We start from the raw sequence: 48,302 nt of genomic DNA, 5'->3' as shown, positions 1-48,302 counted from the left end.
GACCAATGTCGTGGGGATCTTCCCTGACCGTGATTCGGTGGTCCGGTTGGTCGGGGCAGTGCTGGCTGAGCAGCATGAGGACTGGATGCAGCAGCGTCGGTACATGCCTCTGGCGATGCTGTCCTCGACGGCGGAGATGCTGGCGAAGGCCCGGGCAGCTGACGGCGTCGGCGTCGTTGTCGGTGACGGTCAGGAGGCTCTGGTGGCGTAAGGAATCCTGTTCCGTCAGCGGTCAGTTCATCGCTGAGTCAACCGCTGGCGGATACACCACTCAAAAGGACTTGACCGGAACCATCGTCGTATTCGGCGGATCCGAGGGAAGTGCCAATCACTTACTCTCGCGCGAGCTCCAATCCGAAGGCTTCGACGTCATCTCGGCTTACTACTTCGGCCAACCAGGTCAACAGGAGCAACTAGTTGAAGTGCCACTAGAGATTTTCGACGAGATTTTGGCGCGTGTCGACGAAGGACCGATCACCGTCATCGGAACCTCGAAAGGGGCGGAGTTGACGGCGAATTTGGCCGCGCGTTACGACGAGATCGACCATATTGTTTTGTTTGCTCCTGCTGAATACACCTATGCTGGCCTGTCCTTTGGCGGGCCTGACCAGTTCAGCAGTTTTACTTATGGGGGCGAACCGGTGGAATTTGCACCATTTCCCACTCAGTATGATGGCGCGTTCACCATGCTCAGCAGGACATTCCTGGGTCTGCCAGTTTCTTATCGAGCATCGTATGAAGCAGCTGCCGCGTCGGCACCAAAAGGCGCGAAGATTGACCTTTCAAAGTTCACGGGAACCGGGCTAGCCTTTGCAGGTGATGCTGACCCGATGTGGCAATCCGAAGTTGCGGCGCGAGACCTTTCGGCCGCGGTGCCGGGAATTGAAGTGGTTGTATATTCCGGCGCGGGCCACCTCTTCGCCGAGGACATTACGAAAGTCTATCCGGGCTGGGAAACCATGCTTGGGGGTACTGTTGAAGCAAACCGGAATGCAAAGCACGACTCCGATGCAAAGCTGCTCACTGCGTTACTGACGTGGCACCACTGATCGGCGCATGCGCACACCTTTCCACAGAAGCCACACGATGAGTACCACTTCTCCGAAGAAGGACACCGTAGATATTTCGAAGCCAGGGGTGAATCCAAACCACACGGCAAGTGCATCAGCAACATAGCCGACTCCGGCAATGAACAGCAGAACTCCGACCCACGTTGGCAACTCAGCGGATCTATAAAAGGAGGCAGCCATCAAGAACAAATGTATGCCGAACAACAGGAGCGCCCGATCCCAGATGTAGTTGAAGGAATCGGCATCGCGGGCAATGAGTAGGTAGACCCCAGCGCCGAGAAGAGCGATTGCATAGATAATCCGAAGAATTGCGGAGCTGAGCGCGAGGTTTTTGCCCCCTGACCTGGTGACATAGAACAGGGCTACAGCTACCGCAATATCAAGGAGGCCGACTAGAAGAGCGATGACTCCGGCCAGAGTGAGAGAACCATTGGGAAGCGCGGTAAGAAACCCAATAGGGGAGAGAACAGCCATGAGCAGCAGGCCGAAACCTGCGACGAGGTAAGAGTGTGACAGGTGCATGAGGAACTCCCAGCGAGTCGGGTCAAAAGAAAACGATCCTTCCGGAATCAAGTATTTCGGAAGAATCGCTGTTCGGCTGGGTGCTAGTCCAGAGTGCTAATCCTTGTACACTTCTTGGGCCATGCGGAAGGCTGCCCACGCTTTCGGCCAGCCCGCGTAGAAAGCCGCGTGAGTGAGAATCTCGGCCATTTCTTCTGCCGTGACTCCGTTATTCTTCGCGCGTTCAATGTGGCTTTGGAGGGAGCTATCCAAAACGCCGCTGGACATCAGAGCGGTCACCGTGATCATGGAGCGATCGCGGGCTGAAAGCTTGTCTTCCCTGGCCCAGACCTGACCGAAGAGGACGTCGTCGTTAAGCTCGGCGAACTTTGGCGCGAACTCTCCGAGGACGTCGCGCCCGGCTGTAACCTTGTCTGCCATTTCGGGCCTACTTTCCTGCGAACACAGGGAACGCGCTGTGATCGCCATAGTTGCCAGGAGCGGGTTTGTGGTCGGGGTTTTCCGTTGAAGGGGTAGGGGCGGTCTCCACGGACATGGTAGGGGCCGACACCGTAGTTGATGTCGGCCCCTGGTGCTCTTGCGGCGGGATTACTTAGCTGTCGTGATCACCCTCCTCGCGATTCGCCTTGGCCAGGTGACGACGCATGTCGTAGTCACCGATGTGAACCCGACGCCCGTTATTGAGCCGGCTGACCAACGAATCCGCCCCGACCCGGTTGGGCAACACCTCCACCCAGTACGCGGCGGATGACTGCGAGGAAATGATCGTCGGGAGTCGGCCATCACGGTCGATTATGATCTTGGTCAGGTCTTCTTGCCCGCGTTGGTCAATGCTCAAGGTGAGGAAGTCGTCGATGATGAGGACATCGACATTCATCAACTTCGTCATCGCATCGGCATACCGTGGATCCGTCGGCGAGTAGACCGCAAGCTTCGCGACCAACTGATCCAGCCGTGAGTTTGCCACGGAAAACCCGGCCTGACACGCGGCGACACCGATCGCGCAGGCAATATAGGTCTTGCCGGCCCCGGCAGGGGCAAACAGGTGCACATTCGCCGGATTCTCCCGCCAGTTCGTCGCGGCCACGCGCTTGAGCTGGCGTTCATTGATACCACGCTCAGCAGCGTTGATTACCTCACCCAGGCTGGCCTGCGGATAACGAAAATGCGCCTGAGTGATGGCCTTGGCGATGTTGCGTTCACGACGCTGGGCGTCGGTGGCGTCGACCGCGCGCAGGAAGATCTCCTCCGGTAACGCATCGGCGTACTCGTCACTGGTGACCAGGTCGAAGAAGTTCTCCGCGAACCGCGACAAGCGCAGTGAGCGGAGTTTTCTCTGGGTCGTTTCATCGATGTCGGTCATGAGCTACTTTCCCTCCTGCTCATCATCGAAGTGACTGGCCGGGCGGATGAACACCGCATCCGACAACTGGGACAGATCCACCTGCCGCGGCGCACCCGGTGCCGGAGGTGATGTTGTGGTGGGCCGGGCGTGGGCGATGTCGGCCTGGATGCGTTTGATCACCGACATCGTCGGCACCAACTGCTTGTCCACCAACTGCGCGCACGCCGGTTCCAGGGTGGTCTTGTCGTGCTTGCGGCCGAGGTTGGCCAGGATATTGCGTGACAACGTCAACCCGCGGGGCACACTCGCGCGGTTACGGTCAAGGATCATCGTGATCACCGTGGTCGTGGCCGGCCCGAAGGAACCCGCCCACGCCATAAGCTCATCCCGGGTGAGCACATTATGCCCGTCGGCATCCCCGGACGGTCCGTGGGTGACATCGGTGCTGTAGCGGTAGCGAAACCCATGCATGCGGGTGTGTTCGGCCACGAGCCGGTCACCGTCGAAGATGCTGACCAGGTCGGTGGTCAGCCGTGCCCGTAGCGTCTTGCCCACCAGTGCAAACGGCACCGAGTAGTACTGGTAGTCACAGCTGATGTGCCAGTTGCGGTCGGCTTTCACACTGCGCCAGGACACCTCCGTGAATGCCAAGTCGGGAAGATCCCGCATCATCGGCGCTTCGTCCTCATTGAAGCGCTGGCGGCGGGTGGATCCGTCCGGGCGAGTCATGGAGTCGTTGATGTCGGCCAGGCGCTCGGCGATGGCGTCGTTGAGCTCATCAAGGGTGTAGAACTGTTCACCGTGGAAGTACCCCAGGATGCGGTTGTAGGCGATCTGCACGGCTCGTTCCACTGCGGCCTTGTCCCGGGGTTTTCCTGGCCTGGTGGGCACGATCGTGATGTCGTAGTAGTCGGCGAAGTCCGCGTACCGGCTGGTGATCGCCCGGTAGGAGGAGCTCTTTTTCGGTTGGTAGGTCGCCGTTGAGGCGTTGTCGGGGACGATGACCGCGGGTAGTTTGCCGAGGTAGTTCAGGGCCTTGACGTGGCAGTCGATCCAGGCGCCCATCTTTTCGTTGGCGGCTGCGACCGCGAACATCAGCCCTGAGTAGGGGCAGACACCGATGAACAGGGATGCCTTGAATCCCACCCGGCCGGTGGCCTGGTCGTGGACGGGGATCTTGTCGCCGGCCCAGTCGACGTAGAATTCCTGACCTGGCTCGTGGTTGACGACGTCGACGAGGTCGTTGGCCTTGATATACGCAGCCAAGCCGTCGCAGAACTGGGAGTACTGGTACTTCGACAGGCCATCAGTGGTGGGGGCGGCCAGGTAGTCCATCCACAACGTGTGCCTGGTCAGATGCTGGTTGTGGGTGAGCTTGGTGGCCAGTGCCTTGAAATCCGGCTGGTCGTAGCCCTTCGATCGTCGGCTGCGGTGATCGGTGAAGGTCTCATCGAAAAACGTCGGCGGCAGCTTCAGGAAGCTGTCCGGCGTGATGTCGTGGTCGTCGATGACCGCCTGGACCTTGGCGATGTCCCGATTCGAGCAACCCAGGGCCGCTGCGATGTAGGAGTAGCTGCGGTTGTCCAGACGTAGGGCCATGATCTCTTTGAATTGAGCCATGGGAGGTATCTCCTTGGTATGAAACCGTGTCGCAGCCCTGCGGGGTGCAGGCGCTGCCACCAAGAAGACTTCCCTAAAATCACCGGCCCTACCGGATACGTAGAAGGGGCCTACCAACTACGCGGACATCCCCGACCAACTACCCCGAAATGGCAACAGGCTGGTTCTTGGGGCGTCGGTGACTTGATTAGAGCCGCCGTGGAGAAAGGAGCGGCACGCATCATCATCGGGCTGGGTGGAAGTGCAACCACCGATGCGGGCTTCGGGATGGCTCAAGCCCTTGGAGCGGAGTTTGTCGCTGCTGATGGCACGCTTATTACCAAGGTGTGCGATATCGGTAGTGTTGCCAGCGTCTGTCTGGACAATGTTGATGTGCGATTGTCAGCGGTGAAGTTCGTCATTGCCTCGGATGTGCGTAATCCGCTCACAGGCACACAGGGAGCAGCAGAAGTGTACGGCCCGCAAAAGGGGCTTGATGAATCCGACGTAGTTGAAGTTGACGCTGCCATCGAAAAATTTGCGGAAGTCGTTGAGCAGGAAGTCGGTGAGGCTGGACTAGCTGATCAACCAGGTGCGGGTGCCGCCGGCGGTTTAGGTTTCATGGCTGCGGCACTTCTCAAGGCGGAGGTGCGCTCGGGCGTGGATTTGGTCCTTGATGAAACCAGTGGAGAGCGCTGGCTTGAACTAGCCGACCTACTTATTACTGGTGAGGGTAGAATTGATGCGCAAACTCTCAGCGGTAAAGCGCCCGCCGGCGTCGCAGAGCGTGCCCGCGCGCGCCAAATTCCGGTAGTCGCGGTGTGCGGCCAGCATCAACTCGATGGGACATCGTCCAGCGATATATTTGACGCGATATATAGCTTGACCGAGTATGAAGCTGATGTAAACGAGTGCATCCGTAATCCGCTGCCCATTCTTAAACGCATTGGCCAAGACATTTCAGTACGCCATTTGGCCTGAAGTCCTCGGGCGCAGCTGCGACGTAGGAGACGCGCTCGTCGCTAAGCGCCCGCGTAGGACCCGATGCTCCACACGTTTCCGTCGTGGTCGCGGACGGCTGCGCCGCGTCCGCCGTACGGTTTGTCGTTAGGCTTATCGACGACGGTCGCTCCGGCATCTACTGCTCGGGTGAAGGAGGCGTCGACTTCGTCGTCGTTGTCCACGACGATGTAGCAGCTGGAAGATCCCACCTGGCGGTCTAGCTCTGAGGCATCACCTCGAGCGGAACCGAACATCACCCCGCCACGCAAGTGTGAGAATTCGGCGTGCTCGACAACGGAGGAGTCTTCGGGGTTACGGATGAGGAGGTGTTCGGTGAAGCCTAGGGCTTCCAGTAGGGCGATTGTGCGATCGACGTCGGTGGTCCGGAATGCGGGAAAAACCGTGGTGTTCATGGTTCCCATTGTGCCGAATTGCGGAGACTGCTGCGTCCACAAAGCAGCGGGCGGTTTAGTCCCCGCCGATCACCCCGCGGACGTGCTCCACGATCGGCTTGATGGCTGAGGGGTCTCGAAAGTCGATGACCTTGCCATAGGACTCATACATCATTTGTGACTCATGGTCGCCCTTGGCTGCTTGCCGTTTGGCCAGCCGCGTAACTATCCACATCATCGCTCGGTGCCTACGGGACATGCGCGGATAGTCCAGTCCGCCACGGACATGAAACCACGTCATGCGGGAACGGATACTTTCCGGAAATGCGGAATCAATCACTGACCGATACGCATTCACATTCTTGGGGTTCTCGGGATCTGATGCGCAAACCGTCACCCCGATGAGCGGAATCTGCGGTGACTTGTCGACAAGCTTGGCAAACTCCTTAGCTCCCAGGAGACCGCGGGCATAAATGGGACAGACCAGAACTACAGCGGAAGCCTGCGAAATGTTGGGGTAGGGGGTGGCATCAAGATCGAAAAGGGCACCGCCTAGTTCTTCAGAAAGCCACTCTGCATAACTTTTCGAGTGGCCGTAGTGGCTGCGATAGGTGATGACCGGGTGGATCGGATAGTCCTCCATAACCCCGAGTCTATGCAGTACCCTTCGAAAGCTCCGGGCAAACCATTGTGGCCGCTTTAGCTAGGCTGGGGCTGAACTCTTTCGACACAAGGAGCTTTCCCACCATGAGTTTCAACGTCTATCTTTCCGGCGAGATTCACACCGATTGGCGCGAGGAGATCCGGCGCGGCGCCGAAGCCGTCGGCCTCGACGTCGTCTTCACCGCACCAGTGACCGATCACCCCGCGAGTGATGCCGCCGGTGATCACCTGGGCGAAACCCCGAGTTCGTACTGGCGTGATCACCAGTCCGCCAAGGTCAACGCCATCCGCACCCGCAGCTTGATCAGCGATGCTGACCTAGTGGTCATTCGATTCGGTGATAAGTACAAGCAGTGGAACGCAGCCTTCGACGCCGGCTACGCCGCAGCTCTGGGAACGCCGTACATCACGCTTCACGACGAAAACCTCGTCCATCCTCTCAAGGAGGTCGACGCCGAGGCGCAAGCCTGGTGCACGACTACTGATCAGGTGGTGGAGACATTGCGTTACGTGCTCAGGGATTAGTTCACGCGGATTAATCTTCAGTGAGGGATTCGGTAAACGGTGGGCAACCGTGTCGTCGTTCCCCGTACTTTCGGGTCCTGAGGGGCAGCGAAGATCATGTGATTTGAGTTTCAATGAATAAGTCCGATCAGGTTTTCCAATCGGCCGGGTCGGGTGACTGTCCGGAAAAATCCCTGACTCCTAAGAAGTGGAGACTCATCCATGACTAAGTCTTTGGCCACCTACATCGCTCTACCTGGAAACACCGCCGAAGCCTTCCGCCACTGGCACGAGGTGTTTGGAGGTGAGTTGAACCTACTGACGTACTCCGAGACCCAGCTTGAGGGTATGCCGTTTACTCCCGATCCCGATGCTGTTGCGCATGTCACCCTGGAACTTCCCGGCGGACATCTCGCCGGCGGTGACCAGATGCCGGGTGAGGCAGCCTCTCCGGTGGAGGGCACCTGCTACTCCCTCCTGTATAACGTTGACACTCCAGATGAGGCTCGCGAACTCATTGACAAGCTCGTCGCCGGCGGCGGCGAGGTCAACATGCCCTTCGATCAGGCGCCGTGGGGTGACTGGTACGGCCAGGTCTTCGACCGCTTCCGCGTGATGTGGGCGTTTAACGTGCCTGCCGCTAAGTAGTTGCTCAGCGCGTATATATGACGTCACAACACCCAAGGGGCGGGCAGCGGATATTCCGGTGCCCGCCCCTTGGGTGCAAACATTTCGTAGTCACTCAACAGTAAATTCAGTGCACATGACCTGTACTTTTGTCGGGAGGCGGAGCAATAATCTGGCGACGGTGCCGGTCTTGGACCTCGCCTAGATGCTGACCTTCTCGCTTTCTTCCGCAGATTCCTCGCGCCGGGACAGTTTGGACGGCCACCAGACCTTGGGGCCGATGTCGTAAACCAAAGCCGGGACGAGCAGCGAGCGGACGACGAAGGTGTCCAGTAGAACGCCGAAGGCGACGATGAACGCCAGCTGCACCAGGAAGAGGATGGGCAGCACCGAAAGCGCGGCAAACGTTGCGGCCAACACCACGCCGGCCGAGGTGATCACCCCACCGGTCACCCGAAGGCCACGCAGGACGCCGGCGCGGGTGCCGTGCTTGAGTGACTCCTCGCGCACGCGCGTCATGAGAAAGATGTTGTAGTCGATGCCGAGTGCGACAAGGAAGATGAAGCCGAACAGCGGGACGGTTGGATCCGCGCCGGGGAAGTCGAAGACGTGATTGAAGACCAGCGCCGACACTCCCATGGCTGTGCCGAAGGAAAGCACCGTGGTGGCCACCAGCAGCACTGGTGCCACGATCGAACGCAGCAGCGCCATGAGGATCAGCAGAATCACGACTAGCACGATAGGGATGATGAGGTTGCGGTCGTGCGTGGCGGTGTCGTTGGTGTCGATCGCCGTCGCGGTCACACCGCCGACCAACGTCTCGCCCTCAAGATCGGCGAGCTGGTCCCGTAGGTCGCGCACCGTCGACTCCGCCTCCGCAGAGTCCGCCGCGTCGGTGAGCGTCGCCTGCAGGAGCACCTGACCGTCGATGACCGTCGGCTCCGGGCTGGCGCCGGCGATCTCCTGGATGGTGCCGCTCTCGTCGATGGGCGCGGTGCCCGACGGCGAGTCCTGGGCGGTGACCGTCACGGAGCTCAACCCCTCGTGCTCGGCCAGCACGCCGGCAGCATCTGCGACGTGTGTGTCGTCGACGAGCACATACACCGGCGAGCCGGAACCGCCGGGGAAGTGCTCGCCGAGCGCTTCCTGCCCGTCGCGCGCCGCCGACTGGCCGAGGACGAGCTCGGACTGCGGTACACCTGAGGCCTGCAGCTGCGTGGCGCCGATAGCCCCGAAGGCGAGGACGATGGTGGTCAGCAGCCACACGGCTCGGGAGCGGCGTTCGACGAGCCGGGCCACTGCGGCCCAGGGGCCGGTCGTGGAGGCGGCGGCGTCCTGTTGGTCGTCCGCGTCGTAGTGGGGCCGGCGCGGCCAGAAGGCCGCCCTGCCCAGCAGGTAGAGGACGGACGGCAGGAAGGTCAGGGCCGAGAACATCGCGAAGACGATGCCTATCGACGCCACCGGCCCGAGCGTGCTGTTCGACTTCAAATCACTGAGCAACAGGCACAGCAGGCCGGCGATGACCGTGCCGCCGGAGGCGAGGATTGGCTCGACGGAGCCCTTCCAGGCTTTGAGCGTGGCGTGCCAGGCGTGCTCTGTGTGTCTGAGCTCCTCGCGGAAGCGCGCGACATAGAGCAGCGAGTAGTCGGTGGCGGCGCCGATGACGAGGATGAACAGGATGCCCTGGGTCTGCCCGCTGAGCAGGAGGATCTCGGCGTAGGCGAGCCACCACACGACAAGAAGTGCGACGCACAGGGCGAAGACGCTGGTCGCCAGGACGGCGAAGGGGAGCAGGAGGGAGCGGTAGACGACGATGAGGATGAGGAATACAGCCGCAAGCGCCACGGCGAGCAGGAGGCCGTCGATACCCGCGAAGGCGCTCGAGAGGTCGGCGCTGAAGCCGGCCGGGCCGGTGACGTAGGCGCTCAGCGACGGGTCGAGCCCGTCGGCGAGTAGTTCGTCGAGCGCTGCGACGGCGTCGGCGGTGTCGGCCTCGGAATCGAGGGGAATGAACGCCTGCGCGGCAAGTCCGTCCTCGGAGGGGATCGGCGGGGAGGGCTGCTCGGCTACGACGTCCAGCTCCGCAGCCTCGTCGATGGTGGAGGTGATCGCGCCGAGCTGGGTCTCATCGAGTTCATCGTCGCCGACGATGACGACGATGGCGGGAATCGCGTCGGAGTCGTTGAACTCGGAGAGCTTCTCCTGGACCACGGACGCGTCCGCCGACTCGGGGAGGTAGAGGGTCTGGTCGTTGCTGGAGACCTCGCTGACCTTGCCGAAATAGGGTCCGCCGACGGCGGCGCCGGCGAGCCAGGCGACGATGAAGATAGCTGGAATGAGGACCCGCAGCCAGCGGGGGACGTTTGTGAGCATGTGGTCGCCTTTCGGCCGAACGAAATTTATCTGGATAGGAGAGTTGCTAGCCTAGCATAGTATATTGGAGTGCTATGATGAGCGCATGAATGGGACGGGGCCCGTGGGGCAGGCCAACGAGGGCGAGGGGCTCCGAGGAGCTCGGCAGTCGCCGGGCTTCTATGACGTTGACAGTAATGACCCGAAGCATGAATTGGTCAATCGCGAGCATCTCTCCGCGGAGGAGCTGACCCAGATTAACGCCTTAATGGCGGCGATGGGGGAGCTACGACGGGCGGAGGAACGCCTCAGCGACGCCTCGCTCGAGTACATGAAGTTGGGCAAGACCGATATGCGGGCCCTTCACTACCTCATCGTTGCGGGCAACACCGGGGAAGTGGTCACAGCCACGACCCTGGCCGCGCACCTCGACATCACGAGCGCCTCGACGACGAAGCTGCTCGATCGGCTCGCGCGCGGCGGGCACATCACACGCACTCCGCACCCAGAGGACCGCCGATCCACGCAGATTCACATCACTGAGGAGACGAAGCAGGCGGCGATGCAGACCGTTGGCAAGCAGCAGGCCCGCCGATTTGCCGCCGCGGCCAGGCTGAGCCCCGCAGAACGCGAGGTGGTGACCAAGTTCCTCCGCGACACCGCGGGAGAACTCGCCGCGGACATGGACTGGAGTTAGTCGGCTAGCGGTCAGCGAGGTCGCGACGACGAAAACCGGCAAGCCCGACGAGCGCGAGCACAACGGCCAGTCCAGTGAGTACGAGGAGTGGAGCGACTTTCACGTCTGCCTCGGGGACAAGCGGAATGTGCCACAGCGGGGAGATGCCGCGCGCCCAGTCGGGCAGGTTGAGGAGCTCGCCGAGGAAAGAGACGAGTGCCGACCAGGCCACCAGCAGCCAGGCCAACAAGGTAAAGCGTGGAGCCCACCCATAGAGGGCGAGGGAAAGTCCGCCGAAGAAAAGTACCACAGGGAGGTAGGCCGCGGAGGCCAGAGCCGTCTCGCCCAGCCATGCCCAGTCCCCGGTTGTGGCGCTGACGCCGGCCCCGACGCCCAGGCCGAGAACGACGGTGACCAAGATAGACAGGCTGGTGATCACTGCGCCCCAGCCGGCGATGAATCCGGTGCGCGAGGTGCCCGTCAGCAGGACTTTCTCCAGGCGACCGGCGTACTCCTCGCCGCGGATCGCTAACACCCCGCCCACCATTAACGCCGCTGGAGCGAGCATGTTGAACGACAATATGACCGCAGCGAAGGATTCGGTGAGTGAGTCCACGTCTAGGGGGACCCAGCTGGCGAGGTCCGGAGTCGACTCAACCATGGGTTCCAGCTCGTTGGCGAGCGAGCCCATCGCCGCCGCGAGCAGGAATAGTCCCACGCCCCAGGCGATGAATCCGCCGCGGCGCAGCCGCCAGGCCAGCCCAGCGGGCGAGAGTAGGTAGCGGTGGGCCTCGGCCGGGCCGTCGGCACCTGCGCGCAGGCCGGCGCCGAGGTCGCGACGGTGGTTGAGTGCTGCAGCAATGAGGAAGAGCAATACAGCCACGCCCAAGGAGATGAGAAGTGGCCACCAGCGCAGATCGACGTAGAGGCGGGTCTGCTGTGCCCAGGCGAACGGGGAGAGCCAAGACAGCCAGGATCCCTGGGGGTCGATGACGTCGCCGATGCCGCGCACGACGAAGGCCAGCGCAATGAACCCAAGGGCTGTGCCTCGGGCGGGGCCGGCGAACTCAGAGACCTGCGCGGTGACAGCGGCAACGCCCCCGAAAACCATGCCGGTCAACCCGGTGGCCACGCCGAAGGCGATCGAGTCGGTGGTCGCTGCTCCGGCGGCGATCAGTCCGGCGGTGACGGCGATGGCCACGAGCAAGTTGGCTATTACCAAGGTGAGGACCGTGGCAGAAGCAGGGGCGAAACGGCTGATCGGCAGTGCGCCCAGCATTTCAAGGCGGCCGGATTCCTCCTCGGCGCGGGTATGACGCACGACGAGCAGGACGCTCATGATGGCCGCCGGCAGGAAGACGTAGAGGGAGAGCTCATTGGCCAGGGCTGCACCCAGGGTGTAGTCGTCGGTGGCGAGCAGTGGTCCGGTCATCATCACCGCGGCGGGGTTGTGCAGCAGTTGGGCGCGCGTGGCCAGGGCCTCCGGGGTGGGGTAGGCATCCTTGATTGCTATGACCGAGGCCCACACCAGGATGAAGAACCCGAGAAACCACGCGGGCAGCTGGATGCGGTCGAGCCTTAAGTTGAGGCGCAGGAGCATGCCGGTTCCGTTCATGGCTGTCATGATGCGTCCTCTTCTTGGGCCTCCGAAAGGTCGTCGCCGTAGTGGCGCAGGAACAGGTCCTCCAGCGAGGGCGGAGTAATAGTGAGATGTTCGACATCTAACCGGTGCAGCTCAGGCAGCAACTCGGCGATGTGGGCATCGTCGACGTCGAAGGTGAGCCGGTCGCCTTCGACACGTAGGTCGTGCACGGCATCGAGCCGTGTCAATTGCGTGGCATCGGCCTGCGTGCGGGCGGTGACCTTGGAACGTGTGAGGTGGCGAAGCTCCGTCAGCGTGCCGGATTCGACGTCGCGTCCGGCGCGGATGATTGTCACTGTGTCGCAGAGTTTCTCCACCTCGGACAGGATGTGGCTGGATAGCAGCACCGTGGCACCGCGATCGCGCAGTGCGCGAACCTCCTCGGTGAAGGTCGCCTCCATGAGCGGATCCAGTCCTGAGGTGGGCTCGTCGAGAAGAAAGAGTTCTGCGTCGGTGGAAAACGCCGCGACGAGCGAGACCTTCTGCCGGTTGCCTTTGGAATAGGAGCGGGCCTTTTTCGTCGGGTCGAGGTCGAAGCGTTCGAGTAGTTCAGCGCGGCGCTTTCGGTGGGTGGTGCCGCGTTGGTGGCGGGTGAGCACGTCGATGGCTTCGCCGCCGGTGAGGCTCGGCCAGAGGTTGGTGTCGCCGGGGACGTAGGCAACGCGGCGGTGTAGCTCGACCGCATCGGCCCATGGGTCTAGGCCGAGAACCTTGGCGGATCCGGAGTCCGCGCGGAGCATACCTAGCAGCACGCGGATCGCGGTGGACTTGCCGGAGCCGTTGGGGCCTAAAAATCCGGTGACCTGGCCTGTGGGCGCGGTGAGCGAGAAGTCGTCGAGGGCTCGGGTGGTGCCAAAGGTCTTGGTCAGGTTGGTCGTGACAATCGCGGGGTGGGTCACGGTGTGCCGTCACTTTCTGGGGTTGCGTTCTGGGCGGTGAGGTAGGCGTCGAGAAGCGTGGAATCGGCCAGCAGTGGTGTGGTGTACAGCTCGAGGACGGGTCCGACGATGCGGGCGGAATAGTCGGCGAACCAGCGCGGCAGATCGTTCAGGTCGAGGTGCTCGGATTGGGCGGGCAGTTGGAGAAGCAGCGCGCCGAGAGCCTGCTCGGTGAGAACCCGGGCCCGTGCCTCGGGCGCGCGGCTGGGGCTGACGGTTCCGTCGCGCTCGCCCTCAGAGAGGTAGGCGAGTGCGTCCTCGGCAAAGGCGTCGACAAGCTGGCTTGTGAGTTCTCCGCCCTCCTGGAGGCGGCGCAGGATGTAGCCGGCGAGCGGGGCGAAGTCGTCGACACGCGCGAGGTCGGAGAGGAAAGCCGCTGGGCCGGCTGGGCCGGGCGCCAGCGTCTCCGACTTTCGTGCGCGGGCCTCGGCGAGGACGTGCTCGTCGCAGGCGCGGCGCAGGACTTCGGCGGAACCGAAGTGGTGGATGATCGTTCCGGCGGAGACGCCAGCCTCGGCGGCGACGGCGCGCGGGGTGAGGCATGCCCACCAGTGATGATGGTGGGGAGCGACCCAAAACTCGGGTTTTTGCAGAATCCTGCGAGTTTTGGGCGGCTGCTCACGCCGCCCAAACGAATAGCTCAGCAGCGTGAATCAATTCGGGGCACGTGGTGCAAGGCCCCGTCGGTGAGCTCTAGTCCACGAAGGGGAGAAGCAGATGCGACTGGTGCTCGGCATCCCGGTAGATCTTTGTGGTGGTGGCGCGACCGATCGGCAGGTGGAATGCGTCTGGCGGCAGCATCGCGTTGTGCTCGTCGGCGACGGGCTCGTTGTTCGACAGCTCGACGAGCAGGGTGTGGCCGGGCTGGAACGTCGCCGCGAACGGGTAGACACGGATGACGTACTCGTTGATCTCGCCCGGGGTGACCGGAGTCTTCGACGTGTGCGGGTGGATCGGGTTGCCCGGGGTCGACTCGGGCGAGAGCTCGTTGTGCGATGCCTTGAGGTAACCGGTGGTGATGAGCTGGCGTTTGCCGGAAGGGGCAACGTCCCAGAACCGCAGGATGAAGTTGGTGTCATCTTGGTCAATGGCGGCGAAGATGTGCGCGGCACCCGTGCCCTGCATTTCGGTGGGCTCGGTGAACTTCATCGACCAGGAAAGCTTGGCCACGTCGTTGCTCAGCATCATGGGCAGCTGCGTCATCGTGTCCGGAGCGGCCCACTCGACGCCCAGGTCCTCGGGGCGGGTGGACAGGATATGGCGCGGGCGGAGGTAGAGCGGACGGTGTGTCGGGGCGGTGACTGGGAACTGCGCGCCCGACACCGTCTTGTCCGATCCTTCGACGTGGACCGAGACCGTCGGCTCGTCGGTGATGCCGTTGTCCTTGCCCTTGAGGAAGTGGTCGTACCAGCGGAACATCTCGTCGTGGGCGTCGACGAAGGGGCGGGAGTTCATCGGCGGGTAGGGGAGCACGTCGAGCTTCTTGGGGCCCTGGACGGCATTGAAAAGCGCGATCGTACCGTCCATCGTCCAGCCGCGGCCCTGCGCGATCTGCAGGTAGGTCGGCACGGTGATGTTCGGTGCCAGTGTGATGGGGTTGCGTTCCTCGTACCACTCGCCGTCGAGGTCGTTCATGACGATGTCGAACCAAGCCTCGTGCTGGAGCGGGTACATGAGGTTGTGGAACATGTTCGGCCAGGCGGCGACGTCCGGGTCGCGGAGTCGTTCGGCGACCTTCTTCTCGATTTCTTCCGGTGTGAACTCCTCGAGCATGCGGGACTTGATGTTCTCGGTGAACGCCCAGCCTGAGTCCCCGCCGCGGCCCTCGCGGGCAGCGCGCGGCATGAGCCACATGACACCGCCGTGGTAGGTGGTCTCGTAGAAGTCGTAATGGCCACCGTTGACGAAGATCGCCTTGAGCGCGGGTGGGTTCTCAGCTGCGGCGAGCACCGACATGGAGCCGAAGTAGGAGGTGCCGATCATGCCGACGTTGCCGTCGCACCACGGCTGCTCGGCGACCCACTGGATGAGGTCGTAGGCGTCCTCGCCGAGCGAGACACCGCCGGCGTTGTAGTTGCCGATGTGCTCTCCCTCCGAGTAGCCGGAGCCGCGAATGTCGCCGATGACATGCACGTAATCCTCGTCGACGACGCGCGCGATGTCGCCGGCCTCGATGCAGCCGTCCCAGGTGACCGACGGGCGGTACTGGGCGGGCATGTACAGCGAGTAGGCCTGGAGTTCCTTGCCGTAGGGGGACAGGGCGATGAGCGCGGGCCGCGGGACGTCGTCGGGTTTATGGTAGGCGTCGGCGGAGAGGTGGACCCCGTCGCGCATGGGGATCCGCAGGTTCTTGTGCACGGTGATGTTCTTGCCACCTGCGGTGATGGTTTCTGTGCGGGGCTCGCGGAAAGGGAGGCTCGGCATGGGGTGTGCTCCTAGCGTCGACGTTGGGGGCCGGGGCGTCGTGATTCTGAGGATCCTGACCGCAACGGCATAGTTAGCATATTATTATACTAAAGTGGTGTGAGCAAGGCTCTCATCCCACGGCCACGTAATGTAGGTCACCAACCGGTGGAAGGATCGCCAACCATGTCAGTCAACATCAGCCCGCTCATCGCCCCTTGGGGGCGCTTCAGCCTCTACACATTCTTTATCGATGCGCAGCACCCAGCCGTCGTCGACACCGGCATCGCCAGCACGCCCGCCGACGGCATAGCTCCCGAGCTGGAGAAGCTGGGTAAGCGCGCCGAGAGCGTCGAATACATCTTGCTCACGCACGGGCACATCGACCACCTCGGTGGCGCGCACGCACTGTGGGAGATGACCGGCCGCAAGGCCAAGGTGGTCATCCAAGGCGAGGACCTCAAGTACCTGCAGCAGCGTCGCGCGCACGTCGACAACTACCTCGGTCTGCGGGACAACTACATTGACAACCCGGACGCCGAGGCGCAACAGACGGAGATGGCCGCCAACGCTATCTCCGGGGAAATGACCGCCGATATTATCGTCGCCGACGGCGACACGATCGACCTTGGCGATGCGACCATCCGAGTCGTCCACGTGCCCGGCCACTCGATGGGGTCGGTCGCCTACGTCGTCGAAGGCCAGAACGACGTCTTCGTCGGCGACTCCGTCCAGGTTCACGGTGCTGCCAACGGTTTCCCCGGCTACGAGGACCCGAACGCTTACCGCTCCTCGCTGCTGAAACTGCGCGAAATCGCGCCGCAGCGCATGTACATGGGCCACCCATACCGCACCGCCGACGGGGTCCCTTACCCGGTGGAGCTCGACCACGACGACGCGATGCGTGCAATTGAGGAGTCTCTGGAAATCGAAGATCGCATTCGCAACGTCTCGCAAGCAGCATTGAATGACGGCTTATCGACGAACGATTCCACCTATTCTCCTTTCGCCGATATCGCCGCGCAGCTGGGATACGAAGGCGACCCGACCCTGGAGCCGTCGCCTTTCTTCACCACGCTCGACGGGTACCGCAGGCTGTTTGAGCGGTAGCCGACTGCGCTGCACGAAAGGTAGCCCCGCCAGCAATGAATTTGCTGGCGGGGCTACCTTGCTTCGTAGGAGTTATGCTCGCGGGCTGAGGTCCTCAGCCACGTCAGCCTTCGCAGCCTCGGTGGCCTTCCCGATCTTGCTCGGCGCAGTCTCCTTGAGGAATAGTGCAGTGATCGAGGCGACCAACGCACCGCCGGCCGAGATCATCAGCGCAGCAGGCAGGCCCTGGGCATCGGCGACGATTCCCGCGACAATCGGGGAAAGGAATCCTCCGATGAACTCACCGAGGCCGGTGGGGATACCGACGGCTAGACCGATCATGGCCGGCGCAACGGACTCGGCGGGGATTACGGACATTGCCATTCCGCCAACTCCCATTCCGGCTGCGAAGACGAAGACACACAGACCAAGCAGAGCTGTGTTCTCCACGTAGATGACGGATAGTGGCGCCAGCACTGACAGGAGGCCGAAGATGACGGCAATCGGCTTACGTCCGAACTTGTCCGACAGCATGGGGACGATGAAACCCCATAACGCGGTACCTAGTCCGAAGGCAGACATGATCAACGACATCGTGGTTGGCGACAACCCACGCATATTGGTCATCAGCAACGGGGCGTAGACCTGCAGGACGATGAGATAGACCATGAACCCGCCGAACATGATGACGGAGAGGATGACATTACGGTTGCTCAGTACCTGGCGGATCTCGCCACGGGAGTGTCCGTCCTTCAGCTCGGCGGCGTAGTCGCTGCCCGCCTCGTCGTGGGGCTCCGGTTCGCGCATGATCTTCCACACGAAGAAGGCGATGATCAGTCCCGGGAGGACGGTGAAGAAGAAAGCGATGCGCCAGTCGAACGCCTGGGAGATGGCGACGATGACGATCGGGGCGAGGATGGAGCCAAACAGGCCGTTGGCCGTGTTCATGGTCAGACCCAGGTTGAAGCCCCGGCGATGCGGGGAAGACTCGATAGCCAGCACCGACTGGGTGGTCGGGATGGATGGGCCTTCGAACAGCCCCATGAGTAGGCGCAGGATGATCAAGTGGACGAAGGAGCCCACCAGACCCTGCATCATCGAGGCGATGGAGAAGGCGATGATCAGGCCGATGAGGAACATCCGCTTGGACTTCACCTTGTCCGAGAGTCGCCCACCGACGACGGAGGAGATCGACCAGGTCAGTGCCGCGGCTCCGGCGAGCATGCCGACCTGGGCGTTGTTGATCCCCAGATCCGCCTGGATGAAGGGCATGAGGAAGTTGATGGCCAACCGGTCGAAGAAGACGATGCCGACGGCGAAGAAGAACAGCAGGACGAGCTTGTTTTCGTAGGTCCAGAAGCCGGACTTCGGCGCTGGAGAGGTGGACGTGGGGCATGGAGCTGTGGGACATGGCGGCCTCTTTTGGGGTCACTCAATACAGCCGAGGGCTCGGCGGGCGAATTGGAAAGAAATGGGAGGGGATGAAGAAACTAACGGGAAGGGAGTAGTGCTTCGGAGTGAGACGCGTCGGTGTCGGAGTTAGACAACTGCTTCTGCTTCTGCTTTGCGATGGGAACCACGAGGAAGGCGGCAGCAGCGATGAACCCTGGAATGGCGAAGAACAGGAAGTTCATCTGGGAGGATGCACCCCAAGAAATCAGGAGCCCGCCGAAGGTCGGGCCCACAATGGCTCCGAGTCGGCCGATTCCGGAAGCCATGCCGATCGCCGTTGAGCGGATGTGAGAAGGGTAGTACTGGGACACGAAACTGTAGGAGATGTTTTGCGGACCCATCGTGCAGGCCCCGGCGATGAACACCAGCAGGAGAAGGATGAGGTAACTCTGGCCGTAGCCAAGCAGAATCAAGGACGCTGCTGCAATGGCGAACATCGGCACGAGTACCCGCTTGACTCCGATTTTGTCGGCTACGGTGCCCATGACAAGCGTGCCGACAATGGCGCCGACGTTCATGACTGCTTGGAAGGTCAGGCCAGAATTAAGAGCGTAGCCTGCGTCGACCATAAGGCCTGGGAGCCAGGTGTTCAGACCATTGACCATGAGAAGGCACATGAAGAACGCGACCCAGATCATCAATGTCGCTAGCGCGCGTCGGTTTTTGAACAACGAGGCGACCGGGCTGGAGGATTCTTCTGCCTGCGTGTCGTCCTCAGTCGTCAACGCAACGGAGGAGAAATCGGTATTCGGGTTGATTTTGGACAACACGCTGCGCAACTTGTTCTCCTCTCCTCGTGCGATGAGCAATGCGGGGGAGTCGACGAAGTAGCGGGCCATGACGGGGAGCAAGAGCAGCGGTATGCCACCGACGAGGTACACCGCGTGCCAGCTGAAGTGAGGCAGCACCGCCATGGCGACGAGCGCGGCGAGAATGCCACCGACCGAGAAGAAGCACATGACGATCGCGACGAAGCGATTAGCCAGGTTCTTTGGGGCGTAGTCGGTAAGCATCGCGATGATCGTCGGGAGGATGCCACCGATACCGAGCCCGGTGAGGAACCGAAAAACTGCAAACAACACCGGCGTCGGAGCGAGGGCACAGGCTATCGTGGCCAGGGAAAATAGGACTACGGCGAACACCAGGATGTTCTTTCGGCCGAAGCGATCGGCGAGGACACCGAAGACCATTGCGCCCAGCATCATCCCGACTAGGCCTGAGCTGCCGATTAGTCCGGCTTGTGCAGCGCTGATGCCCCATTTCTCCATGAGGATCGGCAATACTGAACCGAAGATCACCAGGTCGTACATGTCGAAGGTGATGATCACGCAGGCGAAGAAGAGCATCCAGAAATGAAACGAAGTGAACCTACCCTCGGCGAGGTGACGGGTGACGTTGAGTTGCTTCATGGTGGTGGGGCGCTTTCGGGTATGCGCAACGAGTCCGCCCGGCATTGTGCCGGCGAACTGCTGCGTTTTCGGAGAGGTAAGGAGGTAGCTAGTTCCGGATGAAATCTGCGGTGCGGCGGAAGACGTCGTAGAACTCGTCGATCCAGGAGAAGTTCGCCACGAAGCCGTGGTTGGCGTTGGCCACATTCTCGTGGGTCACGGAGACACCGGCATCGCGAAGCTTCTCGGCGTAGGCGATGCCTTCGTCGCGAAGCGGGTCATAACCGGCGGTGACGACATACGCGGTCGGCAGACCGGTGAGGTCCTCGCGCTTGATCGGGGAGGCCAGCGGGTCGGCCGGGTCGGCGGAATCGAGGTAGAAGGAGTTGAAAGGCGCCAGGCCGTTGTACTCCAAGCCGTAGCCTTCACCGTTTTCGGTGAGCGAAGCCCAGCGATCCCGGGCGAAGTCGAGGTCCACCGATGGGTAGTAGAGGATCTGGTGGGTAATGCGGTCGAAGCCGGCGTCCTTAGCCAAGAAGGTGACCGCGGCGACGAAGTTGCCGCCGGAGGAGTCACCGGCCAGCGCCAGCACCTCGCCGTCCCACTTCAGTTTCTCGGCGTTGTTTGCGACCCATTTCACCACGCCGAAGCACTCGTTGATCGCCTGCGGAAAGGGTGCTTCCGGGGACAGCGAGTAGCCGACGGAGACAACCAGCTTGCCGGTCTCCTTCGCCAAGGCGCGGGCCACGTGGTCGTGGGTGTCCAGCGATCCGGAGAAGAATGCTCCGCCGTGGAAGTAGAGGATCGCACCGTAGGAGGCTGCCTCGGCATCGTCCGCGTAGAGGCGCACGGGGACATCGCCGGCGTCGGTCGCCGCGACGTCGTCGTGGACGAGACCCAGTTGCGGTTGTCGCTTATCAAAGTCCGCGACCTGCTTGGCTTCCCCCGCCCGCATCGCGGCCGGATCCGGTGGCGTGGTGGAGGCGGGCGGAATCTGCTCGACGATCTTGGCGATCTCCGGGTGCAGCGGTTGGGTAGTCAAGTCGATGAATCCTTTCTGTGTGCTCGGCACAGGGCTAGTAGTCGATCTTTTCCTTTTCTGGGAAGGCGGTCTCGCCGGCACTTTCGGCGTTCCAGGATTCGCGAGAAATGCGCTGCAGCTCCTGGACCGGCTCCTTACGCAGCTCGGTGTACTTCGCCAGCGCCGCCGGGACAGAGTCCTCCTCAACCAGGCAGTCTGCCAGGATACCGCCGTCGAGCACGGCAGAGTTCGCGCCCAGGCCTTGGTGGTGCAGCATGGCATGCGCGGCGTCACCGACGAGCACGACGGCGTCGGAGTTCCACTTCTCCTGCGGGTCGAGGTCCGCGGCGGCGCGCTGGTTGACGTCGTCCCAGTTGAGGTTCTCGATGATGCGCAGCAGGCGATCGTCGAAGTTCTTGCACATCTCGAGCACCTCCTCCTTGGATACGCTGGGGCTCCAAGTAGTGTCCGGGTGCGGGAAGGTGATATCGAAGGAGATCTGGCCGTTCTCGCCGCGGTGACGCAGGGGCAAGAAGTAGATCATCCCGTTGGTTTCGGTGTCGAGGTACATGCGCAGGTTGTCGTCGACAAGCAATCCTTCTCCGTCCTCGCCGTCGATGACAACGCGGTAGGCGTGGGCGAGGGCGGGCATCGGCTGGGAGTCGGACCACAGGGCGCGGACGCGCGACTTGATACCGTCTGCGCCGACGAGCAGGTCGAAGGTCTCCTCGACACCGTTGGTGAACTTCACCGTGGCGCTGTCGCCATTATCGGTAATAGACTCCGCGCGGTGGCCGAGTTGGAGAACCCCCTCGGGCAGCTGGGAGGTCAGCGCGACGATGAAGTCGTGGCGGTGGATCATACGGGTGTTGTGCTTCTCAGATCCTTCGGTGAGGAAGGGCCACTCCTCGCGATTGAGTACGTTGCCCTTAGCGTCGAGAATTTCGAAGTAGTCGGACGGTGAAGTGACGGCCTCGATTGCCGGGAAGATGCCCAGCTTTTTGAACAGCTTGACGGTGGCCGGACGCAGGCCGATACCCGCGCCGACCTCGCCAATCTGGGATGCCTGCTCGTAGACCTTGACGTCCGCACCGATCTGCGAGAGGGCTAGGGCTGCGGTGACACCGGCGTAGCCGCCGCCGATGATGCCGACTTTCAGGTTCTTGATGTCTTCGTTCTTCATGAGTTGTGGTCCTATCGGGTCTGCAGGGTGAGGAACTGGGCGGGGTTGGTGACGAAGATGCGCTTGATTGTCTCGTCGTCGACGTCGTTGCGCTTGAGATCAGGAATGAGCTGCTCGAAGATGTAGTTGATCGTGTGACCCTTCACTCCGGGCCAGCCCAGCGGGGAACAGTTGGCATCCGCTGAGGCCAGTACGGCGTCGACATCGCGGTCGATCCAGCCAAGGAAGTGATCCAGGCGAGCGTCGCGTTCGCGTGCCCAGAACGGCGGGTCGGGAAGTTCGGTCTCGTAGCCGAAGGTGTCGAAGCCAAGGCGACCGCCCTGCTCGACGATCCACTTGTCGGGGGTCTTATCGTGATTGACGCCGTCGTCGACGTGCCCGAACAGGACGCGGTCAAGCTCGAGGCCCTCGTCCTTAAAAACTCGGACTGCAGGGGTCGGGTCGATGGCGAGGTGGGTGAAGATAGGTACCCCAGTCTCTTTGGAGGCGCGCGCCGCCGCACGGTAGATGCGCAGGTCGAGCTCGGTCATCTTGCCGCCGCGTGAGACACCGACCTTAATGATCCCGGCCTTTGCGTCTGTGCCGGAGATGCCGACGGTGATTTCGTGGATGAACTGACGGTAGAGGTAGTCGACGCTTGCTTCCTCGAAAAAGGGAAGAGCGGTGTCGCCGCCGACGAAGCCGGTGCAGGCGACGATGTGGACGCCGGTCTTGGCCGACAAGGAGCGGTAGTAGTCGATGTCGCGGCCGTTGCAAATGCCGGTGGCGTCTACGAAGGTGCGTCCGCCATATTCGGCGAACTTCTGCAGCTTGGGGACGGTCTCCTCATAGCGGGTGACTGGATCCTTCCACCATTTGGTGTCGAGCTCGCTACCGGGCATGCCGTATCCGATGTGCTCGTGGATGGCGACGTAGCCGAGCATTTCTGGGGCAACGGGGCCCAGGACTGTGTTGACGTGGGTCATCTCTGGGTTTCCTTACTTTCCGGTCAGGAGTCGACGCGGGTTGTCGACGAGGATCGTGTGCTGGTCGGCTTCGCTGAGTCCTCGCTCTTGCAGAGCCGGGATGAAAGACTCCAGCACGTCGGTGTACTGCGAGGTCGGTGCGTCGTGAGCGACGGCGACGCCGATGGCTCCCGCGGATAGCAGCAGACGGGAAGCGTGACCAGCAGCGATGAGCTTTTCGACGATTTCGAGTCGCTCCGCGTCATCACCCTGACCGATCGTGTCGACAGCAACGAACGAGCCTGCCTCGGCGATTGCGGAGAAGTCTTCGGAGTTGGAGATGCCTCCGACGAGTACGCGGGCGGGGTTGATGCCTTCGTCGAGGGCGATCTTGAGCTCATCGAGTGGGGCCGCACCGGCGCGGAAACTCAGAGCGGTGTCGGTGGCCAAAGCTGCGCGGGCGGCGCCGCGCAGCAGCGACTCGTCGGTGGGCGTGGCGCCGGTGGCTGTGACCGTCGTGGTGATCAGACCGGCGGGGGCGCGTCGCTCCACGCGAGGGACAACGACGCCCTCCGTGACCTCCTTGCCGAACAGGTCAGCAAACTTCTCCGCCGGCCATGGGGTCGGTGGATTGGTCTGCGGGGTGAGGAAGTAGCCGCCAAGCTTCGCCTCAGGGCCCATCCCGGTGGAAGCGATGATATTAACTCCGGTGGACTCGGCCAGCACCTCATAGAGATGGACATCACGACCGTGGAACATGCCGGTGGAGTCGACGATGGTTCCACCGCCGGCGGCCTTGAAGTCCTCGAGCTTCGTCTTCAGGACGCTGAAGTTGGCTGCGCGGTCAATGGTGATGTCGTAGCCGTATTCCGCGCCGGGATATACGGAGAGCAAGGACTCGTGCACCGCGGTGACTCCGAGGGAGTCTGCCGGTACGGGTCCGAGGACCGTGTTGACGGTGGGTGAATGGGGATCAGTCATCGATCCTGCCTTTCGCTGTCTTCGCCCCACAGTTGTGCATGGTGCGCAGGAGCGAGATGTGCTGGTGGTTATGAGGCGGGGAGGAAGGCTGGTCGATAGTGCCAAAAAGCTCCCGCTCCGCCAGTCGGGGGCCGCAGCACAATCACCGTGCGATTGTGACCTCTCTTACGTTCTTGGGGTTTAGATTTCCATATTGTTATGACAAAGTCAACGAGTCGAGGGACATCTCGAGGCAGGTGGGGTAGTGGGGGTGGCGTAGGCCGATCTAAGAGCTGCGCTGCTCGGAGAATGAGTAGCGGAAAACGTCTGCACGGTGCAAAGCCATCCTCCAACCCAGTGCGCGCTTGCCGGTGGAGTAGAACACTGTTTCAATCGCCAAAAGTGGAGAACCCGGTGTCACCTGGAAGCGATCGGCTTGTTCCTCCGTGGCTCCTGTCGCCCAAGTCTCGTGCTCTGTGGTGACCACAGGAATGCCGGAGGCCTGCTCAAGGAGCGTGAATACTGATCCCGCCTCTTCGACTTCCTGCGCCGTGGGGTTGAACGAATCCGGAGCGCGCAGATAGGCTTCCGCATCTACCAACGGAAGATCATCAGAGGTAATCAAACGGCTGAAGTGCAGTAACGACTCCTCATTGGCGGATTCGATGGCCCTAGCTACGTGCGCGGGTGGGGTGGTCCAACCGAAGTCGCGAATGATTGACTCGGTCTCAGCTCCGTGCTCCGCAAGAAATTTCTGCAGTCCGCCCGCCGCCAAGTCCGTCGGCCGCTCCACCCGACCGCTGAGGACGGGGAAAGTGCCCTTCCCCTGTCGTCGGTAGACATATCCCTCCGTAGTCAGCTCCGACAGCGCCTGCCGGATGGGGGCGCGGCTAACAGCGAAGCGCTCGAGGAGACGCGCCTCGGTCAGTGGACGATCCATGTCGACGTCGCCCGACTCGATTTCATTGCGCAGAATGTCTTTGATCTGCCGATACAGGGGGACGCCCGATGTGGAATCCAGTTCAGTTCTAGGCATAGACGAGTGCTTTCTTGTGGTTTTGAGGAGCAGTACTGCGTGAAGTAGTAGGACTGCGGCATGCGTAAATCACAATGCTAGTCGGAGCAGGAGTGCGGTCGGGCAGACTTGCTGTGGGGAGTCCTTGCGCTAGGCCCTCAGGGTTTAATCAAGCCTCCGCACTACCTTCCCCGGGCCAGCACTATTTTTGTTGACACCTCAACCCCACAACTTCTAACCTCGGAATGGAAGTGATCTTAGGTAAGCCTAATTTGAAGGGTGGCGCAGGACGTGGAGGAGATTCTCGCGGGCTACCCGTTCTGGGCAGTGTGGTTGTTCCTCTATTTCGGGGCGACGATTCGCGGCCAGGCGACCTATTGGATCGGCCGTGGAGTGGTGACCGGAGCTACTCGCACGAAGCGCGGGCCAGCTTGGTGGCAGCGAACGCGCGACCGGCTCGCTGAGGCGGAAACCAGTGCCGGACACAAGGCCATCGAACGAGTCGGAATCGTGGCCATTCCGTTTGCCTACGTGACCGTCGGTCTGCAGAGCGCCATCATCCTTGCGGCCGGTCTGCTGCAGATCTCGTGGCGCAAATTCTCCCTCGCGCAGATTCCCGGCGCGGTGGCCTGGGCGACGATCTACAGCACCATCGGCTTCGCTGCGTGGGCATCTGTCGCCCGGGCACTGGCGGGAGACTGGTGGCCATTGGTGGTATTGCTCATCGTCGTGGCGGTGATCGTGGGAGTCATCCAGTGGCGGCGTAGGCGCTCCCGTGATCGTCGTGAAGCGAATGCCCCGCACTCTGCGACCCCTAGCGCCGCGAACGAGGAGCTCGCCGACAGCCATACACACACCGCGGAGTAGCTCAGATCGCTCGACGGGGGACAACGTCTGAGGCTGTCGATAGACTGTGGTCAACGCATCGAATCCCTACTCTTGAGGCGCGCAAAATGACCAAAACTCCACGAGTGCTTCTGATTGGTTTCGGCGCTATAGGCCGCCAACTAGTCAGCCTCTTCGATCCCGACGAATTCCGCGTCAGCGCCGTCGTGCGCGACGTAGCCCCGCACCTCGAGCGCGGCACTTTAGGAATTTCGCTTTACGACGAACACCTGGCGCAGCTGATCGAGGGCAGCGACATTGTCGTCGAGTGTGCAGGTGTCGCCGCCGCGAAGGAGCACGGTCCGGCGGTCATTGCCCAGGGGAAGGACCTGGTCTTGACCTCGGTTGGGGCCCTTGCGGATCCTGTTGCGCGCCGGGCTCTTCTCGAGGGGCCCGGGAAATTGCACGTTACCTCGGGAGCAATCGGTGGTTTTGATTTGTGGGGCGCGGTTGCGGAGGCGGGTGCTGCGGACTCGGTGCAGATCCGCACGACGAAGAAATCTCAGGACTTGGTGCAAGACTGGATGTCGGAGGAAGAACGTGCCGAACTGCTCAACGCGACCGAGCCTTTCGGGGTCTTCAGCGGTCGGCCTAGCGAAGCCATTGAGAAGTTTCCGGGCAATGTCAACGTAGCGGTGGCGCTGGCCTGGGCGACGCGGGGGAGAGGCGGCAGCGATGAAGAGTTGTTGCAGACATCCCTTGAGCGGGTCCACGTGGAGTTGGTAGCCGACCCGCAGGCCGAGGAAAGCCGGCATGAAATTGAAGTGTCGGGCTCTGCAGGTACTTTTAGTCTCAGCAGTCAGTCCGCACCGAGCCCGGTGAATCCGAACACATCCGCGCTCACGGCGCTAGCGGTGGCGCATACGCTCAGGAATGCTGTTCGTGGGCTTTAAGCACCCACGATGCCGAAGGTGACGAAGACGAAGCCAAGCAGTTGCAGCGATCCGCGGATGAGTTGGAATACATCCCAGCGACGCCGCATGGCAAGGAAACCTTCGGGGGCGGCTTCTTCGTTGATACGCCCGGTGCGCAGATTGATCGGCACGTTGCCGATGATCGTGACTACCAGCGCAATCCCGAGGCTGATCGCAGCAAGCGCGAGCCAGACCGTGGGGTTATCCACTGCCAAGACGATCGCAAGAACAGCGGCAAGCGTCATGACTACAGGCATGATGCGCCCGAAAGTTTTTAGCAAGCCTTTCTCGAAGATGAGCTGATCATCTGGTGCGAGCTTACGGATGACGGGGTGCACGAGCGCGACCGAGCCGAACTCGGCGGATCCGACGAACCCGATGACCAGAATGGCGGCGACTTCTACCCAGCTCATTGTGCCTGCTCCGCGATCCATTGCTCGAAGGACGTCTGTGGAACGCCGAAGTCCCGAAACCAGTCCGCGGTATCGGTGACATCACCGTAGCGATTCATGCTGGCAAGAATGCCAAGCTCCCTTGTCATTGCGCCCTTGAGGAAGAGTTTGTTGATTGTTCTCATGAACCACAGCGGCATCCTCCGCACCTGGTCTGGGTTAAACGGCTTGCCCGTGAGCGCGCTGGCGTAGGCGGCGGCCGCCTCGCGAAGCAGCATCGGGTGTTCGCCCGCGACATCGTAGACTCGGTTCCCGGTCTCGGGTATGGTGAAGGCCCGTGATGCAGCCGACATGATGTCGTCTGCCGCGATAAGTCGAATGGGGTGCGGCTGGCGACCGATGATCACTGGGCGTCCGCCGCGGACGAACTTCGCCAGCGTCTCATTGATGAAACCGATTCGGAAGATGGTCGCGGGGACGGGGCCGTCGAGCAGCGAGCGTTCGCCGCGTTCCTTAGATCGTTCCCATGGGTAGTCCGCGAATGCAGGCTGAGCGTACATTCCCGTCAACAGTACGATGCGCGAGACTCCTGCGGCCGAAGCGGCGGAAGCGATGTGTGCGACGCCCAGTTCTTCCACCTGAGCGGCGCGCTCGGGGTGATGTCCGCCGTTGAGAGCGATCAGCACGCCGTCGATGCCTTTGAGTGCTGCGGGCAGGGTCGAGGGCTCGGTGACATCGCCCTGGACGACCTCGACTTCTGCAGGTAGCTCGGCCTTCTCGGGCGACCGGACTATCGCTCGGACCTTGTGACCGTCGGCCACAAGCCGGGTCACCGCGTGACCTCCGAGGTATCCGGTGGCACCAAAGAGCGCTATTTTTGCCATCATTTTCCCCTAGCAGATAATGCAACTATCTATTTATGGATAGTAGAGTTATCTATTAAGTCCCGCAAGCGTTTTTGTCATGGAGTGTGTGATGAGTCAGATGAAGATGGCCGAGCTAGCCCGGCGTTCGGAGCTCAGCGTGCCAACGGTCAAGTACTACCTGCGCGAGGGACTCCTTCATCCGGGCGAGCGCACCAGCGTGAATCAGGCGCTTTACGACGATTCCCACCTCGAGCGCATCCGACTTGTTAGGGCGCTGGTCACCGTGGCCGGCCTGCCCCTGGACAAGGTTAAGGAAGTCGTGCGCGTGGTCGATTCCGAGCCTTCGGTCATCGATGCCTTGGCGGTCACCCAGGACGCCTTCGTCGGTGAGACCAACCAGGCTGCGGCAGACTCGCCGGCTGCCGACCTGCTTGCACAAGTCGTCGATAAGCGTGGCTGGCGCTGTCATCCTGAATCGCCTGCGCACGCCGCCGCGATCGAGGCGGTGGCGAATCTGCAGGGCGAGGAGCTCACAGCCTTTATCGATAGGCTCGACGAGTACGCAGCGGCGGCCGATGAGGTTGGACGCCTCGACGTTCACAGCGTCGCCGAGGAGGACAGTCTCGAGGCCACGATCCGCAGCGTTGTGCTGGGCAGCGCGCTGCGGCTCCCGCTTTTCAACGCGCTTGTCCTGCTCGCGCAGCAACATTATGCGGGCGGCATCGACAGGAAATTCGACGACGAGTAGCGCTAAGTCCGTGTCAAAACGCGTGTATGAAAAACGCCTCGCAGCTCATGTCCGCTAGGGTGGGCCACTCGACTGGCCAACGCCAGTAAGCAATAGAAATCGAAATCCACGAGATTAAAGGCGGACACTAATGTCGAAGCATCGCAAGGAAGAGACCACTTCGGGCACCGAAATCGACCTCGGATCTGGGTTCGTTGTTGATACCGATCGCGACCGCCTAGACATCGACCAGGTTCATCGCTGGCTCTCGAAGGATTCCGAGTGGGCGAAGGATCGAACTCTTGAGACCGTGTCCATGGCCGCCGATGCCTCGCTGAACTTTGGCGTTTACTCCGACGACGGCCAGCAGGTGGGCTACGCCCGCGTGGTCACCGACGGCGTGACATGCGGGTGGCTCTGCGATGCATTCATCGAGCCCGCAGTGCGCGACCGCGGGCTGGGAAAGACATCTCGCAGGCGATCGTCGATACGCTCGCACCGCTGAATATGGAGCGCATTGTGCTGCTTAGCGACGATGCCGACCAGAATTTCTCAAACGTTGGCTTCGAGGAGTACTCGACACCGGAGCAGGTCATGGTGTTGGAGAGCGCCCAGAGCTAAGATCCACGCTTTACGACGACTATTCAGCCGCCTCCACCAGATATGTCCTGATTGACTTGATCTTTGCCGTTTTCCCGGTGGAGGCGAAACGGAAGACGTGACTGAACTCGATGACCTTATTCGGGTAAACCAACGTTCCATCGCAGGAGGCGAGCCTGCCGTGGGTAATAATCGCGTTGACGTTGAGTTCTTCCGGGACCTCACCGGGCAGAGCCTCGTTCGCTGCCGCTGGGCCTTCGTGAGTTTTCTCGCCAACGATTTCCCAGACGATCTCCTCGTGCAGCCAATCCGTGACTTGATCGAGCTGCTGGCCAGCCCAGTCGGTGGCGAACTGGCCAACGATCTGGATGCGCGGGGCGTTTCCGCAGTCAGTGGGGAGATGTACCTTCATGGTGGCCAGTGTACGGGCAGATCACGGGTACTTGCGGGCTCCGGAAAATCAGACCTCACGTTTTAGGGCGCTGGCGCGTCTACAGTATGTGAAGATGATGCAACCGTTTTCCCGCGCTGTTGAGGAACATGGACCCACCGTGCTGCGAGTGTGCCGCGCGGTTTTAGGGGCAGGCCCCGATGCCGATGATGCCTGGTCCGAGACCTTCCTGGCTGCGCTGAAAGCATGGAGCACGCTTGACGAAGAGACAAATATCCAAGCCTGGTTGGTCCGCGTTGCCCAGCGGAAGGCCATAGATATCACTAGGTCCGCGGCGAGGCAGGCTATTCCCGTTGATGAACTGCCGGAGGCTCTGGTGGAAACCGCGAGGGATGCCCATGACCACGAGTTGTGGGCGCGCGTAGCCGCTTTGCCCGAACAACAGCGCCTCGCCATCGCTTATCACTACCTTGGCGGGCTCACTCATGTGGAAACCGCGGAACTGCTAGCCAAGACGCCGGAGGCCGTGCGCCGAGCCGCGGCGGACGGTATGAAAACCCTAAGGAAAAATCATGAGCAGTGAAGCTGAACTGGACAAACTGTTCCCCGTAAACAGTGAAGATTTATCATCCCTGGAGGCTCGCCTGATCCAGAAGGCAGGGGAGCAGGACGAGATTGATGTGGCCTATCGGGTTGTAGATTCGCCCATTGGGCGACTGCTCGTCGCGGGCACCGATGCGGGGCTCGTTCGCGTCGCCTTCGAGTCTGAAGGATTCGACAGCGTCGTAGAGACCCTGGCCAAGAAGATCAGCCCGCGGGTTCTCAATGCTCCGGCCCGCTTGGATCAGGCTGCCCGAGAGATTGAGCAATACTTCGCCGGTGAACGCCTCAGCTTCGAGGTCCCAGTAGATTTCCGCCTCTCGGCCGGTTTCCGCCGTGACGTGCAAACTTATCTGCCTCATATTCCTTATGGCCAGACCGAGACCTACAAGCAGGTAGCAGAGCACGTGGGTAATCCGAAGGCAGTGCGTGCGGTGGGATCTGCCTGCGCGAAAAACCCGCTGCCGGTTGTCGTCCCTTGTCACCGTGTGTTGCGCACCGATGGCGGTCTGGGCGGATATCTCGGAGGAACGGAGGCAAAGAAACTCTTGCTAGATCTTGAGCATTCGACGGCTGCCTAGCGGATTGTCATCGGGCGGTGGCTCCCGCCTAAGCTAGGCGCCATGTCACCCGACAACATTTTGCTGCGTCTGCCTGAAGAAGAAGACGCCTATGTCCGCGAAGTGTTCGATCAACTGCATGCACGTGGGCTGCCCAAGCAATACCAAACGCCGCACATCACGATCACCTTTGCCAAGCATATGGAGGACTGCGTGGTCGATCGTGCCCGCGAACTGCTTCCAAATCTCCAGCCTGCGACGTTTCAACGCGCCGGCGTCGTCGTCTTTGGCACAAAAAGCAAACAAACCATCGCGTGGCTCCTCGAGGTCGACCCCGAGTTAGAAGCAGCGGCACGCGAGCTCAGCGCACTGAACCCAGAAGGCAGGGGAGAGCGCTGGGTCCCGCACCTGACCGTGGGGCTGCGCATCCCGCGCACGCTTGTGCCTGAATATATAGGTGCCCTGGACGATGTGACCTCAGGGCATTTCAAAACAATCACCGGCCAACATGCCTACCTGTGGCAGCCACGGCTGGAAAAACTCACGGACCTAAGTTAATGATCGCGGCGAGGCGCAGTACCCGAAGCCAGCTCCCGCGCCCACTCGGTACCGCGGTGAGTTTCCTCCCCGACGTAGTCAATCGGCCTATCAGATCCCCACAAAATGACATTTCCGTAGGAGCGCCCCGCAAGCAACTCCTTGGGAGCGATCGCTCCAACATAATCGAAGACCTCCAACATGCCGGCCAACTCCTCGCGGGTGGCCGGTAGCCCCTTGCCGTCGCCGCTGTTGGCTATATAGAGGCCCCCGGGAGTCAGGCTGCGTTGCACCGCTTTGAAAAATTCAACGGTCGTGGTGTGCCGCGGAGTATCCGGACCGGCAAAGACATCGCGGATGACCACGTCGACGGACCCGGGTTCCAGGGTGTGCGTGTACATTCGAGCCTCGCCGATTTCCACGAGGATGTCGTCGCTAAGCGAAAATGCCCACCGCACCACCTCGGCGAGACGCGCATCGATCTCGACGACCGTGTTGCGACTTGCGTGCCACTTGTCCACGCAATAACTCGGCAGCGCGCAACCCGCGCCGCCGAGGTGGACCACCTCTGCCAGCGGGCGTTCGTTCATGATGGGGTCGATTGCTGCGGCGATCCAGCGCATATAGGGAAATACCAGGACGCGGGGTCCGCCGAGAATGACCTGGGAGGAGGGGACATCGTTGATTTCTAGGACGTAGGATCCATCGCGGTTGGGGTCGGCGAGGATGCGGGCCGTACCCGTATCGATCTCGTATTCGCCTTCGATGATTTTCTTCGGATGCCGAGGCTTGCGTGGAGTATTCATGAGCTGGTTAATAATCCTATACGTTTCAGTAATATCGTTAACATGCCAGCCAAAATGTCACGCATTGCAGAGCTTGTTCGGCTCATCGTTCGCCATGGTGGGGCGGCATTGCTACACCAAGAAAGGGCTGCGAAATATAGAACCGATGGCGATAATGAAGGTTCGAATGATGGCCCCGAGCAGTTGGCGGCAGACCTGGAGGCCATGGGGCCGACGTACATCAAGTTGGGTCAGTTGCTGTCGACTCGCCACGATATTTTACCACCGCAGTACGCCGACGCTTTAGCCCGCTTGCAGGACAACGTTCAAGAAGTTCCCGTCGAGCTCGTGCACAAGACAATTCGCGAAGATCTTGGCGGTGACGGACACGCGGTGTTCGCCGAATTCGACGACAAGCCCCTGGCCGCTGCATCCATCGGGCAAGTTCACCGAGCCTTCACCAAAGAAGGCGACGAAGTTGTGGTGAAGGTGCTGCGCCCGACCGTGCGCGAAGACGTGAAAGCGGACATGGACGTCCTGATGCAGGTCGCACGATTGATTGATACCCGCACGAAGCTCGGACAAAGGTTGGGTGCGGTGGAGATGATGCAACAATTTCGCCGTTCGCTTAGCGACGAGCTCGATTACCGGAAGGAGCGGGCCAACCAAGACAAATTCGTGGAACTTGTCGAAGACTACGAATTCTTAACCGTTCCCAAAACCTACCCGGATTACTGCACCTCTCGCGTCCTTACGATGGATTATGTCGAGGGGTACAAAATCAATGAGCTCAGCCCCACGACGATCGAGGACATCGGGGGCCCGGACATTGCGAGTTCGCTGTTCCGGTTCTACATTGAGACGCTGTTCAAATATGGGTGGCTGCATGCAGACCCGCACCCGGGGAATCTGTTCATTACCCGGGATAATCAGTTGGCCATTCTCGATTTTGGAATGGTCGCGCGTATTCCGAAGCATGCGCGGGACAAACTGATCCGTTTGCTCATCGCTCTCGGCGAAGGCGACGGCGACCAGGTGGCAGACCTTGTGGCCACGATGGTGCATTCCACGGGAGAAATCGATATCGATGAGTTCCGTGCCGAGGTGGGCTATCTTGTCTCCAGCGTGCTGGCGCTAGGCAGTGACTTTCAGATCGGAACCGTGTTGATGGAATTGGCGCGCATTAGTGGCGAGTTCGGGCTGCGCACTCCAACGGATCTGACGATGATTGGCAAAGCCCTGCTCAACCTCGATGAGACGGTGCAATACCTAGACCCCAATTTCACACCTGTCGATGCGGTTCAAGACAACATCGATATCCTCACGGGGACAGGCCTGCACATCTCCATGGCCAGCCTTGCTTCTCACACCATGGAAACCAAGGATTTCCTTTCGCACCTCCCGCGTCGAGCGAACCGCATCATGGATGCATTGAGCGACGGGGAGCTGAGCTTCCACATCAATGGCATCGATGAAGACCGGCTCGTGGAATCCATGCACCAGGTGGCGAACCGCGTCACCGCGGGTCTCGTGCTCGCCGCGATCACAGTCGCGGCAGCGTTGATGTCCTCGATTGATTCTGGGCCGCAGATCATGGGCTACCCGGCGGTGTCCCTGATCTTCTTCCTGATTGCGGCGATCGGCGGATTAGTGTTTATCGTGGTGATCTTTGCCAACGATCGCAGGACCAGAAGGCGCGCGAAGGAAGCAGAAGCCCACCCGTACCACACCTTGGAAGACTAGCCGGGGCTACTCAACTGCCTTCAAGTAGCGGGTGTTCAACACCACGGTGCGAAACGCATCAAGGATCGGGCGGGCAATCTTTAACCACCAGGTTGCCGGTTCGGAGTGCACGACGATGGAAAAGGTGATCGTCCCGTCGGGTGCTTGGCGCAGGGAGAATTTTTCCTCGCCGCGTTCAACGTGGCCGGGGAGGGTGCCATACGTAAAACTTCGATACGTCGGCTCGTGGACATAATCGACGACGCGACAGCCAAACCGGAGGGCTAGCTTCCCGATGCCCACGCTCATCTCCACGACGGAGCCCTGTTGCAGCGGAGTATCGGTGGCCACGACCCGAAAGGTTGAGCGCTGGACTGCCCAGCTCAGTAACTTTTCGGAGGCGGCTTCGAGATCGGTGGTGCGAAGGACACGCTCGGCACTGAGTTCTGGCAGGAAAGCTACCCGCGCGGGATCGTAGGACAACGGGAGGTTGCGGTACTTCACTGAGTTCTCACTGCATACGGCCCCGGAAGCGCAAATACTCACCAACCACGGCCGACCCCAGTTCGTCGAGGTCAGGTGCAACAACCGTGCCGTCTACCCGATCCGCCAGATCGTTGAGGAATGCTACCAACCCGGGATCGTCGCCAAGCCGGAAGAACGTGGTACGGGTGCCTCGCTTGGTCACTCGATCGAGCTCGGTGACCGTCTTGTTCAAGGTGACTGGGTGCGTCGGCCAATCGAACCAGGCTTCACCCCATTCCTCCAGGTGAGCGGTGGGTTCGCCGTCGGTGACAATGAGCAGGTTGGGGCGCATATTCGCATGCTTGGTGAAGAACTGATCGGCAAGCATCAGCCCGTGGTGCAAGTTTGTGCCCTGCTGGTGAACCGGTGGCATGGCGGTGAGTTCCTCGATGTCCATGTTCATGGCGTAGCGCCCGAAGCTGATCAGCGCGAGCTCATCGCCACGGAAGCGAGTGCTGATCAAGTGGTGCAGCGCGAGCGCCGTGCGCTTCATCGGGACCCAGCGGCCCTCGGCGGCCATAGAAAAGGACGTATCGACGAGCAACACCACCGCCGAGCGGGCGCGCGCTTCAGTTTCCACGACCTCGATGTCGTTGACGTGGATGCCCACACCTTGATCGGTGCGGCCGCCCTCGGAGATGGTGCGCTGGATCGCGTTCGTGATGGTGCGGGTGGTGTCCCACGACTGGGTATCGCCGAACTCCCATGGCTTGGAGGCGCCGGTAGGTTCGCCGGCTTGGCCCGCAAGATGCGCTTCACGACGACCCGCCCGCGCCGTCAGCTGATCCGACGCATCTTGGAGCAGCGACTTGCCCAATTTGCGCATGGCCTGTGGGGAGAGCTGCAAACTCCCGTCGGGTTTCTTGCGCAACAGGCCGCTGTCGCGCAAGGCCCGTTCAATCTCGGCGAGGCGCTGAGCGGAGACAGAGGCCTCGTCGCCAAGCATTCTTTTCAGCTCATCGAGGTCAATGTCGGCGGGGTTTGCGCGGTCGATCTGCTCGGAAAGGCGATCGAGGTTGCCCAGATCCTGGATGGCGCCGGTGCCGTCGCCGAGGCCCAATCCCTGATCGCCGTCGAAGGATTCGCTTCCGTTCCAATCGAGGTCGGGGCGGATGCCGCGCAGATTCATGTCCAGCTCAGTGAGCTGATTCATCAGCTCCTGGGAGCCGAAAGCCTGAGCAGAAAGCTCCATGAGCTCACGGCGCTGTTCCTCTGTCATGGAATTGAGCATGCGCTGAGCAGCGGCGGAACGCTTGGCAAGCTGTGCAATCAGCTCGTCGATATTCTGCGGATTCTCGGGGAATTGATGGCCCCACTTGCTCATGAAGTCGCGGAAATCCTGCTCGGTATCCTGGCCACGGCGGTGCTTGCCCAGCAGGTTATTGAGGTCCTGGATCATCTCACTGACAGCGGCGCGGTCCTCGTCGGTGGCGTTTTCCAGAGCTTCCTTCATTCCGGCGAAGCGCTGGTCCAGGAACTCGCGGCCGAGCAGGTCTTTGATCTGGTCGAACTTCTCGCGGGCATCGGTGGACTGCCAGTCGTAGTTGGACAGCTCGTTGACGGCTGCGGCTGGTGTTGAGGGGAGGTTGTCCAGCTGCATTTCGCGCAGTGCGCGGTCGGTGTCGTCCATCACCACATCGCGGGCGAGTTGGCCACGCTCGGCCAACACGGCCTCTTTGAGAAGCTTTTGCACGTCTTGGAGGGTCTGGCCGAGGTTATAGCGGCTCAAGATGTCGCGGCGCTGCTCGGAGATTTCGGCCATGAGGTCGTCCAAACCGGCCCGGCGCAGGTACTCGCGAAGGGCCTGTTCAGGGGAGTAACCGGCCATAACATCGTCGGCGATTTCGCCGAGTGCGCCGGTGAGATCGGCCGGGGGAGCGAGGGGATCGGGCCCGCCGGTGTAGCGGGTGTAGCGGCGCCTGCCACTGTTGTGGGCGTTTGCCATGGGAAGTCCTAACTTCAGATCTAGCCGTAGATTGTTTCGCCCTCGCCGGAATCCTTGGAGATCTTGCGAGAGAGGTAGAGGGTTTCAAACCCGAGCTCGATGGCTGCCGCGCGTTCGCCTTCGTTTTTCGCGTCGAAGGCGACAACGAGGTCTTCGTAGAGTGTGGATTCGCCGAGGTCAGGGAGGTTCTCTAAGAATTCGGCAGCCGTGATCCGCTCACCTGTGGAGACGGTCGTGGTGCCGTCGAGGGCCTCGATGAGCGGGGAAAAGTCGATGGAGCGCACGCGCGGGCGCACGGCCTCGGCGGTGGAGGTCCGCAGCAAGTATTCCAGGATTTCCCACTCGCGACCTTCTTCGCCGGATTCAAATTCGACCTTGCCGCCCATCACTTCGGCGGCCGCCTCCAGATCAACGAGGCGGGCGACTGCCTGATCCTCGCCACGGATGGCGGCGCGGTGGCGGGCCGCTGCTGCCACCGTTTCGGCACCCGCGATGGCGAAGCGGGCGGAAACACCAGCAGCTTGGTTCACGGCAGGGGATTCGCGTAGCGCCCGGGTGTAGCGCGCCAAGATCTCAATGAGCACCGGAGGTACCTCGGCCACAAGGTTCGCCTCCTGCTGGATCACGGCGATCTCGTCCTCGAGCGCGAGCGGGTAATGGGTGCGAATCTCGGCGCCGAAGCGGTCCTTCAGCGGGGTAATAATGCGACCGCGGTTGGTGTAATCTTCCGGGTTCGCGCTGGCGACCACGAGCACGTCGAGGGAAAGGCGCAGCATGTAGCCGCGGATTTGAATGTCGCGTTCCTCCATCACGTTGAGCATGGCCACTTGGATGCGCTCGGCCAGATCAGGCAGCTCGTTGATGGCCACGATGCCGCGGTTCGAGCGCGGTATCAGGCCGTAGTGAATGGTTTCGGGATCGCCGAGACGGCGACCCTCGGCCACGCGCATCGGGTCGACGTCACCGATGAGATCGGCCACGGAGGTATCCGGGGTGGCGAGCTTCTCGGAGTAGCGAGAGCTGCGATTGATCCACACGATATTCAGGTCGTCGCCGCGCTCGTCAATGAGTTCGCGCGTGGAATCTAGAACTGGGGCAAAGGGGTGCTCGCGTAGTTCGGAGCCCTGGATGGCGGGCGTCCATTCGTCGAGAAGCGCAGGCAGCGCACGCAACAAGCGCGTCTTGCCCTGGCCGCGCTCGCCGAGCAAAACAATGTCGTGGCCTGCGATAATAGCGCGCTCTACCTGGGGGACAACCGTATCGTCTAAGCCGTGGAGACCGGGCCACGGGTTCTCTCCGGCAGCGAGTTTGTTCAAGAGATTCTCGCGCATTTCTTCGCGCAGCGGGCGGTAGATATGGCCCGACGCTTTGAGTTCACCGAGTGTTGCAATAGCTGGCGCATCAGTCATGGCCCCAGGCTACTCGGTTCATTACAGTAGGGCCATGGACACTTTAATTCTGCTTGTCCGCCACGGAGTCACGCCCACGACCGGCCAAGTTTTGCCCGGTCGTGCGCCCGGTCTGCACCTTTCCGCGAAGGGTGTCGAACAGGCCGAGGAAGTAGCAACGCGCATCGATCGCATCGACGCAATATATTCATCGCCCTTAGAGCGCACGCAGGAAACCGCGCTGCCACTCGCTCGCAGGCACAGCGTTCCAGTGCTTATCGACGATTGCCTCATCGAGTGCGAGTTCGGCACCTGGACAGGGGCTAAATTGGCGGACTTGGCCAAACTGCCCGAGTGGAAAACCGTGCAACAGTCGCCCGAGGAGTTCCGCTTCCCAGGCGGAGAGAGCTTTGTGGAAATGCAGGAGCGCATGGGGACAGGGCTTCGTCGTATAGCGGCGAAACACCCCGGCGAAGTGGTGGCATGCTTCTCCCATGCGGACCCGATCAAGGCCGCGGTGACCTGGCTGGAGGGCACGCCATTGAACGATTTTCAGAAGGTGGCCATTGACCCCGCCTCGATCACTGTGGCGCGTATCGGTGCGGGTGGTACTGAGGTTGTCAGTCGCAATACCCGCTCGGGTGTGCTCGATATTGATGGGCTGCTAGGAAACTGACATGTCGTTTGAGCGTGAACTCAATCTGCTGAGCGAAGGGGAAATTGGGTGGGTGGCGCAGCTACCAGAATCGTCGAATGCGGCCTACGTTTTGGACGTGACTCTCGGCGATGATTATGCCTGGGCGGTGTACAAGCCGACGCTCGGCGAACAACCGCTCATGGATTTTCCGCCCGGGCTGCATCGCCGAGAACGTGCTGCCTTCGTGCTCAGCGATTTTCTCGGGTGGGACATTGTGCCACCGACCGTGATTCGTGACGTCGAGCCCTTCGGCGCAGGATCCCTCCAGCTGTTTATCGAGCATGAGGGCTGGCACTATTTCCCACTTTTTGAGGAGCGCGAGGACCTGCACCCGGTGCTGCTGCGCATGGCTGTGTTCGATTTGCTGACGAATAACACCGACCGCAAGTCCGGCCACGTGCTCCTCGGCGCAGGCGATCATGTGTGGGGGATTGACCAGGGATTGTGCTTTCACATGGACCCCAAGTTGCGTACCGTGATTTGGGATTTCGCGGGTGAAGCAATCCCGGACGAGCTTGCGAGTGCGGTCGAGTCGCTTCTCGACGAGGTGCCAGCCGAGCTGGAAGAGCTGCTCTCTGAAGAGGAAGTGGCTGCGCTGAAGCGCCGTGCGTCCCGGATTGTTCGATTACCATTTCTTCCGCAGCCCCGAAACCATTATCAGTACCCGTGGCCGCTGGTTTAAGCGCTGGTATTTATGGAAGGATCTTCTTATGGAGCTCGAGGATATTGATTGGCAGAAGATTCAGGTCGTCGAAGGAGACGAAGGCCTGCTGATTTTTGGTTCTGAGTCGGATTTGGCGGAGCTGGAAGAGAGTGCTGGATTTGAATTGCGGAGGCCTTCTCCGCAGACGCTGCAGCGTGCAAGCAACCTTTTTGGTTCTCTGTCGACGTTGCAGGAACAAAGCGGACGTTGGCTCAAACTCGATGACGAGAGCTTTGAGTTGATTAAGAAGTCCAAGGTCAGAGACGTATCTAGTGGCGTGCTGCGCAAAGGTGACCTGGGTGTGGCTGGCAATGCCGGAGAGATTGTTAAGCAATTAGCATTTCAAAAAGCCACATTGTTGACCCCGGCTGCTCCGGCGGCCGCCGCTGCCTTGATCGCGCAGGAGGCAATAGAAGTAGCCCTCGATGAGATCACCGACTACCTGGAAACGATCGACGAGAAGATCGATCGTCTCATTGAGCAACGTCGGGTAGATTCCTTGAGCAGCTTCAATTCCATCCGGGCAGCACTGCTCGAAGCACAGCGGATTTATGAGAACACCGGGACGGTATCGGATACGACCTGGTCCAAGATCGCTGGCGTTGGCATCCAACTGCAAAGGATCCAAGAAGATGCCTTGGCGCAACTCGGTGTCGTGCGTGACGGGGTGGCGAAGAAGGTGCGGAACACTGCGAAACTTGGTGGTGCTTACGAAGACGCAGTGGAGCAGGTGCAGTTTTGGCTGCAATTGCTCGCCCAGGGCATTGCCTTGCAAGATAGTTTCTTCGTGCTGGAACTCGCCCGCGTCGCCGATTATGAAAACGAGCACCTCGACGGACACGTCCAAGGAATTCGCCAAGCGCGCCAAGAGAGAATTCAGGAGCAGGGCGAGATCCTGAGCCAGATTCAGGAGCAACTGCTTGCGAGCGCGGAGCTGTCGCGAGCGGAGAAACTCCAGCACCCGCGTGCAGCGCTGCGGGTAAACGATAATGCGAATCGGATCCAGGAGACCTTCGACCAATTCTCTGAGCACGTCGAAGTCGAGCTAGCCTCCGGCGGTGTGCTGGAGTGGGAGCCGTGGAGAGTGACCGCTAGGGAGCTCGTCGGTGATGTCACGGATTCTGTCAATACCTTGAGGAAGTCCACCCAGGACAAGGTGGCGGCGTTGCCCGCCGCGGTGAAGAAGCGCCGTGAAGATTCCCTGCTTGAAAAGGCCGAAAAGATTAAGGCAAAGCGGGAGAGCGAGCCTCATTCGGAAGATTAGTGTGAGCAAGCAGTCAATCGTCGTAAAGCGATCGTTGTAGAAGGCAAGCCTTGTTAGATTTGGAACATGGCATTCTTAAGCAAAGAAACAATTGACAAGGCTCCTGTCATGACAGGGGCGGCACCTGAGCTGGATACCGCGGCGCTGCCTGAGCATCCGGGTGAACTCTTCGCCTCGTGGTTTGAACTCGCGGTGGAACAACAGGTCGGAGATGCACGGGCGATGCATTTGGCCACCGTGGACAAGGCTGGGTTTCCGGATGCGCGCGTGGTCAATCTGATGGCCGTGGACGACAACGGCTTCAGCTTTGGCACGGGTGCAGGGTCGATGAAGTCCGAGCAGCTGGAAGAAAACCAAGTTGCTGCGCTGAGTTTTTATTGGCAGCCACTTTTGCGCGCGGTGCGTGTCAGGGGAGAAGCACATTTAGCTCCCATGCCTGAAGGTGCTTCGGGCGGATTCCAGATCTGGTCCGTTCAGCCATCGCACATTGAGTTCTGGCAGGGAGGCGGGGGCCACGATGCAACCCGCATCCAATATGACAAGACCGGCGAGCAATGGGGCGCGCAGGTCTTGGGCTAGTTTTGGGCTAATCTTGGTCCGGGGTTTTCACCAGTGGCCACAGGATGTCCACGATTTTATCGGGATAGTCGTCTGGGATTTTTCCTTCGGTGGTGTACTGCAGAAGCATTCCGCCAATGGCCATGGACGACATGAGGTTGCGGTCTGCGTCCTCGCGGACCACTCCGCATTCGACGGCCTCCTGGAAGTAGCGATCAAATTCTTCCTGGAGCGGGGAGACAACGCGATTGCGCCACTTGGCTAAATCCTCGTCGGAGCTGGCCATGAGGCTGCCAATGAGCCGGATCCCGATCTGATTTTCGAGGTAGTCCTTGATCTTCCGATAAAGTTCCAGGATGCCTTCGCGCGATACTAGGTGATCATGCGAAAATTCGAAGGTGACCTGGTTAGATACCCCGACGATCATGTCCATGCGATCGGCATAGCGGCGGTAAATGGTGGTCTTGGCAACTCCCGAGTGGGCTGCAACAGAATCGATTGTGACTGCAGAGAGCCCGTGCTCGCGTGCAATGGCAAGGGTAGACGCCGCAATCTTTTCATCGGTAGCGTTACGACTTGCTTTTTGCCTGGCTGTCGGCTTCTTGGTCTCGGTTTTCACACTCATCGTTTCTTCTAGTTTCTGTATAAATATAAATTCTACCAGCAGGTTATCAACGCAAAAAGCCGGCCACATGGAGGGCCGGCTGTTGTTTAGTCTGCGTTTACAGGGTTTGCAGGGTTTTCAGGTTTTACAGCTTTGGCTGTGGGCCTGGTTACAGCGCTGCCTTCTTCGCTGGGGACTGGACCAGGCCGACGATTCCGAAGACGATCACTGCTGCGCCTACGATCCACATCGTCCATGCTGCTCCAGTGGAGGCGGCGAATCCACCGAACCATGGTGCGAGGAATGCGACTGCGCCGACGATGATCTGGACCCACTCGGATGCAGGGGAGCTAGCGGTTGCCAGTGCCCACAGGGCGACGGCCGCTACGACGATGCCCAAGGTGACGGGCCAGGCTCCCCAACCCGTGGGGCCTGTAGTCCACAAGGCTGCAAGTGCAAGGTATGCGCCGAGTACTAGGTTGATCCAGTCTGGCCATGTCTTCCACTGTGCGAGGTCTGCGGCGGTGTTGGAAGCTGCGTAGGAGGTGTTTGGTGCGGTTGGGGCGGTCATTGTGACGCCTTCCTTTCTGATTTTCTTTCGCTGTCCCATCTTTTGGGCTCACCTCTATTGTAGCGCTACTTTCAAGTAGTGCAACGAATTTGTAGCGTATCTAACAATTTTGGGCTAGACCATCTTGGGCTCCGGAATTACCGTTATAAAAAAGTTCCCCTGAACTGCGCAAATATCGCAAATCAGGGGAACTATAACGTTTAGATAAGGGTTTGGTGACGGTGCCTTTTGAGGCCTCTGAAGGTGGTCGAATTAGACGCCTTCGATGGTGACATTTGTCGACTTGATGACAGCTGTGGCCATCGACCCGACTTCGAATCCAAGCTCTTCTACGGCCTCGGTAGAAATCAGGGAGACAATGCGGAAGGGGCCGCAGAGCATCTCGACTTGGCTCATCACTTTGTCGGAAGTCACCTTTGTCACCAGACCTGTGAGATGGTTCCGGGCGGAACGATGCTGGGCCCCTTGGTCTAAAGAATCTAAGTCCTTTTCCGCGGCGATGTCTTGGCCAATTTTCACCAATTGCGCGCCGTCCACAGTGGTTCGTCCTGAAGCATCTTTGTGAGCTTCCAATTTTTCCTGAGAGATCCATCTCCGAATGGTGTCGTCGGAGACTCCAAGCAGGTGGGCTGCGGTGCTGATTCTGATCATCGACATTGTCCCAGGGTATAACCTGGGGGAAATTTTGGGCGAGGAACCATAGAGGATAGCGACGAGGCTGGACTACGCCTCGTCGTCAAGCATCTTTGTGCTCAGGCTTGAACTATGGCTCCAGCGGGATGATTTCCGTCTTCCCGCCATTGTCGAGCACCATGTCCTGGGTCAAAAGCGCCTGCATCTCAGGATCGATCGGGACCTCCTCGACCTGAATGTCGGCCTGGTTACCGCTGGCCTCCGGCTGCTGCTGCAAGGTGAAAGTGCGTGCTTGCGGCGTATTTATGTCGATACCGAAGAACGTGTCCAAGCCCTTGATGTTGAACTGCGTGGAGTTGTACCGGGAATCGTCGGAAGTGTTCCATTGCGAGACCACGATGTCCATGTTGTCCAGCGTCGAGGTCGGGGTGATGTATCCGCCGTAGAGCTGCGTGAAATTCGACGGGGTTTGGTCGGCGTTCCATCCGCCGGTGCCCGAAATGACGACATTCGCAGGTTCGATCTCATCCCAGTCGCGTGCAATGTCTTCAGAGATGCGGATTTCAATGGCCATGGTCTCGCGGTTGAACATGGCTAAGACCCAATGGCCCTGGATATAGCGCAGGTTCATCTCGCCCGCAGCAACATTTGTGTCCAGGATGGGGGAACCGGTCGCGCCCCAGAGGCCGGTTTGTGGGTTGAACACCTCCCACTTTGTGCGATCAGCGATGTCTTCGGGCAGGAATCGTGAGAGGTACACCGGATCCTTGCGCTGGAATTCCGAACTCACAACGTAGATATAGCCATCTTGGCCGTGTTCCCACGAAATCAGATTGCCCATGCCATTGAAATAGGTGCGGGGAGTGCGCGCGACCGAAGTCCAGGTGGCGCCTTCGTCGGTGGACTGCCAAATCTCGGTGTACAGCACGTTGCCCACGCCCTCGTTCGCCATCGTCTGCATATACATCGTGCCGTCGATGGTGATGATGTCAGAGGGGAGGTGGGTGAATTTACCGTTAGTGTGCTCGTAATCGATGAGTTGCTGGACCTGGTCGTCGCGATTCAGCGGGCGCAGAATCTCAATCTTTCCGTCGACTCCCATCCTCGCGACCACGCCGACGGGACTCATCCATTCGCCCTCGCCGAGGGTTTGACCGCGGAAGGAATCACCAAAGATGATGACGAATTCATCGCCAGGGCCCAGCCCAGTCATGATGCCTAAGTCCCCGGAATAAAAGCCTGCGTTATCAGAGATTCCCTGGCCGAGCAGATCCTGAACAAGGACTACCGTCAGCTCTTCGGAGATTGCATCTGCCCATTTCGAAGAGTCATTCTGGCTGGAATCGTCGCGGGAGCTGCTGGAACTGCTGGAGCTGCTGGAGCTGCTTTGCGCATTGGCTATTGGAGCGGACAGCAAAGTTGTGGAGACGCTCGTCGCAACGGCGCACGCTAGAAGTGCTTTCTTCAAGAAATACTCAATTCGAGGTTCTGCATGGGAAATGCAAGGTGACAAGACAATAACGGTTAACCGCGATTGACATTAACAAAGCAAATGTTCGAGCGCTTCCTTCTAAGCTCGTGGTCATGAAGAAAGTTCTGTTCGGGCCACTCGTTGTCGTTTCCCTCGTCTTGGCTTCTTGCTCTGAACCGTCGATGAACGAAAGCATTGAGATTGCGCCGACGAGCTCGTCGAGTTCTTTTGCGGGACCCTCGTCGGGCTCCTCGGAGGGCTCTTCTGGCGGGTCTTCTGGCGGGTCCTCGGAGGTGTCTTCGGAGGTGGTCGAGCGCGGCAGATTCAACGACGGGTGGGCACTTGAATTCCTCCCTGGCACGGACTTTCTTCTTGTTTCGGAGCGTGGAGGCGCCTTACAGATGTTGGACGTCAATTCCGGTGACAAGGTGGAAATTGAAAACACTCCAGCCGTCTACAGCAATGGACAAGCGGGTATGCACGACATCGTGGCAGGGCCCACCTTTGAAAATGACGGCACCGTGTACCTCAGCTGGGTCCGCGAAACCGCGGACGGCCCACAAGGAGTAATTGGTCGGGGCCAGTTGAATACTGAGACGGGTTCGCTGGAGGGGTTCGAAGAAATCTGGCAGCAAACACCCTCGTCCAGTGATGGGCACTTCTCGCTGCGCATGCACATTGACGACGACTACCTCTACGTCACCTCGGGGGATCGGCAAGCCTTCGATCCAGCCCAAGAAACCGACACGAATCTCGGTGCCGTTCTCCGGCTCACACATGATGGGCAGCCCGCGCCGGGCAATCCATTTGCTGGTCAAGGCGGTCGTTCGGATGAGATTTATACCATGGGACACCGTAATCCGCTGGGCATTGACACCGATCTGGGCGGCGACCTGTGGGTCTCTGAGATGGGTCCTAAGGGTGGCGATGAGCTGAATCACTTGGTTCCCGGAGAGAATTACGGGTGGCCCGAGGCATCGATGGGCGTGCACTACGACGGCGCCGACATTCCACACCATCAAGAGGGAGACGGTTTCGTACCACCTGCCGCTTACTGGGTGCCGTCAATCTCTCCCGGTAACCTGATGATTTACAAGGGACAGCTTTTCGACGAGTGGACTGGCGACGCGTTTCTCGGAGGGCTTTCCGGTAAGAAGATTGTCCGGGTGGAACTCAATGGTGATCAGGCGCAATCTGTCGAGGAGTGGGACATGGGTAATCGCATCCGAGCGCTCGAGGAGGCTCCCGACGGGTCCATTTGGATCCTCGAGGACGGTCAACGTGGTCGCCTCTTAGAATGGCGACCTGAATAACTGCCTGTCCTAGCGCTTTGGCTCTCGTACCCACGCTCCGATCACACCGGGCACAACTTCTGGGCCTGGCCCCAGCAAAGCTTTTAGATTGCCTTCGCGCTCAACCGCACTCGTGACTTTCTTCACCGCACCCGCCGTGGATTTTGGTCCCCCTCCATTCCTCGCTCCCGGCGCCATGGCGGCTGGAACGAAACCACGGTTGTGCTGGCTGCCGGTGTTCTGCGACGAAGTACTGTGATTGCCACTACCGGAGCCCGAGGTACCAGAATGACCGCCGACGTTTGGGCCGAGTGTGCCATTCTGTCGGTTGTCGCCGCCAAGCGTGTGGCTGGAACCATACGGGTTGCTTGAGGAGCCGTAAAAACCTGATCCGTTTGGCATCGCCACGGAACGATGCGAAGAATGCGCAGCTGAGCCGGGAGCATTGTGTGAACCCGATGAGACGGAGCCATTCGCCCCAATGCCACCTCTACTCGGAGCATGAGGGGAATTGGGAACTCGAGAAGGGACTGCGCCCAGCCCTCGTGGTGATTGGTTGGTTCGCGTTGGCGAATTGGAACCACCAGCGGCACCGAATACGGGCGCGCCCTGGCCTGAATTTCCGAAATTAGGGGAGCCTGCGCCACGAACTCCTGCGGTCGCTGGCGATACAGGATTGTTGGCACCTATGTTGTTAGTCCCATAACTGTTGGTTCCATTCGGCAGGCTGCCGCCGAGTACAGGAGCTCCCATCAGAGAGTTGCTTGGTTGCGGTGTGACTGATGCCCCTGGAAGCGTGCCCGGTATGCCTTGCCCGCCGGGATTGAGAGTTGGAGGCATTGCCACCGCAGTAGCCGCCGTTGTAGTCGGGGCATGGCCAGCAAGTACCTGTTCCAGTTGTTCAGGTCCGGTGCGCAAGAATTCGTCGGCAAGCGATTGCGGATTGCTGATGCGCGCCGCGGTACCGTAACCCATTTCAGTCATCGCCGCGGCGACGCTTGGGGGAAGCGGGAGATCGGTGGGCTCCGGAACGCGCTGTTCGGAGCCGCCGATGGCCGCAGAGGTTCCGCTCGGATCGTTCATCCCAGGAAGGAGTTGGTTTATTGCAGGTATCGACGGAGCGAGAGCCGCGGTGGCGAGGCCAGGAAACGCGTTGAGATAGGTCTGCTCCAAGAGGGCAGCAGCGTCCGGACGGACCACCCGAAGCGCCTGGTAGGTGGCTCCAACGGAGGCAGTTTGCTGCCCCAAACCGAGGCTTCCCGTGCCCAATCCCGTGGTATGGCCAGCCATCAGCGTCGCATTGTTCGCGAACGCCAATCCGGTGTTCCGGAGAGTCGTAATATTCGCGATGGCCTGGGAAATTGCCTCGGTTTCTGCAGAGGAATGTAGGTCGGCGAGCACTTCCTCAAGGCTTGCGGCTGCGGCAGTGATGGTGCTGGCGAGGCTCGTCCAATCCGTGGTCATGCCAGCGGGAATTCCGAAATTGGTCGCAGCAAATTGACCGCATAAAGCAATTAACGACGAAGGCCTAGCCACTACTGGAGCAGCTGCATGAAAAGGGGAGGTATCGGTGTTTCTCGCGGGCCCAGATGCTCGCAGGCTTGAAAGTTTGTCGCCGAGCGCGTGATTCAAACCGACGCTGGACAGGGTGCCCGCAATCGCTTGGTCCCCGTCGATGAAATCGGCGAGATTTGTGCTCAAGGTGTTCGATGCGTTGGCAAAGCGGTCCGCGAAAGCCTTTTGGGATGCGATGGCATCAGTATCGAGGATTGTTGAATGGGTTAATCCGGCATCGTTGAGGCCGGAGACGGTGGAGAAGGTTTGCCGTAAAACTCCAGTTCCTCCTAAGTAGTCCGAATTTACAAGTTGGAAAGTGTCTTTGAGTTGGTCGATTGCAGACTGGATATTGGCTGGATCAATTAGCATTATTCCCCCGAGGACATATGCAAATAAACTACGTTGAATAAGTTGAATGAAGTGTATTTAATATCTCAGTTGCAGAAGTGCAGAGCTCTGGAACCGACTTGTTTGTAAGGCCTTTTTGCACGCTAACCGTAAGATGTCCGCGATAAGTTGGAACGGCGGCTCTGCAACTTGCCGGATCGTCCTGTTGTGATCTGTATAAGACCATGCCTGCGAGCTGGGTTTCGGGATGCGTAGAAAGAATCTCCCCCTGGGCCTCAAAATCTTCGAATGCGGCCAAACTGCCTTCAATCAAAATGGTGAGATCGTTTTCGGTGCCGTTTTGAATCCTGCAACTCAGAAGACTTCCTTGACCTCTTGACTGCGTCTCACCGCGCACTTCGTATCCGATAGCAGCGAACTCTTCGGCAGATATTTCCTCGCATGGATTGAAGACATCTGGGTAGACCTCTTCGGGATTGAAATCACCGATGGGTAGTACGCCACTTTCGAAGTGAAAGGCTTGGGCGGATTCTTCTTCAGTAGTGGACTGAGGCACGACGGAATCGTCGCTAAGCGACGTCGTTGGCTCTTCGTCCAGCGTTGAATTTGCAGCTGACGTACAACCGGTGATTGCAAACGTGCATGTAAGAACCATCGTCAGAATACGGCTTTTCATGTTCCTCCCCCGAGTAAAAAGTCGTGCTCTAGCAGTTTTACATATTTGGAGGAGATTTGCAGTGCGAAGCATACAAACTCGAAACTATTCGAAAGACAGTTCGAGAAAGTTTCTAAAAACTATTGCAATAGTCGAAGCGGTGGGTATACTAAAACTATTGAAATCGAACAGTAGTTCTAAATTGAAATGGTAGGGGGATCATGTCAGCTCGGTCAAGTCCTTTTGAGTGGTGTATCCGCCAGCGGTTGACTCAGCGATGAACTGACCGCTGACGGAACAGGATTCCTTACGCCACCAGAGCCTC

The 48,302-nt window shown here is 60.2% G+C and carries 51 protein-coding genes; 20 read left to right on the top strand and 31 right to left on the bottom strand.

All coding sequences use genetic code 11. The features are described from left to right. The coding region (locus A37O_RS16085) for a transposase (RefSeq protein ID WP_018295694.1) at positions 1–211 on the top strand (211 nt) is incomplete at its 5' end. After that, positions 183–1,049: an alpha/beta hydrolase gene (locus A37O_RS14755; protein ID WP_245533797.1), complete on the top strand. Its 867-nt coding sequence runs from the start codon at positions 183–185 to the stop codon at positions 1,047–1,049. The genes A37O_RS16085 and A37O_RS14755, both read left to right, overlap by 29 nt. Here A37O_RS14755 and A37O_RS14750 read toward each other — a convergent pair. The 4 genes from A37O_RS14750 to istA all read right to left on the bottom strand — a co-directional run bounded on the left by A37O_RS14750 (position 1,029) and on the right by istA (position 4,674). Then, positions 1,029–1,592 (bottom strand): DUF4386 domain-containing protein, encoded by a 564-nt coding sequence (locus A37O_RS14750; protein ID WP_018296477.1) that lies wholly within the window; start codon positions 1,590–1,592, stop codon positions 1,029–1,031. The genes A37O_RS14755 and A37O_RS14750 overlap by 21 nt on opposite strands. A 96-nt stretch (positions 1,593–1,688) precedes the next feature. Next, positions 1,689–2,012 carry a carboxymuconolactone decarboxylase family protein gene (locus tag A37O_RS0105390; protein WP_018296476.1) on the bottom strand — a complete coding sequence of 108 codons (324 nt, stop codon included), beginning with the start codon at positions 2,010–2,012 and terminating at the stop codon, positions 1,689–1,691. A gap of 172 nt (positions 2,013–2,184) precedes the next feature. Next, positions 2,185–2,955, bottom strand: coding sequence for an ATP-binding protein (locus tag A37O_RS0105385; RefSeq protein ID WP_018296475.1), 771 nt, complete (start codon positions 2,953–2,955; stop codon positions 2,185–2,187). A gap of 3 nt (positions 2,956–2,958) precedes the next feature. Next, complete coding sequence (istA, locus tag A37O_RS0105380; RefSeq protein ID WP_245533796.1) at positions 2,959–4,674, bottom strand: IS21 family transposase; 1,716 nt, start codon at positions 4,672–4,674, stop codon at positions 2,959–2,961. On the opposite strand from istA, the gene A37O_RS14745 reads away from it, so the two are divergent. Beyond that, positions 4,576–5,517, top strand: coding sequence for a glycerate kinase (locus A37O_RS14745; protein WP_083912598.1), 942 nt, complete (start codon positions 4,576–4,578; stop codon positions 5,515–5,517). The two genes, istA and A37O_RS14745, sit on opposite strands and share 99 nt — an antisense overlap. Before the next feature lie 41 nt (positions 5,518–5,558). Here A37O_RS14745 and A37O_RS0105370 read toward each other — a convergent pair whose 3' ends face one another. Together A37O_RS0105370 and A37O_RS0105365 are read right to left on the bottom strand one after the other, a co-directional pair. Next, positions 5,559–5,951, bottom strand: coding sequence for a VOC family protein (locus tag A37O_RS0105370; RefSeq protein WP_018296472.1), 393 nt, complete (start codon positions 5,949–5,951; stop codon positions 5,559–5,561). A gap of 55 nt (positions 5,952–6,006) precedes the next feature. After that, positions 6,007–6,573 (bottom strand): flavodoxin domain-containing protein, encoded by a 567-nt coding sequence (locus A37O_RS0105365; protein ID WP_018296471.1) that lies wholly within the window; start codon positions 6,571–6,573, stop codon positions 6,007–6,009. Between the two features lie 104 nt (positions 6,574–6,677). Here A37O_RS0105365 and A37O_RS0105360 point away from each other — a divergent pair, with 104 nt between their 5' ends. Beyond that, positions 6,678–7,118 (top strand): YtoQ family protein, encoded by a 441-nt coding sequence (locus tag A37O_RS0105360; RefSeq protein WP_018296470.1) that lies wholly within the window; start codon positions 6,678–6,680, stop codon positions 7,116–7,118. Between the two features lie 201 nt (positions 7,119–7,319). Beyond that, the gene (locus A37O_RS0105355; RefSeq protein WP_018296469.1) at positions 7,320–7,745 is read left to right on the top strand and encodes a VOC family protein; all 426 of its coding nucleotides are present in this window, start codon (positions 7,320–7,322) and stop codon (positions 7,743–7,745) included. 180 nt (positions 7,746–7,925) lie between these two features. On the opposite strand, the gene A37O_RS0105350 is transcribed toward A37O_RS0105355, so the two are convergent. Continuing rightward, the gene (locus A37O_RS0105350; protein WP_018296468.1) at positions 7,926–10,097 is read right to left on the bottom strand and encodes an MMPL family transporter; all 2,172 of its coding nucleotides are present in this window, start codon (positions 10,095–10,097) and stop codon (positions 7,926–7,928) included. 85 nt (positions 10,098–10,182) lie between these two features. On the opposite strand from A37O_RS0105350, the gene A37O_RS14740 reads away from it, so the two are divergent. After that, entirely contained in the window at positions 10,183–10,773 is a 591-nt protein-coding gene (locus tag A37O_RS14740; protein WP_018296467.1) for a MarR family winged helix-turn-helix transcriptional regulator, read from the top strand. 4 nt (positions 10,774–10,777) lie between these two features. Here A37O_RS14740 and A37O_RS0105340 read toward each other — a convergent pair whose 3' ends face one another. From A37O_RS0105340 to A37O_RS0105330, 4 genes are all read right to left on the bottom strand, one after another. After that, a complete protein-coding gene (locus A37O_RS0105340) occupies positions 10,778–12,376 on the bottom strand; it encodes an ABC transporter permease (RefSeq protein WP_018296466.1) in 1,599 nt (532 codons plus the stop codon). Further along, positions 12,373–13,293 carry an ABC transporter ATP-binding protein gene (locus A37O_RS0105335; RefSeq protein WP_018296465.1) on the bottom strand — a complete coding sequence of 307 codons (921 nt, stop codon included), beginning with the start codon at positions 13,291–13,293 and terminating at the stop codon, positions 12,373–12,375. The genes A37O_RS0105340 and A37O_RS0105335 overlap by 4 nt, the downstream gene beginning before the upstream one ends. Then, positions 13,290–13,925: a TetR/AcrR family transcriptional regulator gene (locus tag A37O_RS16970; protein ID WP_425386896.1), complete on the bottom strand. Its 636-nt coding sequence runs from the start codon at positions 13,923–13,925 to the stop codon at positions 13,290–13,292. The genes A37O_RS0105335 and A37O_RS16970 overlap by 4 nt, the downstream gene beginning before the upstream one ends. A 100-nt stretch (positions 13,926–14,025) precedes the next feature. After that, positions 14,026–15,756 carry a CocE/NonD family hydrolase gene (locus tag A37O_RS0105330; protein ID WP_018296464.1) on the bottom strand — a complete coding sequence of 577 codons (1,731 nt, stop codon included), beginning with the start codon at positions 15,754–15,756 and terminating at the stop codon, positions 14,026–14,028. A gap of 165 nt (positions 15,757–15,921) precedes the next feature. Between A37O_RS0105330 and A37O_RS0105325 the strand changes: the two genes are divergently transcribed. Continuing rightward, on the top strand, positions 15,922–16,845 hold the full coding sequence (locus A37O_RS0105325) for an MBL fold metallo-hydrolase (protein ID WP_018296463.1): 924 nt from the start codon (positions 15,922–15,924) through the stop codon (positions 16,843–16,845). Between the two features lie 72 nt (positions 16,846–16,917). Here the strand turns inward: A37O_RS0105325 and A37O_RS14730 are convergent, their stop codons facing one another. The 7 genes from A37O_RS14730 to A37O_RS0105290 form a co-directional block, all read right to left on the bottom strand. Next, positions 16,918–18,114, bottom strand: a complete 1,197-nt coding sequence (locus A37O_RS14730; protein ID WP_245533795.1) for an MFS transporter — start codon at positions 18,112–18,114, stop codon at positions 16,918–16,920. A gap of 200 nt (positions 18,115–18,314) precedes the next feature. Further along, positions 18,315–19,685 carry an MFS transporter gene (locus tag A37O_RS0105315; RefSeq protein ID WP_026196167.1) on the bottom strand — a complete coding sequence of 457 codons (1,371 nt, stop codon included), beginning with the start codon at positions 19,683–19,685 and terminating at the stop codon, positions 18,315–18,317. Between the two features lie 88 nt (positions 19,686–19,773). Next, positions 19,774–20,706 (bottom strand): alpha/beta hydrolase, encoded by a 933-nt coding sequence (locus A37O_RS0105310; RefSeq protein ID WP_033377818.1) that lies wholly within the window; start codon positions 20,704–20,706, stop codon positions 19,774–19,776. A 34-nt stretch (positions 20,707–20,740) separates the two neighbouring features. Beyond that, positions 20,741–21,868: an FAD-dependent oxidoreductase gene (locus A37O_RS0105305; protein WP_018296458.1), complete on the bottom strand. Its 1,128-nt coding sequence runs from the start codon at positions 21,866–21,868 to the stop codon at positions 20,741–20,743. Between the two features lie 11 nt (positions 21,869–21,879). Next, positions 21,880–22,833, bottom strand: a complete 954-nt coding sequence (locus A37O_RS0105300) for a phosphotriesterase family protein (RefSeq protein ID WP_018296457.1) — start codon at positions 22,831–22,833, stop codon at positions 21,880–21,882. Between the two features lie 12 nt (positions 22,834–22,845). Then, complete coding sequence (locus A37O_RS0105295; RefSeq protein ID WP_018296456.1) at positions 22,846–23,793, bottom strand: phosphotriesterase family protein; 948 nt, start codon at positions 23,791–23,793, stop codon at positions 22,846–22,848. A 265-nt stretch (positions 23,794–24,058) separates the two neighbouring features. Continuing rightward, the gene (locus A37O_RS0105290) at positions 24,059–24,808 is read right to left on the bottom strand and encodes a GntR family transcriptional regulator (RefSeq protein WP_018296455.1); all 750 of its coding nucleotides are present in this window, start codon (positions 24,806–24,808) and stop codon (positions 24,059–24,061) included. Positions 24,809–25,078: 270 nt separating this feature from the next. Here A37O_RS0105290 and A37O_RS0105285 point away from each other — a divergent pair, with 270 nt between their 5' ends. Both A37O_RS0105285 and A37O_RS0105280 read left to right on the top strand, forming a co-directional pair. Beyond that, a complete protein-coding gene (locus A37O_RS0105285; protein WP_156802506.1) occupies positions 25,079–25,654 on the top strand; it encodes a DedA family protein in 576 nt (191 codons plus the stop codon). A gap of 86 nt (positions 25,655–25,740) precedes the next feature. Beyond that, the gene (locus A37O_RS0105280) at positions 25,741–26,565 is read left to right on the top strand and encodes an aspartate dehydrogenase domain-containing protein (protein WP_033377814.1); all 825 of its coding nucleotides are present in this window, start codon (positions 25,741–25,743) and stop codon (positions 26,563–26,565) included. Here A37O_RS0105280 and A37O_RS0105275 read toward each other — a convergent pair. Together A37O_RS0105275 and A37O_RS0105270 are read right to left on the bottom strand one after the other, a co-directional pair. Beyond that, the gene (locus A37O_RS0105275; protein ID WP_018296452.1) at positions 26,562–26,999 is read right to left on the bottom strand and encodes an anthrone oxygenase family protein; all 438 of its coding nucleotides are present in this window, start codon (positions 26,997–26,999) and stop codon (positions 26,562–26,564) included. The two genes, A37O_RS0105280 and A37O_RS0105275, sit on opposite strands and share 4 nt — an antisense overlap. Next, the gene (locus tag A37O_RS0105270) at positions 26,996–27,862 is read right to left on the bottom strand and encodes an SDR family oxidoreductase (RefSeq protein WP_018296451.1); all 867 of its coding nucleotides are present in this window, start codon (positions 27,860–27,862) and stop codon (positions 26,996–26,998) included. Before A37O_RS0105270 ends, A37O_RS0105275 begins: the two co-directional genes overlap by 4 nt. Positions 27,863–27,953: 91 nt before the next feature. Here A37O_RS0105270 and A37O_RS0105265 point away from each other — a divergent pair, with 91 nt between their 5' ends. Both A37O_RS0105265 and A37O_RS15660 read left to right on the top strand, forming a co-directional pair. Continuing rightward, positions 27,954–28,592, top strand: a complete 639-nt coding sequence (locus tag A37O_RS0105265) for a MerR family transcriptional regulator (protein WP_018296450.1) — start codon at positions 27,954–27,956, stop codon at positions 28,590–28,592. A 130-nt stretch (positions 28,593–28,722) separates the two neighbouring features. Continuing rightward, positions 28,723–29,076 (top strand): GNAT family N-acetyltransferase, encoded by a 354-nt coding sequence (locus tag A37O_RS15660; protein ID WP_018296449.1) that lies wholly within the window; start codon positions 28,723–28,725, stop codon positions 29,074–29,076. A 135-nt stretch (positions 29,077–29,211) separates the two neighbouring features. Here the strand turns inward: A37O_RS15660 and A37O_RS0105255 are convergent, their stop codons facing one another. Then, entirely contained in the window at positions 29,212–29,583 is a 372-nt protein-coding gene (locus A37O_RS0105255; RefSeq protein WP_018296447.1) for a nuclear transport factor 2-like protein, read from the bottom strand. A gap of 94 nt (positions 29,584–29,677) precedes the next feature. Between A37O_RS0105255 and A37O_RS0105250 the strand changes: the two genes are divergently transcribed. Genes A37O_RS0105250 through A37O_RS0105240 form a run of 3 tightly spaced genes read left to right on the top strand, consistent with a single transcriptional unit; the run spans position 29,678 to position 31,280 of the window. Beyond that, positions 29,678–30,145, top strand: coding sequence for an RNA polymerase sigma factor (locus tag A37O_RS0105250; RefSeq protein WP_026196165.1), 468 nt, complete (start codon positions 29,678–29,680; stop codon positions 30,143–30,145). Then, positions 30,135–30,743: a methylated-DNA--[protein]-cysteine S-methyltransferase gene (locus tag A37O_RS0105245; RefSeq protein WP_018296445.1), complete on the top strand. Its 609-nt coding sequence runs from the start codon at positions 30,135–30,137 to the stop codon at positions 30,741–30,743. The genes A37O_RS0105250 and A37O_RS0105245 overlap by 11 nt, the downstream gene beginning before the upstream one ends. Before the next feature lie 42 nt (positions 30,744–30,785). Then, positions 30,786–31,280, top strand: coding sequence for a 2'-5' RNA ligase family protein (locus tag A37O_RS0105240; RefSeq protein WP_018296444.1), 495 nt, complete (start codon positions 30,786–30,788; stop codon positions 31,278–31,280). Here the strand turns inward: A37O_RS0105240 and A37O_RS0105235 are convergent. Continuing rightward, on the bottom strand, positions 31,277–32,065 hold the full coding sequence (locus tag A37O_RS0105235) for a spermidine synthase (RefSeq protein ID WP_018296443.1): 789 nt from the start codon (positions 32,063–32,065) through the stop codon (positions 31,277–31,279). The two genes, A37O_RS0105240 and A37O_RS0105235, sit on opposite strands and share 4 nt — an antisense overlap. A gap of 42 nt (positions 32,066–32,107) precedes the next feature. Here A37O_RS0105235 and A37O_RS0105230 point away from each other — a divergent pair, with 42 nt between their 5' ends. Beyond that, the gene (locus A37O_RS0105230) at positions 32,108–33,787 is read left to right on the top strand and encodes an ABC1 kinase family protein (protein WP_018296442.1); all 1,680 of its coding nucleotides are present in this window, start codon (positions 32,108–32,110) and stop codon (positions 33,785–33,787) included. A 6-nt stretch (positions 33,788–33,793) separates the two neighbouring features. On the opposite strand, the gene A37O_RS0105225 is transcribed toward A37O_RS0105230, so the two are convergent. Genes A37O_RS0105225 through A37O_RS0105215 form a run of 3 tightly spaced genes read right to left on the bottom strand, consistent with a single transcriptional unit; the run spans position 33,794 to position 37,645 of the window. Next, positions 33,794–34,270: a DUF1990 domain-containing protein gene (locus A37O_RS0105225; protein WP_018296441.1), complete on the bottom strand. Its 477-nt coding sequence runs from the start codon at positions 34,268–34,270 to the stop codon at positions 33,794–33,796. A 7-nt stretch (positions 34,271–34,277) separates the two neighbouring features. Next, the gene (locus A37O_RS0105220) at positions 34,278–36,236 is read right to left on the bottom strand and encodes a vWA domain-containing protein (RefSeq protein WP_018296440.1); all 1,959 of its coding nucleotides are present in this window, start codon (positions 36,234–36,236) and stop codon (positions 34,278–34,280) included. 20 nt (positions 36,237–36,256) lie between these two features. Beyond that, positions 36,257–37,645, bottom strand: a complete 1,389-nt coding sequence (locus tag A37O_RS0105215; RefSeq protein ID WP_018296439.1) for a sigma 54-interacting transcriptional regulator — start codon at positions 37,643–37,645, stop codon at positions 36,257–36,259. Positions 37,646–37,679: 34 nt separating this feature from the next. Between A37O_RS0105215 and A37O_RS0105210 the strand changes: the two genes are divergently transcribed. The 4 genes from A37O_RS0105210 to A37O_RS0105195 all read left to right on the top strand — a co-directional run bounded on the left by A37O_RS0105210 (position 37,680) and on the right by A37O_RS0105195 (position 40,867). After that, positions 37,680–38,300 (top strand): histidine phosphatase family protein, encoded by a 621-nt coding sequence (locus A37O_RS0105210; protein WP_018296438.1) that lies wholly within the window; start codon positions 37,680–37,682, stop codon positions 38,298–38,300. Position 38,301: 1 nt separating this feature from the next. Continuing rightward, positions 38,302–39,003 (top strand): SCO1664 family protein, encoded by a 702-nt coding sequence (locus tag A37O_RS0105205; protein WP_018296437.1) that lies wholly within the window; start codon positions 38,302–38,304, stop codon positions 39,001–39,003. A 28-nt stretch (positions 39,004–39,031) separates the two neighbouring features. Further along, positions 39,032–40,288, top strand: coding sequence for a hypothetical protein (locus A37O_RS0105200; RefSeq protein WP_018296436.1), 1,257 nt, complete (start codon positions 39,032–39,034; stop codon positions 40,286–40,288). 66 nt (positions 40,289–40,354) lie between these two features. Beyond that, complete coding sequence (locus A37O_RS0105195) at positions 40,355–40,867, top strand: pyridoxamine 5'-phosphate oxidase family protein (protein WP_018296435.1); 513 nt, start codon at positions 40,355–40,357, stop codon at positions 40,865–40,867. Positions 40,868–40,874: 7 nt separating this feature from the next. Here the strand turns inward: A37O_RS0105195 and A37O_RS0105190 are convergent, their stop codons facing one another. From A37O_RS0105190 to A37O_RS0105175, 4 genes are all read right to left on the bottom strand, one after another. After that, positions 40,875–41,471, bottom strand: coding sequence for a TetR/AcrR family transcriptional regulator (locus A37O_RS0105190; protein ID WP_018296434.1), 597 nt, complete (start codon positions 41,469–41,471; stop codon positions 40,875–40,877). Between the two features lie 148 nt (positions 41,472–41,619). Next, positions 41,620–42,021: an SPW repeat protein gene (locus A37O_RS14720; RefSeq protein WP_018296433.1), complete on the bottom strand. Its 402-nt coding sequence runs from the start codon at positions 42,019–42,021 to the stop codon at positions 41,620–41,622. Between the two features lie 252 nt (positions 42,022–42,273). After that, positions 42,274–42,678, bottom strand: a complete 405-nt coding sequence (locus A37O_RS0105180) for a TOBE domain-containing protein (protein WP_018296432.1) — start codon at positions 42,676–42,678, stop codon at positions 42,274–42,276. Between the two features lie 106 nt (positions 42,679–42,784). Continuing rightward, positions 42,785–44,122 (bottom strand): DUF4185 domain-containing protein, encoded by a 1,338-nt coding sequence (locus A37O_RS0105175; RefSeq protein WP_018296431.1) that lies wholly within the window; start codon positions 44,120–44,122, stop codon positions 42,785–42,787. A gap of 116 nt (positions 44,123–44,238) precedes the next feature. On the opposite strand from A37O_RS0105175, the gene A37O_RS0105170 reads away from it, so the two are divergent. Continuing rightward, entirely contained in the window at positions 44,239–45,438 is a 1,200-nt protein-coding gene (locus A37O_RS0105170; protein ID WP_018296430.1) for a PQQ-dependent sugar dehydrogenase, read from the top strand. Positions 45,439–45,447: 9 nt separating this feature from the next. Here the strand turns inward: A37O_RS0105170 and A37O_RS0105165 are convergent, their stop codons facing one another. Then, positions 45,448–47,343, bottom strand: a complete 1,896-nt coding sequence (locus A37O_RS0105165; protein WP_018296429.1) for a dermokine domain-containing protein — start codon at positions 47,341–47,343, stop codon at positions 45,448–45,450. 28 nt (positions 47,344–47,371) lie between these two features. After that, positions 47,372–47,998, bottom strand: coding sequence for a DUF3558 family protein (locus A37O_RS0105160; protein WP_018296428.1), 627 nt, complete (start codon positions 47,996–47,998; stop codon positions 47,372–47,374). Between the last annotated feature and the right edge of the window lie 304 nt (positions 47,999–48,302).

It is taken from the genome of Corynebacterium lubricantis DSM 45231 (assembly GCF_000379425.1).
In the GTDB taxonomy this organism is placed as follows: domain Bacteria; phylum Actinomycetota; class Actinomycetes; order Mycobacteriales; family Mycobacteriaceae; genus Corynebacterium; species Corynebacterium lubricantis.
Note: the sequence above shows the minus strand (reverse complement) of the source record. Positions and strands in the feature narration are given on the sequence as shown.

Bases quoted from the DNA above. Each gene is read 5' to 3' on its own strand.
- A37O_RS0105385 (WP_018296475.1), bottom strand. From the start codon at position 2,955: ATGACCGACATCGATGAAACGACCCAGAGAAAACTCCGCTCACTGCGC.
- A37O_RS0105220 (WP_018296440.1), bottom strand. From the start codon at position 36,236: ATGGCAAACGCCCACAACAGTGGCAGGCGCCGCTACACCCGCTACACC.
- A37O_RS0105270 (WP_018296451.1), bottom strand. From the start codon at position 27,862: ATGGCAAAAATAGCGCTCTTTGGTGCCACCGGATACCTCGGAGGTCAC.
- A37O_RS0105245 (WP_018296445.1), top strand. From the start codon at position 30,135: ATGAGCAGTGAAGCTGAACTGGACAAACTGTTCCCCGTAAACAGTGAA.
- A37O_RS0105235 (WP_018296443.1), bottom strand. From the start codon at position 32,065: ATGAATACTCCACGCAAGCCTCGGCATCCGAAGAAAATCATCGAAGGC.
- A37O_RS0105340 (WP_018296466.1), bottom strand. From the start codon at position 12,376: ATGACAGCCATGAACGGAACCGGCATGCTCCTGCGCCTCAACTTAAGG.
- A37O_RS0105290 (WP_018296455.1), bottom strand. From the start codon at position 24,808: ATGCCTAGAACTGAACTGGATTCCACATCGGGCGTCCCCCTGTATCGG.
- A37O_RS0105300 (WP_018296457.1), bottom strand. From the start codon at position 22,833: ATGACCCACGTCAACACAGTCCTGGGCCCCGTTGCCCCAGAAATGCTC.
- A37O_RS15660 (WP_018296449.1), top strand. From the start codon at position 28,723: ATGTCGAAGCATCGCAAGGAAGAGACCACTTCGGGCACCGAAATCGAC.
- A37O_RS0105360 (WP_018296470.1), top strand. From the start codon at position 6,678: ATGAGTTTCAACGTCTATCTTTCCGGCGAGATTCACACCGATTGGCGC.
- A37O_RS0105205 (WP_018296437.1), top strand. From the start codon at position 38,302: ATGTCGTTTGAGCGTGAACTCAATCTGCTGAGCGAAGGGGAAATTGGG.
- A37O_RS0105295 (WP_018296456.1), bottom strand. From the start codon at position 23,793: ATGACTGATCCCCATTCACCCACCGTCAACACGGTCCTCGGACCCGTA.
- A37O_RS0105170 (WP_018296430.1), top strand. From the start codon at position 44,239: ATGAAGAAAGTTCTGTTCGGGCCACTCGTTGTCGTTTCCCTCGTCTTG.
- A37O_RS0105190 (WP_018296434.1), bottom strand. From the start codon at position 41,471: ATGAGTGTGAAAACCGAGACCAAGAAGCCGACAGCCAGGCAAAAAGCA.
- A37O_RS0105165 (WP_018296429.1), bottom strand. From the start codon at position 47,343: ATGCTAATTGATCCAGCCAATATCCAGTCTGCAATCGACCAACTCAAA.
- A37O_RS0105325 (WP_018296463.1), top strand. From the start codon at position 15,922: ATGTCAGTCAACATCAGCCCGCTCATCGCCCCTTGGGGGCGCTTCAGC.
- A37O_RS0105215 (WP_018296439.1), bottom strand. From the start codon at position 37,645: ATGACTGATGCGCCAGCTATTGCAACACTCGGTGAACTCAAAGCGTCG.
- A37O_RS0105305 (WP_018296458.1), bottom strand. From the start codon at position 21,868: ATGAAGAACGAAGACATCAAGAACCTGAAAGTCGGCATCATCGGCGGC.
- A37O_RS0105390 (WP_018296476.1), bottom strand. From the start codon at position 2,012: ATGGCAGACAAGGTTACAGCCGGGCGCGACGTCCTCGGAGAGTTCGCG.
- A37O_RS0105275 (WP_018296452.1), bottom strand. From the start codon at position 26,999: ATGAGCTGGGTAGAAGTCGCCGCCATTCTGGTCATCGGGTTCGTCGGA.
- A37O_RS0105370 (WP_018296472.1), bottom strand. From the start codon at position 5,951: ATGAACACCACGGTTTTTCCCGCATTCCGGACCACCGACGTCGATCGC.
- A37O_RS0105255 (WP_018296447.1), bottom strand. From the start codon at position 29,583: ATGAAGGTACATCTCCCCACTGACTGCGGAAACGCCCCGCGCATCCAG.
- A37O_RS0105355 (WP_018296469.1), top strand. From the start codon at position 7,320: ATGACTAAGTCTTTGGCCACCTACATCGCTCTACCTGGAAACACCGCC.
- A37O_RS0105195 (WP_018296435.1), top strand. From the start codon at position 40,355: ATGGCATTCTTAAGCAAAGAAACAATTGACAAGGCTCCTGTCATGACA.
- A37O_RS0105315 (WP_026196167.1), bottom strand. From the start codon at position 19,685: ATGAAGCAACTCAACGTCACCCGTCACCTCGCCGAGGGTAGGTTCACT.
- A37O_RS0105365 (WP_018296471.1), bottom strand. From the start codon at position 6,573: ATGGAGGACTATCCGATCCACCCGGTCATCACCTATCGCAGCCACTAC.
- A37O_RS0105210 (WP_018296438.1), top strand. From the start codon at position 37,680: ATGGACACTTTAATTCTGCTTGTCCGCCACGGAGTCACGCCCACGACC.
- A37O_RS0105280 (WP_033377814.1), top strand. From the start codon at position 25,741: ATGACCAAAACTCCACGAGTGCTTCTGATTGGTTTCGGCGCTATAGGC.
- A37O_RS0105350 (WP_018296468.1), bottom strand. From the start codon at position 10,097: ATGCTCACAAACGTCCCCCGCTGGCTGCGGGTCCTCATTCCAGCTATC.
- A37O_RS0105230 (WP_018296442.1), top strand. From the start codon at position 32,108: ATGCCAGCCAAAATGTCACGCATTGCAGAGCTTGTTCGGCTCATCGTT.
- A37O_RS14745 (WP_083912598.1), top strand. From the start codon at position 4,576: ATGAAACCGTGTCGCAGCCCTGCGGGGTGCAGGCGCTGCCACCAAGAA.
- A37O_RS0105180 (WP_018296432.1), bottom strand. From the start codon at position 42,678: ATGTCGATGATCAGAATCAGCACCGCAGCCCACCTGCTTGGAGTCTCC.
- A37O_RS0105240 (WP_018296444.1), top strand. From the start codon at position 30,786: ATGTCACCCGACAACATTTTGCTGCGTCTGCCTGAAGAAGAAGACGCC.
- A37O_RS14740 (WP_018296467.1), top strand. From the start codon at position 10,183: ATGAATGGGACGGGGCCCGTGGGGCAGGCCAACGAGGGCGAGGGGCTC.
- A37O_RS14720 (WP_018296433.1), bottom strand. From the start codon at position 42,021: ATGACCGCCCCAACCGCACCAAACACCTCCTACGCAGCTTCCAACACC.
- A37O_RS0105160 (WP_018296428.1), bottom strand. From the start codon at position 47,998: ATGAAAAGCCGTATTCTGACGATGGTTCTTACATGCACGTTTGCAATC.
- A37O_RS0105330 (WP_018296464.1), bottom strand. From the start codon at position 15,756: ATGCCGAGCCTCCCTTTCCGCGAGCCCCGCACAGAAACCATCACCGCA.
- A37O_RS14750 (WP_018296477.1), bottom strand. From the start codon at position 1,592: ATGCACCTGTCACACTCTTACCTCGTCGCAGGTTTCGGCCTGCTGCTC.
- A37O_RS0105265 (WP_018296450.1), top strand. From the start codon at position 27,954: ATGAGTCAGATGAAGATGGCCGAGCTAGCCCGGCGTTCGGAGCTCAGC.
- A37O_RS0105200 (WP_018296436.1), top strand. From the start codon at position 39,032: ATGGAGCTCGAGGATATTGATTGGCAGAAGATTCAGGTCGTCGAAGGA.
- A37O_RS0105250 (WP_026196165.1), top strand. From the start codon at position 29,678: ATGATGCAACCGTTTTCCCGCGCTGTTGAGGAACATGGACCCACCGTG.